49 protein-coding genes and 1 pseudogene (2 of these 50 only partly in view) are annotated in these 57,671 nt (G+C 43.3%); 47 read left to right on the top strand and 3 right to left on the bottom strand.

Annotated features, from left to right (window positions below; all coding sequences use genetic code 11):
- A protein-coding gene (gene polA / locus EWE74_RS16785) for a DNA polymerase I (RefSeq protein WP_130142806.1) crosses the window boundary here: on the bottom strand, window positions 1-1,267 show its 5' end (the start). The gene continues 1,535 nt to the left of window position 1, outside the view; 1,267 of the gene's 2,802 nt are visible here — the first part of the coding sequence; its start codon is at window positions 1,265-1,267; its stop codon lies off the left edge, out of view.
- A gap of 126 nt (window positions 1,268-1,393) precedes the next feature.
- Here polA and EWE74_RS16780 point away from each other — a divergent pair, with 126 nt between their 5' ends.
- The 44 genes and pseudogenes from EWE74_RS16780 to EWE74_RS21330 all read left to right on the top strand — a co-directional run bounded on the left by EWE74_RS16780 (window position 1,394) and on the right by EWE74_RS21330 (window position 50,936).
- Complete coding sequence (locus tag EWE74_RS16780) at window positions 1,394-1,591, top strand: DUF2683 family protein (protein WP_130142805.1); 198 nt, start codon at window positions 1,394-1,396, stop codon at window positions 1,589-1,591.
- A gap of 93 nt (window positions 1,592-1,684) precedes the next feature.
- Entirely contained in the window at window positions 1,685-2,605 is a 921-nt protein-coding gene (rsgA, locus tag EWE74_RS16775; RefSeq protein WP_130142804.1) for a ribosome small subunit-dependent GTPase A, read from the top strand.
- 102 nt (window positions 2,606-2,707) lie between these two features.
- Window positions 2,708-4,498 carry an AsmA family protein gene (locus EWE74_RS16770; protein WP_130142803.1) on the top strand — a complete coding sequence of 597 codons (1,791 nt, stop codon included), beginning with the start codon at window positions 2,708-2,710 and terminating at the stop codon, window positions 4,496-4,498.
- Between the two features lie 37 nt (window positions 4,499-4,535).
- Entirely contained in the window at window positions 4,536-6,314 is a 1,779-nt protein-coding gene (locus EWE74_RS16765) for a TrkH family potassium uptake protein (RefSeq protein ID WP_239018689.1), read from the top strand.
- On the top strand, window positions 6,314-7,000 hold the full coding sequence (locus EWE74_RS16760) for a potassium channel family protein (protein ID WP_130142802.1): 687 nt from the start codon (window positions 6,314-6,316) through the stop codon (window positions 6,998-7,000). The genes EWE74_RS16765 and EWE74_RS16760 overlap by 1 nt, the downstream gene beginning before the upstream one ends.
- 77 nt (window positions 7,001-7,077) lie before the next feature.
- On the top strand, window positions 7,078-9,546 hold the full coding sequence (locus EWE74_RS16755; RefSeq protein WP_130142801.1) for a YfhO family protein: 2,469 nt from the start codon (window positions 7,078-7,080) through the stop codon (window positions 9,544-9,546).
- Window positions 9,547-9,577: 31 nt separating this feature from the next.
- Window positions 9,578-10,858, top strand: a complete 1,281-nt coding sequence (locus EWE74_RS16750) for a replication-associated recombination protein A (RefSeq protein ID WP_130142800.1) — start codon at window positions 9,578-9,580, stop codon at window positions 10,856-10,858.
- A gap of 327 nt (window positions 10,859-11,185) precedes the next feature.
- Window positions 11,186-11,749: a 3'-5' exonuclease gene (locus EWE74_RS16745; RefSeq protein WP_130142799.1), complete on the top strand. Its 564-nt coding sequence runs from the start codon at window positions 11,186-11,188 to the stop codon at window positions 11,747-11,749.
- Between the two features lie 5 nt (window positions 11,750-11,754).
- The gene (locus tag EWE74_RS16740; RefSeq protein WP_130142798.1) at window positions 11,755-12,747 is read left to right on the top strand and encodes a mannose-1-phosphate guanylyltransferase; all 993 of its coding nucleotides are present in this window, start codon (window positions 11,755-11,757) and stop codon (window positions 12,745-12,747) included.
- Window positions 12,748-12,887: 140 nt separating this feature from the next.
- On the top strand, window positions 12,888-13,667 hold the full coding sequence (locus EWE74_RS16735) for a tyrosine-protein phosphatase (RefSeq protein WP_130142797.1): 780 nt from the start codon (window positions 12,888-12,890) through the stop codon (window positions 13,665-13,667).
- A gap of 227 nt (window positions 13,668-13,894) precedes the next feature.
- On the top strand, window positions 13,895-14,950 hold the full coding sequence (gene rfbB, locus EWE74_RS16730) for a dTDP-glucose 4,6-dehydratase (protein WP_130142796.1): 1,056 nt from the start codon (window positions 13,895-13,897) through the stop codon (window positions 14,948-14,950).
- A gap of 162 nt (window positions 14,951-15,112) precedes the next feature.
- Entirely contained in the window at window positions 15,113-15,343 is a 231-nt protein-coding gene (locus EWE74_RS16725; RefSeq protein WP_130142795.1) for a hypothetical protein, read from the top strand.
- Window positions 15,330-15,722: a type II toxin-antitoxin system VapC family toxin gene (locus EWE74_RS16720; protein ID WP_130142794.1), complete on the top strand. Its 393-nt coding sequence runs from the start codon at window positions 15,330-15,332 to the stop codon at window positions 15,720-15,722. The genes EWE74_RS16725 and EWE74_RS16720 overlap by 14 nt, the downstream gene beginning before the upstream one ends.
- A gap of 12 nt (window positions 15,723-15,734) precedes the next feature.
- Window positions 15,735-17,123, top strand: coding sequence for a dTDP-4-dehydrorhamnose reductase (gene rfbD / locus EWE74_RS21505; RefSeq protein ID WP_317125967.1), 1,389 nt, complete (start codon window positions 15,735-15,737; stop codon window positions 17,121-17,123).
- Window positions 17,124-17,139: 16 nt separating this feature from the next.
- Window positions 17,140-18,006, top strand: a complete 867-nt coding sequence (rfbA, locus tag EWE74_RS16705) for a glucose-1-phosphate thymidylyltransferase RfbA (protein ID WP_130142793.1) — start codon at window positions 17,140-17,142, stop codon at window positions 18,004-18,006.
- An 81-nt stretch (window positions 18,007-18,087) separates the two neighbouring features.
- Window positions 18,088-19,980 (top strand): acyltransferase family protein, encoded by a 1,893-nt coding sequence (locus EWE74_RS16700; protein WP_130142792.1) that lies wholly within the window; start codon window positions 18,088-18,090, stop codon window positions 19,978-19,980.
- Between the two features lie 52 nt (window positions 19,981-20,032).
- Window positions 20,033-20,209, top strand: coding sequence for a hypothetical protein (locus tag EWE74_RS21130; protein WP_165384752.1), 177 nt, complete (start codon window positions 20,033-20,035; stop codon window positions 20,207-20,209).
- Between the two features lie 9 nt (window positions 20,210-20,218).
- The gene (locus EWE74_RS16695; protein ID WP_130142791.1) at window positions 20,219-21,166 is read left to right on the top strand and encodes an L-histidine N(alpha)-methyltransferase; all 948 of its coding nucleotides are present in this window, start codon (window positions 20,219-20,221) and stop codon (window positions 21,164-21,166) included.
- 11 nt (window positions 21,167-21,177) lie between these two features.
- Window positions 21,178-22,371, top strand: a complete 1,194-nt coding sequence (egtB, locus tag EWE74_RS16690) for an ergothioneine biosynthesis protein EgtB (RefSeq protein WP_130142790.1) — start codon at window positions 21,178-21,180, stop codon at window positions 22,369-22,371.
- A 648-nt stretch (window positions 22,372-23,019) separates the two neighbouring features.
- Complete coding sequence (locus EWE74_RS16685; protein WP_130142789.1) at window positions 23,020-24,438, top strand: exopolysaccharide biosynthesis polyprenyl glycosylphosphotransferase; 1,419 nt, start codon at window positions 23,020-23,022, stop codon at window positions 24,436-24,438.
- A gap of 40 nt (window positions 24,439-24,478) precedes the next feature.
- Window positions 24,479-25,216 (top strand): hypothetical protein, encoded by a 738-nt coding sequence (locus EWE74_RS16680; protein WP_130142788.1) that lies wholly within the window; start codon window positions 24,479-24,481, stop codon window positions 25,214-25,216.
- A gap of 26 nt (window positions 25,217-25,242) precedes the next feature.
- Window positions 25,243-26,862: a hypothetical protein gene (locus EWE74_RS16675; protein WP_130142787.1), complete on the top strand. Its 1,620-nt coding sequence runs from the start codon at window positions 25,243-25,245 to the stop codon at window positions 26,860-26,862.
- 136 nt (window positions 26,863-26,998) lie between these two features.
- Complete coding sequence (locus EWE74_RS16670; protein ID WP_130142786.1) at window positions 26,999-27,745, top strand: tyrosine-protein phosphatase; 747 nt, start codon at window positions 26,999-27,001, stop codon at window positions 27,743-27,745.
- Window positions 27,746-27,816: 71 nt separating this feature from the next.
- The gene (locus tag EWE74_RS16665; RefSeq protein WP_130142785.1) at window positions 27,817-28,611 is read left to right on the top strand and encodes a polysaccharide biosynthesis/export family protein; all 795 of its coding nucleotides are present in this window, start codon (window positions 27,817-27,819) and stop codon (window positions 28,609-28,611) included.
- Window positions 28,612-28,647: 36 nt separating this feature from the next.
- Window positions 28,648-31,026 carry a GumC family protein gene (locus tag EWE74_RS16660; RefSeq protein WP_130142784.1) on the top strand — a complete coding sequence of 793 codons (2,379 nt, stop codon included), beginning with the start codon at window positions 28,648-28,650 and terminating at the stop codon, window positions 31,024-31,026.
- 135 nt (window positions 31,027-31,161) lie between these two features.
- Window positions 31,162-32,604, top strand: coding sequence for an MATE family efflux transporter (locus tag EWE74_RS16655; RefSeq protein WP_206365284.1), 1,443 nt, complete (start codon window positions 31,162-31,164; stop codon window positions 32,602-32,604).
- Between the two features lie 47 nt (window positions 32,605-32,651).
- Window positions 32,652-33,938 (top strand): Coenzyme F420 hydrogenase/dehydrogenase, beta subunit C-terminal domain, encoded by a 1,287-nt coding sequence (locus tag EWE74_RS16650; protein ID WP_130142782.1) that lies wholly within the window; start codon window positions 32,652-32,654, stop codon window positions 33,936-33,938.
- Window positions 33,939-34,236: 298 nt separating this feature from the next.
- On the top strand, window positions 34,237-35,139 hold the full coding sequence (locus tag EWE74_RS16645; RefSeq protein ID WP_130142781.1) for a hypothetical protein: 903 nt from the start codon (window positions 34,237-34,239) through the stop codon (window positions 35,137-35,139).
- Window positions 35,090-36,223: a polysaccharide pyruvyl transferase family protein gene (locus EWE74_RS16640; RefSeq protein ID WP_130142780.1), complete on the top strand. Its 1,134-nt coding sequence runs from the start codon at window positions 35,090-35,092 to the stop codon at window positions 36,221-36,223. Before EWE74_RS16645 ends, EWE74_RS16640 begins: the two co-directional genes overlap by 50 nt.
- A complete protein-coding gene (locus EWE74_RS16635; RefSeq protein ID WP_130142779.1) occupies window positions 36,213-37,370 on the top strand; it encodes a glycosyltransferase in 1,158 nt (385 codons plus the stop codon). Before EWE74_RS16640 ends, EWE74_RS16635 begins: the two co-directional genes overlap by 11 nt.
- On the top strand, window positions 37,357-38,451 hold the full coding sequence (locus EWE74_RS16630) for a glycosyltransferase WbsX family protein (RefSeq protein ID WP_130142778.1): 1,095 nt from the start codon (window positions 37,357-37,359) through the stop codon (window positions 38,449-38,451). Before EWE74_RS16635 ends, EWE74_RS16630 begins: the two co-directional genes overlap by 14 nt.
- Before the next feature lie 10 nt (window positions 38,452-38,461).
- The gene (locus tag EWE74_RS16625) at window positions 38,462-39,382 is read left to right on the top strand and encodes a glycosyltransferase family 2 protein (protein WP_130142777.1); all 921 of its coding nucleotides are present in this window, start codon (window positions 38,462-38,464) and stop codon (window positions 39,380-39,382) included.
- A 23-nt stretch (window positions 39,383-39,405) separates the two neighbouring features.
- Entirely contained in the window at window positions 39,406-40,443 is a 1,038-nt protein-coding gene (locus tag EWE74_RS16620; protein ID WP_130142776.1) for a hypothetical protein, read from the top strand.
- Between the two features lie 65 nt (window positions 40,444-40,508).
- Window positions 40,509-41,258, top strand: coding sequence for a WecB/TagA/CpsF family glycosyltransferase (locus EWE74_RS16615; RefSeq protein ID WP_130142775.1), 750 nt, complete (start codon window positions 40,509-40,511; stop codon window positions 41,256-41,258).
- Between the two features lie 4 nt (window positions 41,259-41,262).
- Window positions 41,263-42,315, top strand: coding sequence for a dTDP-glucose 4,6-dehydratase (gene rfbB / locus EWE74_RS16610; RefSeq protein WP_130142774.1), 1,053 nt, complete (start codon window positions 41,263-41,265; stop codon window positions 42,313-42,315).
- 9 nt (window positions 42,316-42,324) lie between these two features.
- Window positions 42,325-42,873, top strand: a complete 549-nt coding sequence (rfbC, locus tag EWE74_RS16605) for a dTDP-4-dehydrorhamnose 3,5-epimerase (RefSeq protein WP_130142773.1) — start codon at window positions 42,325-42,327, stop codon at window positions 42,871-42,873.
- Window positions 42,874-42,885: 12 nt separating this feature from the next.
- A complete protein-coding gene (gene rfbD / locus EWE74_RS16600) occupies window positions 42,886-43,749 on the top strand; it encodes a dTDP-4-dehydrorhamnose reductase (protein WP_130142772.1) in 864 nt (287 codons plus the stop codon).
- Window positions 43,750-43,753: 4 nt separating this feature from the next.
- Entirely contained in the window at window positions 43,754-44,611 is an 858-nt protein-coding gene (gene rfbA, locus EWE74_RS16595) for a glucose-1-phosphate thymidylyltransferase RfbA (protein WP_130142771.1), read from the top strand.
- Between the two features lie 20 nt (window positions 44,612-44,631).
- Window positions 44,632-46,185 carry a capsule assembly Wzi family protein gene (locus EWE74_RS16590; protein ID WP_130142770.1) on the top strand — a complete coding sequence of 518 codons (1,554 nt, stop codon included), beginning with the start codon at window positions 44,632-44,634 and terminating at the stop codon, window positions 46,183-46,185.
- A 30-nt stretch (window positions 46,186-46,215) separates the two neighbouring features.
- A complete protein-coding gene (locus EWE74_RS16585) occupies window positions 46,216-46,692 on the top strand; it encodes an adenylyltransferase/cytidyltransferase family protein (RefSeq protein WP_130142769.1) in 477 nt (158 codons plus the stop codon).
- Window positions 46,693-46,706: 14 nt separating this feature from the next.
- Complete coding sequence (locus tag EWE74_RS16580; RefSeq protein WP_130142768.1) at window positions 46,707-48,089, top strand: nucleotide sugar dehydrogenase; 1,383 nt, start codon at window positions 46,707-46,709, stop codon at window positions 48,087-48,089.
- Between the two features lie 419 nt (window positions 48,090-48,508).
- On the top strand, window positions 48,509-49,516 hold the full coding sequence (locus EWE74_RS16575) for a hypothetical protein (protein WP_130142767.1): 1,008 nt from the start codon (window positions 48,509-48,511) through the stop codon (window positions 49,514-49,516).
- A gap of 244 nt (window positions 49,517-49,760) precedes the next feature.
- Window positions 49,761-50,150, top strand: a pseudogene (locus EWE74_RS21335) (ATP-binding protein); the annotation flags it as partial.
- Between the two features lie 120 nt (window positions 50,151-50,270).
- Entirely contained in the window at window positions 50,271-50,936 is a 666-nt protein-coding gene (locus EWE74_RS21330; RefSeq protein WP_239018691.1) for an ATP-binding protein, read from the top strand.
- Between the two features lie 184 nt (window positions 50,937-51,120).
- Here the strand turns inward: EWE74_RS21330 and EWE74_RS16565 are convergent, their stop codons facing one another.
- Entirely contained in the window at window positions 51,121-51,807 is a 687-nt protein-coding gene (locus EWE74_RS16565; protein WP_130142766.1) for a hypothetical protein, read from the bottom strand.
- Window positions 51,808-51,942: 135 nt separating this feature from the next.
- Window positions 51,943-52,416 carry a helix-turn-helix domain-containing protein gene (locus EWE74_RS16560; RefSeq protein WP_130142765.1) on the bottom strand — a complete coding sequence of 158 codons (474 nt, stop codon included), beginning with the start codon at window positions 52,414-52,416 and terminating at the stop codon, window positions 51,943-51,945.
- 939 nt (window positions 52,417-53,355) lie between these two features.
- On the opposite strand from EWE74_RS16560, the gene EWE74_RS16555 reads away from it, so the two are divergent.
- The 3 genes in view from EWE74_RS16555 to EWE74_RS16545 are tightly spaced (at most 26 nt apart) and all read left to right on the top strand, a layout consistent with a single transcriptional unit that may run on beyond the window.
- Complete coding sequence (locus tag EWE74_RS16555) at window positions 53,356-54,138, top strand: TlpA family protein disulfide reductase (protein WP_165384751.1); 783 nt, start codon at window positions 53,356-53,358, stop codon at window positions 54,136-54,138.
- A gap of 26 nt (window positions 54,139-54,164) precedes the next feature.
- Entirely contained in the window at window positions 54,165-57,410 is a 3,246-nt protein-coding gene (locus EWE74_RS16550) for a SusC/RagA family TonB-linked outer membrane protein (protein WP_165384750.1), read from the top strand.
- 10 nt (window positions 57,411-57,420) lie between these two features.
- A protein-coding gene (locus EWE74_RS16545) for a RagB/SusD family nutrient uptake outer membrane protein (protein ID WP_165384749.1) crosses the window boundary here: on the top strand, window positions 57,421-57,671 show its 5' end (the start). The gene runs 1,120 nt beyond the window's last position; only the first 251 of its 1,371 coding nucleotides appear in the window; it begins with the start codon at window positions 57,421-57,423; its stop codon lies off the right edge, out of view.

The following is a 57,671-nucleotide window of genomic DNA, read 5'->3' as shown; positions in this document are numbered from 1 at the left end:
GTCCCACTTTTTCAATACGTGGATTTTCAAATACCTCCTTAAAAATGGCCACGATAGCCTGCGCAGCAGCCCGATCTGCCGGCGTCGGCACATAGTAAGCTTTGCCTTTTTCAAAAGCAAAAGAAAATCCCACGATATCAGCTGCTAAAGCGTCGACAGAGGTAGTTTCCGTGTCGAAGCAAAATTTCGATAATGCCGCCAATTGCGCCGCAAGTTGTCGCTGCTGCTCTTCCGTATCCACCAAAATATATTCATGCGGTGTGTTGTGGATGTTCAACCCCGCTACGACTGGTTCTGTAGGAGCCACAGCAGAGGTTACCGCCGGTTCGGATGGTGCCGCTGCAAATAAATCCATTTGACCAGACGGATTTTTGGCCGCACTTTCCACCACGTTATACTCCTCGCCAAAGACCCTCTTGCCGAGCGTACGAAACTCCAGTTCCGCAAACAGCGGTTCCAATGCGGCCCGGTCAGGATCGTCTATTTCCAGTGCCTTTTCGTCCAGCTCCACCGGTACATCCAGTAAGATGGTCGCCAGTTTTTTGGAGATTAGCCCCTGTTGGGCAAAATTTTCTACATTTTCCCGTTGCTTGCCTTTCAGCTCATGGCTATGCGCAATCAGTTTCTCTACCGAGCCATACTGCTGAACGAGTTTCTTCGCTGTCTTTTCCCCTATACCGGGAATACCCGGAATGTTATCTACCGCATCTCCCCAAAGCCCCAGAATGTCGATCACCTGCGATACGTCCGTTATTTCCCACTTTTCCAAAATCTCCGGCACACCCAAAACCTCGGCGCCATTGCCCATTCGGGCCGGTTTGTAAATAAAGATATTTTCAGACACCAACTGGCCGAAATCTTTATCTGGCGTCATACAATACACGGTAAAGCCCTCGCTTTCCGCTTTTTTCGCCAACGTCCCGATAATATCATCCGCTTCATAGCCATCTTTCGTAATAATAGGGATGTTAAACCCCTCGATAAGCCGAAAAATATACGGGATCGATTTTGCCAGGTCCTCCGGCATAGCCTCCCGCTGTGCTTTGTAAGCCTCAAATTCCAAGTGGCGGTTAGTCGGTGCCTCCGTATCAAATACTACCGCCATATGTGTGGGCTGCTGGTTCTTCAACACTTCCAATAAGGTGTTTGTGAAGCCCATAACAGCACCTGTATTCAATCCGTAAGAAGTCAAGCGAGGTACTTTGCTCAGCGCGAAGTATGCCCTGTATATTAAGGCCATGCCATCTAGCAGAAATAATTTTTTCACCAAAATATTTTTTTATCGTTCTACACAAAGGTAGCGGTTGACCTGCATTCTCGCAAATGGTGTCTTGCTAAAACTTAGAGGGGCTTAGGCATAGTAACTTATGGAGATTTTCCATATATTTGTTGTATGGAACTTATTTTGAAAAAAGTACAGAAGAAGCACCTTCCCTTAATCAAAGAATTGGCGAAGATGCTTAAAGTAGAAGTGGAAGCAAAAGAAGATTCTCCTTATGATACCGAGTTTGTCAACCAAATTCTGACAGCAGAAAAGGATATAAAAGAGGGCAAGGGTGTGAGGATTGCTACAGAAGACCTATGGAAGTAATTTACATATAATGTCACTAAAAGGACACTATGAAAAGTAAAAGCAAAATGTATACTTTTGCTTTATGACAATATCTAAACATATTTCGTAAATATGCGCGGCTTGGTAACGAAATCAACCGGAAGTTGGTATTTGGTAGAGAGCGAAGCGGGCAAGCGTATACAATGCCGTATCAAAGGTAAGTTCCGTACCAAAGGGATTAAAACCACCAATCCCGTCGCCGTAGGCGATTGGGTGCAATATGAATATGAGCCCGATCAAGATAGTGCCATTATCACTGCCTTAGAGCCGCGTAAAAATTACATTATCCGTCGGTCTATCAACCTGTCTAAGCAAGCCCAGATTATCGGGGCCAATCTGGACCAGGCCCTGCTCGTCGTTACCTTGGCGTCGCCACCTACCTCGTTGGGGTTTATCGATCGATTTTTAGTTACGGCCGAGGCCTATGATATCCCCGCCGTTTTAGTATTCAACAAGCTGGATCTGTTTTCCGAAGAAGGGGTAGACATCCTGGCCGATTATATGGCCATCTACGAGCAGATCGGTTATCCCTGTTATGCCGTGTCTGCCCGGGAAAAGACCAATATGGCGGAGGTCCGCCAACTGCTGAAAGATAAGACCACGTTAGTGTCCGGCCATTCTGGTGTCGGAAAATCGACGCTTATCAACGCTATAGAACCCTCGGTCGAATTAAAAACAGGCGAAATATCCGATTGGTCCGACAAGGGAAAACATACCACCACATTTGCCGAAATGATCGATCTCTCCTTCGGCGGAAAATTGATCGATACACCCGGTATAAGGGAACTAGGGATCGTGGATATTGAAAAGGGCGAATTAGCCCATTTTTTTCCGGAGATGCGTGCGCGTTTAAATGAATGCCGTTTTCACAACTGCCGGCATATCAATGAGCCGGGGTGTGTTGTGCTCGAAGCCGTTGAAAACGGCGAAATCGAATCCTCCCGTTACGATAGCTATTTAAGTATATACCATAATCAAGACACTAGGAATTAAAAAAATAAAAGAAAAGCGTAGCCAAAAACATAAATAGCTATTAAATTGTTGTTAACAAGTAATTAATAAGCATAATTTAAGAATCGCAGTATAACAGCATATATGAAGCCAATTTGGAAATGGGTCATCGGCATTCTCGTATTGATTGTGGTGGCTTTAGCGGGAGTATCTTGGTATCTTTCGCGCAACTGGAAACCTATTGTGGAGGAACAATTACAAGAACTGGTTAAAAGCTCTACCGATAGTTTATACCGGTTAACGTATGAAGATCTGGACATGACCGTTGCGTTGGGAAATGTTACGCTAAAAAATGTTCTCTTAAAACCCGATACACAAGTATATGCCCGTATGGAAGCAGCTGAGCTTGCGCCAGACAATCTGTACGACATCGAGATTAAAGAGCTGAAGGTAAAGCGCTTCGGTATCCTGAATATGCTCCGTAACCGGGAGCTGCATATCAAATCCATCGATTTAACCGAACCCCGCATTCATTTAACGAATAAATACCACGCCTACAACGACACGATCGCTACCGAGAAACCCAAAAAGAGTCTATACGAAAGTATAAAAGGCGTGTTGAACGCCGTGAATATTGGACGGATTGATATCGAGCGTGCCGCATTCCGTCTCACCAAGCTAAATGAAGATAGCGTGTCGACAAACTTTGGTTTAGACAGCCTGCAAATCCGCGCGGAAGATATTTTAATAGATGAACATGCGCAGGCAGATACCTCCCGTCTTTATTATACCAAGTTGATTGAAGCCTTTATACCCGGCTTTGAATATACCTTTTCGGATGGATTTTACAAGGCCCGGTTTGAAGCACTGCAAATCAATACACAAGCCCAAACGCTTTTGTTAACCCAAGTAGATTTCAGGCCTGCGCTGGATAAAGCCGCTTTTTACAAGAAACATGGCAAAAACGTCACACGCGCCGACTTACATTTTGATACGCTCTACATGGAGAAGCTAGATTTCAAGAAATTGATTGAGGAGCAGCAGACCATCGCCCAGCGGGTATCTGTAAAAAACGGACATGCCACGTTGTATGGCGATAAACGATATCCCAAGCAGCCCGTTAACCAAATAGGCCAGGCACCTCATCAGAAATTGATGCGGGTTAAAAAACGGATCTCGGTAGATACCGTCTTTGTAAAAAACATCGATGTCGTGTATGGCGAAATGAGCGGCAAGTATCATCGGGAAGGAGAGATCAGCTTTAATGGAGCCACGGGAACGATCACCAATGTGACAAATGACACCGTCATCTTATCGCAAGACAAATACATGCGGGCCGATCTACGGGCGAAGGTCATGGGGCGGGGCAATCTGCACGCGAAGTTCACGTTTGATATGCTGAGCAAAACCGGCGAACATACCTATAACGGTACACTCGGAGCCATGAGCGCAACCGCGTTCAACCGTATCCTGGATCCATTGTTGAACGTCGGCATCCGGTCCGGCAATATCCGGGGTATCCGGTTTAATATCAGCGGAACCGATTACCGTAGCCGGGGCGACTTCCATTTCGATTACGATAACCTCAAAATCGATTTAAAAGCCGATCCCGGTAAGCCACAAAAGAAAAGATCTCTCAAGATCGCCTCGTTTCTGGTTAATCAACTCATTATCAACGATAGTAATCCCGATGCCAACGAAAAATATCACGTGGGCAGCGTAAACCACCGCCGTGTTCCGGAACATACGTTTTTCAAGAACCTGTGGGAGAGTTTACTGGATGGTATCAAACAAACTGCCGGCATCAGCAAAGAACGCGAGCAAAAATGGAAAGAGCGGGCAGAAGTGGCAAAAGAAGCCGTTGAACGCACGAAGGAAACCACCCAGCAAACAAAAGGATTCTTTAGAGGTTTATTCAAAAAGAAAGAAGAATAGACCAGCGCAGGAGCTAGAGGAGAGAAGAACGTCAAGCATGGATGCAATCATTGGTTTTTTTAGATTTTTACTAAAATATCGACACAAATTAGTAGATCGTACCATGTTCTATCTGAGCATGGTATGCGCTATCATGACCCTCGCCCATATCGGTTACATCACCGACAAACAATTGGCAGAAACCTCAGAAGATACCGTTATCGGGATGTTCTATTTCCTGTTCATACTCGGTACTCTCCGCACCGTAGCCGCGATCCTGGCCGAGAGGAAGATTAACGTCTCCCACATTTCCGGATTGGTGCTGCTCGTCTATTTCCTGCTCATTAGCGTCTCCCGGCTGACAGGCTGGGTATACTTCGCGAAAATGGAGTGGTTGTATCTCGGTATCGCATTGGTTTTCCTGTCCGAATTATCGCGGAATAGCCTCTTTTTCGATAACTTCTATTTCAACCCCACGATCCTGTTTGTGATCAGCTTCCTCGCGCTTATTCTGCTGGGAACAGTGTTATTGATGTTGCCGCGTACGACCCTTCTCGCGCCGCTAAGCTTTGTTGATGCGCTGTTTATGGCCACGAGTGCCGTGTGTATCACCGGTCTTACCGTTACCGATATCTCCACAAATTTCTCTGTATTCGGGCAAAGCGTCATCATGCTGCTCATCCAGATCGGCGGATTGGGTATCATGACCTTCACGGGCTTTTTCGGTTATTTTTTCTCGGGCGGATTTTCCTATAAAAACCAGCTGATGTTCGGCGAAATATTGGGTGAGAATAAACTGAACTCCGTCATTTCCACCCTCCTCACGATTATCTTTATTACCCTCTTTTTTGAACTGATCGGTGGTGTTTTCATCTTTTTTTCATTGGATGCCGCGTTGTTTAAGTCCGTGGGCGATCGCATATTCTTCTCCGCCTTTCACGCCATCTCTTCGTTCTGTAACGCGGGGTTCACGATCCTGCCCGACGATATAGGGCATGATATTTACCGGTTCAATCACGGTTTCCAAATGATCATCGCCTGTTCCTTTATATTGGGTGGGCTGGGGTTTGGCACCGTGTACAATTTTTATACCTTCTTAAAGCAGAAAGCAAAACAAGTCGTATATCGGCTGTTCCTTCGCCGGCCATACATCCACAAGCCCCGTGCATTTACGTTCAATACGCGCTTTATCTTGTTTTGTAACGCCATCGTGTTGGTCGTCGCTACCCTATCGTATTATATCCTGGAGCAGCGCCATACCCTTGCAGAAGAATCCTCCGTCATCGGCGATTGGGTGACCTCTTTCTTTATGGCCAATTCGGCACGGTCCGCCGGATTTGATAACGTGAACATCAATTTTGTAGCGACCCCCGTCCTTATTATGATGGTTACCTTGATGTGGATGGGCGCCTCTCCGGGTTCCACAGGAGGTGGCGTAAAGATCACCACCGTAGCCCTGGCTATCATGAATATCATCGCACTGGCCCGCGGCAAAGAATCTATCGAGATTTATAAACGGAGGATAGCGGTCGAATCCGTCAACAAAGCCTTTGCCATCATCGTCCTTTCCGTGCTCACCATTACACTGAGCTTTGTATTGATGAACTTTACAGACCCCCAGCAAGAAATGAAAGCCCTACTTTTTGAAGTTGTCTCCGCCTATTCCACCTGTGGGCTAAGCCTGGGTATCACCCCTTCTTTGTCCGCAACAGGCAAGATTATTGTGGCGGTTACCATGTTTGTCGGTCGGGTAGGCACCTTAACATTATTGGTGGCTTTTATTAAGAACACCAGAAACAAAAGCTATATTTATCCGACAGAAAAGATATTGTTTTAATGAAGTACATCGTTTTAGGACTCGGACACTTTGGAAAATCGTTAGCGGTACATCTAACGGAGTTAGGCCATGAGGTCATTGCGGTCGATAAAAAGTTAGCCATCGTCGAGCAGCTTAAAGATCGGATCACCCATACCGTATGTATGGATACCACCGATAGAGAAGCCATGACGTCACTTCCGCTCAAAGACTCCCATGCCGTTATTGTCGCGATCGGAGAAGACGAGGGCGCTTCTTTGCTCACCACAGCCCTGCTGAAGCAGCTGAACGTCAAACGGATCATCGGGCGTGTCGTCTCCGAATTGCAGAAAACCGTGCTCGAAGCGATGCAGATCGGCGATTATATCATGCCCGAAGAAGAAGCAGCCGAGCGGTTGGCCATGCGGCTGGACAATGTAGATATTATCGATTCCTTTAAGATCTCCGACCGATACAGCATCGTGGAAACACGTGTGCCTACCAAATATGTGGGCATGACCTTAAAAGAGGCCAACCTCACCAACCAATATAAAGTGATCGTCTTGACCACCGTAAAATCCTACGAAGAGAAAGTAGGGGGAAAAACCGTGCTTCGCAACGAAGCATCCGGAATTGCCGGATCAGAAACAAAATTAGCCGAAGGCGATCTGTTGGTGGTGTTCGGAGAACTCTCCAACATTCAGCGTTTAATACAAAAAACCGATTAATAGCCCGCGGATTCCAATTATTTATATATTTTTGGCGTTGACGCAGAAACAATTTAAGAGATATTATAAACAAACATATGAAGCAGTGGTTTAAGGAGAATACAACGCATTTTATCATTATCGCGATATGTATCGCCTTGGTGTTTTTTTATTTTTCACCAATTTTCGGCGGTAAAACGTTGGTTCAGTCCGATGTCGTACAGGCAGTAGGCAGTCAAAAAGAGCTTTTCGATTACAAAGAAAAAGATGGGCACGCGCCCAATTGGACAAACGCGATGTTCGGCGGTATGCCGACTTACCAGATTTGGTACGAGCATGCCCATAATATAACCACGTATATTAACAAAGGCATCAGCCGTATTTTCCCGGCACCTACCGACATCGTTCTGCTTTATCTTTTGGGCGGTTATTTCCTGTTTTCGGTGTTGCGCATCAAACCCTGGCTGGCTGCCGTTGGTGCCGTAGCCCTGGCGTTTACATCCTACAACTTTATTTATATCGAGGCCGGCCACCTCAATAAAGCATACGCCATTGCCTATTTGGCACCTATCATTGGCGCGATACTATTGTGTTATCGCGGTAGCAGGCTGTGGGGGCCGGTATTGCTTACCCTGTTCCTTGCGCTGGAAATCCGTGCGAACCACATCCAGATGACCTATTATTTGTTCCTTGCGTTGCTCGTGCTTGTCGGGTTTGAGCTCTATCATACCATTCGGAACAAACAATGGAGACCTTTTTTGCAAGCGTCCGCATTTCAGCTTGGTGCCGTGGTAATAGCCGTCTTGGTCAATGCATCCGTCCTGTTTCCTACCTATGAATACAGCAAGCTCACGATTCGAGGAAAAGCCAATATCCAGAAAGTAGACGATACCAGCGGAAACGCCAGCGGTCTCGACAAGCAATACGCCTACGAATGGAGCCAAGGTGTGGGCGAAAATATCACGTTCCTGATTCCAAATGCCTATGGCGGTCGTAGTGGAGGTGTGTTAGACGGCAAATCGGAAGTAGCCAAAACCATGACTGGTCTCGGCATCCCGGAGGCGCAAGCCGCCCAGTTTGCCGGTCAACTGCCCACCTATTGGGGCGAGAAGATGTTTACCTCCGGTCCCTGGTATTTTGGGGCTGCCGTTATATTCCTGTTTATTCTGGGGTTAGTTATCGTTAAAGACCGCCTAAAATGGTGGATCCTTACCGCGACCATCCTCACCATCTTGTTGGCCTTCGGACGCCATTTTCCGTTAGTGTCCGATCTGTTTTTCGACTATTTCCCGATGTACAATAAGTTTCGGGCGGTCGAGTCGATCCTGATTATCCCGGCGATCCTGATCCCGCTCCTGGCGATTCTGACCGTCAACGAATTGTTTACACGCGCCGATCAGATTCCACAGCTCGATAAGAAAGTCCTGTATACCTTTATCGGGGTAGGTGGGTTCTGTCTACTCATCGCTTTTCTGCCAAGTTTGTTTTTGGATTTCCGAAACAGCCAGCACCAACAGTTGATTTCGTCGCTAGAGCAGGCGTTTGGCGATAAGCAAGCAGCTGGACAGGTAGCTAGCGCATTGGTGAAAGACCGTGCAGCACTCGCTACGGCAGATGCCTACCGATCTTTTTTCATCGTTCTGATTACTTTTGGGCTGATCTGGTTCTATAGTAAGAAGAAACTCAGCATGCCGCTGTTTATCGGTATATTAGGCGTTGTTATTCTTGCCGATCTGTGGTCGGTTGATAAGCGCTATCTCAACGACGACTCCTTCGTGGACAAACGTACCTCCAATACCCGGATTCCCGAGCGGGAAGTGGATCAATTGATTCGGATGGATAAAGATTTGAGCTACCGGGTCATTGATTTAACCACCAATCCGTTTTCCGATGCCCGCGCATCTTTCTATCACAAAAGTCTGGGCGGCTACCATGCCGCTAAGTTGATGCGGTTCCAGGAAGTATTGGAACATCAGTTCAATGGCGCTATGAACGAAGACGTATTGGATATGTTCAATGTGCGTTACCTGATTACGCAAAACACACAAAACGGAGCTGAACAGATTAAACGCCGAAGTACAGCTGCCGGCAATGCGTGGTTTGTAGACCGCGTTACCTTTGTCAACAGCAATGCCCAGGAGATGCAGGCCATCAGCAGCTTCGATCCGCATAAAGAAGCCTTTGTGCATGAAGAATTTAAGAATAGGCTGAATATCTCCCGTCTGGGAAAATCTGAAAATGCCGAAATCAAGCTGGTGTCGTACCATCCGGATACGTTACAATACGAATATACCTCACCTACCGATGCGTTTGCCGTTTTCTCCGAGGTATTTTATGACAAAGGCTGGAAAGCCTATATCGATGGCGAAGAGGTCCCCATTATCCGGGCAGATTATATTCTCCGCGCTTTGCAGGTACCCGGCGGCAATCATACAATTTCGTTTGTTTTTGCGCCTAAAACCATGCAGATCAGCAGTATTATTTCGTTGATCGCATCTATTATATTGGTGTTAGGCTTTGGGTTCGCTATATGGCGTGGAACGCGGAAAGCGAAAAATATCGCTTAGCGAACGCTAAAAAAATTAGTATCTTTGCCTTATGGCAACATCGATACCTTTAGCAGAGCGGATGCGCCCCAAGGGCCTTGCCGATTATATTGGACAGCGGCATATCATCGGCGAAGGCGCTGTCCTTCGGAACGCCGTAGAGCAGAAAAACATACCCTCCATGATCTTTTGGGGGCCGCCGGGTGTCGGTAAAACCAGCCTGGCCCTGCTGATTGCCCGCGAGCTCGGGCGACCGTTTTTCTCGCTGAGCGCCATCCAATCGGGGGTCAAGGATATCCGGGAGGTGATTGACAAAGCCGATAAATTATACCAGTTCAATCAAGAGCAACCGATCCTCTTTATCGATGAGATCCACCGCTTTTCCAAATCGCAACAAGATTCGCTGCTCGGGGCCGTAGAACGCGGGCTGGTGACGCTCATCGGCGCTACCACCGAAAATCCCTCCTTCGAGGTGATTTCCGCCCTGCTCTCCCGTTGTCAGGTATACGTATTGGAGCATCTCTCCGAGCAGGAATTGACCGCTATTTTGGAACAGGCTATTGCGCAGGACAGCTACTTGCAGGAACATCCCGTCCAGATCGAAGAATACGAAGCCTTGTTCCGCCTTTCCGGCGGAGACGCCCGCAAATTGCTCAATGTATTTGAGCTGGTGGTGCATGCCGCCCATGCGCAAAAGCAGCCCATCACCAATGCCTTTGTACTCAAACAAGTGCAGCAGAATATGGCGTTATATGATAAAACCGGTGAGCAGCATTACGATATCATTTCGGCTTTTATCAAGTCTATCCGGGGGAGCGACCCCAATGCGGCAGTGTATTGGCTTGCACGTATGGTAGAAGGTGGAGAAGACCCTTCTTTTATTGCCCGTCGCTTGCTTATCCTCGCATCCGAAGATATCGGCAATGCCAATCCGAACGCCCTGTTGTTAGCCAACAATTGTTTTCAGGCGGTCAACGTGATCGGCTGGCCCGAATCCCGTATTATTTTAGCACAGACCGTAACCTATCTGGCGTCGTCGGCTAAGAGCAATGCCGCCTATGAAGCTATCGGCAAAGCCCAGGCCCTCGTGCGGCAAACCGGCGATCTTCCCGTACCCTTGCACCTGCGCAATGCCCCCACCAAGCTGATGAAGGAGCTGGATTACGGTACAAAATACAAATATGCACACAGCTATCCCGGCAACTTTGTCGAACAGGAGTTTTTTCCAGATAAAATCAGCGGCACCGTGCTCTACGATCCCGGAAACAACGCCGCAGAAAATAAGATAAGGGAGTCGCTTCGCGCCAAATGGCGAGAGCGGTATCGCTATTGATTTTTTATGTTCTTTTTCTCCGCGAAAAAGAACCAAAAAGCTCGTGGCTTCGGATATTTGAGATAAGGGATAGTACGAAGGATGAATTTGTACATACCTCAAATATCCGCATGCCACATTTCTTTGTTAATAGAGGGTGGTGCAATTTACCTGTATGATTGACTTGTAAAGGTAGCGGAACCATGCAAGTCTTGACTTTTATGGATTCGTGTTTATTTTGGTATCCATGAGCTCACTTTGTTCGGTTTGTCCCCTTTTTTGTCAAGAAAAAAGGGGAAAGAAGAAAAACGTTATCTTTGTAAACTTTACAACAAATAATAAAAGAGGATGACCTTTACAGCAATAGATTTTGAACTCGCTACTGCAGCTTACACCAGCGTGTGTGCGGTCGGTATTGTAAAGGTGGAAAACGGTCAGGTTGTCGATCAGTTTCACAGTTTGGTGCGCCCGCCGGGCAACCAATACATGTGGCAGACCACGAGAGTGCATGGTATCAAACCGAAGGACACCGTGGCCGCACCGACGTTTTTGGAACTTTTCCCGACGATAGCGCAATACCTTAAAGGTAGCCACATGGTCGCACACAACGAGAAGTTTGACCGGGAAGTACTGATGAAGACGATGAAGCTGTACCAGCTCGATTACAATACCCTGCAGCTTTCACCTACCTGGGAATGTACCAGTGAGATCTATCGGCAAAAAGGATTTAAACGAACCAAGCTGAGCATCTGTTGCCGCATTATGGATATCGAGCTGCACCATCATGATCCCCTGTCCGATGCCATGGCGAGCGCACAGCTTTACCTTAAGCGGGATCAGATTACCCCTGCTTTAATAGAAAAGCACTTTCAGACACAAGAACAACCACAAGAACAACAACCCGAGATGTAACCATTATGGGAAAAATAGTAAACGTTATCCTATCCGGCGGAGTAGGCTCTAGGCTTTGGCCACTATCGCGGAAGTCGAAACCCAAGCAGTATCTGCCTATTTTTAACGAGAAATCCTTGTTTAAACTTACGATAGAGCGAAATCAAGCGGTGTGCGAGCATGTCGTTTTGGTAGGCTCCGTGCAGAATATCGATCTGGCGAAAGAAGATTTAAAAGCGGTGTCACACGATATTATCGTGGAAACCGTACCCCGGAATACAGCCGCGGCGATCGCGTTTGCGGCACTATCGCTTGCGCCGGATGATATCCTGATCGTTACCCCTTCCGACCATCTGATCGAAGGAGACGAGCAGTATTTGCAAGCCATTAAGCGCGGTATTGAGTTTGCTAAAGCGGGCGGCCTGGTCACTTTCGGTATAAACCCTACCCGGCCAGAAACAGGTTATGGCTATATCGAATCAGAAGGTAACAACGTGCTGTCCTTTCGGGAGAAACCCAACTTCGAAACCGCAAAAGATTTCCTGAAAAGCGGTAACTTCTTGTGGAATTCCGGTATATTCTGTTTTAAGGCATCCGCCTACCTGCAGGAGCTGGAGCGTTTCGATCCAAAAATATACACAGCCGCAAAAGCCGCCTTTGATGTGGCAAAAGACGGCGTATTAGACGAGGAGCTGTCGCGCAAGATCCCCTCAAAGAGTGTGGATTACGCCATTATGGAACGTAGTGATAGCATCAACGTTGTGCCGTCTTTCTTCCATTGGTCCGATATGGGGTCCTTTGATTCCTTATACGATTATCTTATTTCGAAAGGACATCCACAAGATGAGCAGGGCAATATTGTTATTGGCGAAAGCCATAAGCATACGGTCTTTCTTGGTGTACAAAACTGCGTAGTAGTCAATACAGCCGATGCGGTCTTAGTTTTGGACAAGGCATTTGCGCAAGATGTGAAACATGTTTACGAGCTATTAGAAAAAGAAAATTCTCCATTAATTTAAATATTTTTAATTAATAGTAGCGTTTAAGTGACAATAATCGTTTCGTATTTTACAATATTGGCTGTATTATTGCAGCGTGATATCGTATATGAGAAAGAGAGACGATCACCAGGGGAAATGTGTAAACAAAATTATTAATAATGTCTTTTTGGAAAAACTTATTCAAAAGAAGTACAAAACAACATGAGTCTATTGGCAGATTAGCATGGATAGGGGTAGATATGCACAACCATATCCTGCCCGGTATCGATGACGGTAGCTCGAACATTGAACAATCCTTGACGCTTATCCAAGGATTAAAAGAGTTGGGGATTCAAAAAAGTATATCCACGCCACACATCATGCATGGCGTACACGACAATACGCCGACCACGATTAAGGATGCCCATACCAAGCTCCAACAGGCCGTTGCCGATAGCGGGATGAAGTTTGGTCTTCAATACGCGGCAGAATACATGATCGATGATCAATTGGGAACATTGGTCCAGAATGAAAATCTTTGTCCGCTGCCGAATAGACATGTCCTGATCGAAATGTCCTATTTAGCAGAATCCAAGGCACTTTTTCAGACAATTAAAGATATTCAGGAAAAAGGATATCAACCTATTTTAGCCCATCCCGAGCGCTATAATTATTATCACCAGAATTTTAAAGTATATAAAGAGATCAAAGACGCAGGTTGCTTATTGCAACTTAACCTGCTGTCCATCTCCCGCTATTATGGAGAGCCCGTTAAATCGATCGCTCTTACGCTGATTAAATCCGGAATGTATGATTTAGTCGGTACCGATATGCACCATGAGAAGCACCTCCACGCCCTTAAAATGGTTGCCGCAAAATACGATACCTTCGATTTGTTGAAAGATAACCCTATAAAAAACGCCACGATATTCGAGGATAGTCAAAAGCTTGCTATTTAGGTGTTCTTTTTCCCCGCGAAAAAGAACCAAAAATCTCGTCGCTGAAAAATTTTGAAGGAGTGGATAATGCAAAAATGTTATTTCTACATATTTCAAAATTTAACTTCGTTGAGCTCGCCAAGGCTCGGTTTTGATGCGACCCTTTCGTGTTAATTAGGGGTAGTGCAAGGCCTTGATTTTTGTCGCCTTTTTATCAAGAAAAAAGGGAAAACAACTATATTAGTAAAATGAAAAAAGCCATTTTCATTACCGGCGGAGCCGGCTTCATCGGTTCCCATGTGGTTCGAGAATTTGTCAACAAATATCCCGATTACCATATCGTCAATGTGGATGCGTTGACCTATGCCGGCAATCTGGAGAACCTGAAAGATGTCGAGCACAAGCCGAATTATACCTTTGTCAAGCAAGACATCTGCGATGCCGAGGGCGTATTGGCGTTATTCCAGCGCTATCAGCCCGATGGCGTTATCCATTTGGCGGCCGAGTCGCATGTTGACCGGTCTATCACGTCGCCGACCGATTTTGTCATGACCAATGTGGTAGGTACGGTGAACCTGTTGAATGCCGCACGTGAAACATGGAAAGAGCAGCCCGAAGGCAAACGCTTCCATCACGTGTCTACCGATGAGGTGTATGGCACCCTGGGGGAAACCGGTCTGTTTACGGAGGATACTCCCTACGATCCACATTCACCCTATTCCGCGTCCAAAGCTTCTTCCGATCATTTCGTGCGCGCTTACCACGATACCTACGGCCTGCCTATCGTGATCACCAACTGTTCCAACAACTATGGGCCCAATCACTTCCCCGAGAAGCTGATCCCACTTTGTATACTCAACATCCTGCACGATAAACCCCTGCCGATTTACGGTGACGGGAAATACACGCGAGACTGGCTGTTTGTGGTGGATCATGCCCGTGGTATCGACCTCGTTTTCCATCAAGGGGAAAACGGTTCGTCCTACAATATCGGAGGTTTCAACGAATGGCAGAACATCGATTTGGTTAACGAGCTGTGCCGGCAGATGGATGAAAAACTCGATAGGGCGACCGGTACCGCCGCCCAGCTGATCACCTACGTCAAAGACCGCCCCGGGCACGACCTGCGTTATGCCATCGACGCGACGAAGATCAATACCGAACTTGGCTACGAGCCCTCGGTCACCTTCGAAGAAGGGCTATCGCAAACGATCGATTGGTTCCTGAATAACCAGCCTTGGCTGGAGCGTGTGAACTCCGGGGCATACCAACAATATTACAACAAACAGTATAAAGATAAATAAGAGATGAAGGATTTCAAATGGTCGGAATATCCTTAACGTGTATTCGTACAGAAGATAATTGTGTATATTTGTTAGGCACTTGGTAAAATGGTTCTTCTGAGCCAACCTACAATGTAAATAGTTTAGGCCGTCAGGTCAAATAAAGAACAGGAGGAAAATCAAATGGTAACTGAAGCAAGAAAACTGCATTTGATAGAGAAAGTATTAAAGATAAAGAGCGAATCAAAGCTTGCTGCAATTGAGAACTTCGTAAATCAAACGATAAAGAAGCATCGTAAATCAAAGCTAAGCATCGATGACTTCGTTGGTATCCTCTCCAAAGAGGAGGCCCATGAAATGAAAAAAGTTATTGCTGAATCTTGTGAAACAATCGACCCGGATGCTTGGAAATAACTATTTGCTGGATACTAATATCGTTATCGAGATACTTTCGGGGAATGTAAAAATCGCTGAGAAAATAAAAGAGCTCGCGGGTTTTTCATTGTGCACTACTGTTTTGGGAGAGCTGTACGTCGGAGTATACCGTGTGTCTAATAAGATTAGGCATGAAAAAACGCTTCTGGACTTTCTCGGTTATTGTGAAGTAATCCTAACAGATACCTTAACTTCGCAGAAGTTTGGTGAAATATCTGCCTTATTATACAAAAAAGGTAAGCCAATACCATCAAATGATATTTGGATAGCCTCCATTGCAATACAACATAACTTGATCCTGGTGACTCGAGATAATCACTTCAAGGAAGTAGATGGTCTCAAAATGGAGCGTTGGTAAGAGAGCCACTTTATGAAAATAATAGAAACAAAACTCTCCGGTTGTTTTATCATAGAACCGACTACATACGGCGATAGCCGCGGCTATTTCTTTGAAAGCTTTAACGAGCAGACCTTTCAGGAGCATACCGGAACGACCACACGCTTTGTGCAAGACAATCAGTCGTTTTCGACCAAAGGCGTACTCCGTGGCCTGCATGCCCAGCGCGGCGAACAGGCACAAGCCAAGCTGGTGCGCGTATTGCAAGGACGTGTGCTCGATGTCATGGTCGATGCCCGACCCGATTCTCCTACATTCGGCCAGTACGAAACCGTCGAACTCAGCGCCGAAAACAACCTGCAGGTCTTTATTCCGCGCGGCTTCCTGCACGGCTTTGTCGTTCTTTCCGATACCGCCACCTTCTTTTATAAATGTGATAACTTCTATCATAAAGAAGCCGAGTGGGGCGTGCGCTACGACGATCCCACGCTGGCGATCGACTGGCAGCTTTCACCGGAAGAATTGATTATATCCGATAAAGATCAAGCACTACCTTTTTGGGATGCTATATCTTTTAAAACGCCCCGAATCCTCATCACCGGCGGGAGCGGACAAGTCGGCCGGGCGCTGCAAAAGCAGCTGGCAGGCGAAAACTTCGACACCTTTTTTCTGGACAGCAAGCAGCTGCCGTTGGAGCAGACGATGATTATCCACGATATGCTGGGGATGTATGAACCCGATATCATTATCCACACCGCCGCCTATACTGCGGTGGATAAAGCCGAAAACGAACCCGATCGTGCGGATGCCATCAACCATCTGGCTACCGAAGAAATCGCTCAATACTGCCGTCTGCATGGCGCTAAGTTGCTGGCGATTTCTACCGATTACGTCTTCGACGGGCAATCCAGCGAGCCATTGGCCGAAGATGCGCCCACCAGGCCGTTGAATGTTTACGGCCAGACCAAGCTTAAAGGTGAGCAAGCCATACAGAAATGGGCGCCCGAGAGTATCATCATCCGCACCTCCTGGGTGTATGCCGAGCAGGGCCATAACTTTGTAAACACCATGCTGCGGCTCCTGCGCGAACGCGAAGAAGTGTCCGTCGTGAGCGATCAGATCGGTTCGCCCACCTATGCCGGCGATCTGGCCCAAGCCATCGTCGATATCCTCAAAGCTGATACCTGGCAGCCCGGTATCTACCACTACGCTAACGAAGGTCAAGTGTCGTGGTACGATTTCGCCGTAGCCATCCGCGAGCAGATCGGCGCCAGTTGCCGCATCACACCGATCCCGACTGCCCAATATCCCACACCAGCCAAACGCCCCGCTTATTCGCTGTTGGATAAAAGTAAGATAAAGCGTACATTTAACGTGGAAGTTCCTTTTTGGTTGGATAGTTTGAAGCTCGTGATAAAGTGAACAACAAAACAAAAAAATGAAAGGCATTATATTAGCCGGCGGTTCCGGCACCCGTTTACACCCCCTAACCCTTGCCGTGTCCAAGCAGCTGATGCCGGTATACGACAAGCCGATGATCTATTATCCGCTTTCCACCTTGATGCTGGCCGGTATCAACGACATCCTGCTGATTTCCACGCCGCAAGATCTGCCGAATTTTCAAAAGCTGCTAGGGGACGGGACACAGATAGGCTGCCGGATTTCCTATAAAGCGCAACCCAGTCCGGACGGGCTGGCGCAGGCCTTCCTGTTAGGCGAAGACTTTATCGGCCAAGACAAGGTTGCCCTTATTCTGGGCGACAATATCTTCTACGGTTCCGGTATGTCCAAGCTGCTTCAAGGCTGTGCCGATCCAGACGGCGGCGTCATTTTCGCCTATCCCGTTCAGGATCCCGAGCGGTATGGCGTTGTCGAGTTCAATGTCACCCAAGAAGTCGTATCCATTGAGGAAAAACCCACTGCTCCCAAATCCAACTACGCGATACCCGGACTCTATTTTTACGATAACGAGGTTGTCCGCATCGCCAAAAACATTCAGCCATCTGCCCGGGGCGAATTGGAAATAACCGATATCAATAAAGAATACCTCCGCGGAGGCAAGCTGAAAGTAGGCGTGTTCGACCGGGGTACCGCCTGGCTGGATACCGGTACGATCCAATCCCTCATGCAAGCCGGTCAGTTTATACAAGTCATCGAAGAGCGGCAGGGGATGAAGATCGGTGCTATTGAGGAAGTTGCTTACCGCATGGGTTACATCGATAAACCACAACTACTACGACTTGCAGAACCTTTGGTTAAGTCTGGTTATGGAGAATATTTAAAGCGTATTGCCGCAGGCAGATAGCCAGAAAGTGATGCTTCTTCCGCCTTAAGCAAACAGATGATATTGTTGACGTAAACGAACATATCAATAATAGACCGCGAGATGTATACACACCATATGAATTTCCGATATGATATAGCGTTTCTACGCGCCATTGCCATCCTATCCGTCGTGCTCTACCATCTGGGGCTGCCGCAATTTATAGACGGCTATATTGGAGTCGATATATTTTTCGTTCTATCTGGTTACCTGATGACCAAGATTATTTTGGCACAGCTAGATCGAGATAATTTTAGTCTGATCAGCTTCTATCGGCGTCGATTGATCCGGATCTTACCCGCTTTATTGGTATTGATTCTATTCTTTTTTATTCTCCTCTACTTCGTGTTGGGGGTAAAGCTTTACGACTTCAGTCGATTCGCCCTGTCCAGCAGTATCTTCGTTTCCAATATTTATTATTATCTATCGTCCGGCTATTTTCAGCCCGCTTCCCAGCTCAACTTCCTGCTTCATACCTGGTCGTTATCCATCGAATGGCAATTTTATATCCTATATCCACTGTTGCTTATGGCGCTCAGACGGCTAACAAATAATCATGCACGATACGATCTGTATTTTCTTTGCGGTCTGGCGCTAATATCGATTTGTTGCATGTATTATGCCGCACAAGCCAATCAATCGTTTACCTTTTATATGTTTCATACACGGGCGTGGGAGCTTGTTGCAGGCGGGATCGTGTTTCTGTGCGAGAAATCCTTTCGCGAAAAAATCCCGCAACGTGTGCGGAATGGAATGGCTATCCTTTGTGTCTTTTTACTAATGGTATCGGTAACCGGTTTGTTGAACATGCGATCAGCCGGTTGGCCCTCCCTTTTCACTATAGTTCCGGTATTCGCAACCGGTCTATTAATTTTGGCACAGTGTAATCTCCGGCTATTCCAATTTTCAGCTGTTAAATTTGTTGCAGATATTTCCTATTCTTGGTATCTCTGGCATTGGCCGCTTATTGTGTTAGGGACCTATTTTTCGCTTTCACGCCACTGGTCGTATCTTTTGGCGGTTTTCCTGCTATCTTTTGCATTGGGAGCATTGTCCTATCGATTGGTCGAAATTCGGAGTTTTTTGCGTACACCCAAAAGGCTGTTAGTGGCGGGAGTTTTGGTTATAACGACCACGTTCATGGCGACGCAACTGCCCCTTTATAGATTTTTTCCAAATCCACAAGAAGCCAATCTCGTCGCTTTTCATTATCAATATCCTCGCGAGCGCGCGGCAGCACAATATGGATTCGGAGAATCCCATCTGTTATCACGTTCCCGATTTGAAGACTTTGATACCACGCGCCTTCTCCAATTTTCTAACGACCAACGTAACTATCTCTTATTGGGCGACTGTCATGCAGGTATGTTTGCCCACACCTTACATCGATTAGCTCGCGAAAACAATGTCAACCTATTGCAAGCGACCGGCGATGATGTCTTTCCGGCGCCCGGTGTGAAGCCTATATTTGCAGGACCTACAGACCTGATGCATTATATTTACGACCGCTATCTTCCCCTATATCACGATAAGATCGATAAAGTCATCTTGTCTGCCAATTACGCCTCCTATAGTAAGCACCAAGTAGAAGACTACCTCCATGCTGTTGAGGTATACTTCGGCGAAATGGACATACCGCTGGTATATATTGGACAAACCGAAAGCTATACGGTGGAGTATCCAGCCATAGAGATACTACGCTTGAAATTCGGGATCGAACCAAGAAACTATCTGCAGACCTATCGAACTCGTGCAAACAACTTTCTTAAAACATCGAAAATCGCCGACAAATATATAGATGTGTACCACTCCCCCGCGATAAAAAGTACAAACGGAGTCGAAGGCTATATGTACGATGCCGACCATTTCTCCATCTTTGGTACAGAGCAATATAGATCGATTTTCAGCAAAAAAATATTCCACAGCGCCCCCTATTCGGATACCGACGGCTCGTAGCATACAAAACTTTTTTAATACACCAGTTGTTCTTCTAAATAAAACAATTATTATGGGAAGATTATTGCAAATTTCGATGTTAACCTATGTCACCATGCTTTTGAGTAGCTGTGGTATTGTAGAAGGAATTTTCAAAGCCGGTATGTGGACAGGCTTTCTTATCGTGGGTGCCGTTATTGCGCTTGTTATCTGGATCATCGTAAAAATAGTTGGCGGGGGCAAACGGTAAACAGCGCTTATGGATAAATTAGAAAGCTTCCAGGAAGATGTTTTGCAGGGACTGAAAGACTATCCTAAGCGATTACAGTCAAAATATTTCTATGATGAGAACGGTGCGGCTTTGTTCCAGCGTATTATGGATATGCCAGCCTACTATCTGACCGCTTGTGAGTTAGAGATTTTCCGAGATAAGACAACGGAACTGGCGGAGGTATTGCATGTCCAGCAGGAACCATTCGATCTCATCGAGCTCGGGGCCGGAGACGCAATGAAATCCAGTTTCCTGCTCGAACATCTTGTCCGGGAACAGGTAGATTTCACGTATATGCCTGTTGATATCTGTGAGCCCGTACTGCTCACGCTTTGTGATCGTCTTCAGCAAGATCTTCCCGGTCTGGAGGTCATCCCATGGCATGGCGAAAATCTGGAGATGCTACGCAAAGCTACCGAGCAATCGGATCGCCGAAAGATCGTTTTGTTTCTCGGAAGCAACATCGGCAATATGGAGCTCGACGAGGCACACGGCTTCTGCAGGTCGGTGAGTCGACGGCTGAAAGCAGACGATATGATGTTAATCGGCTTCGATTTGCAAAAAAATCCACATACGGTTCTCGAGGCATACAATGACAAGGAGGGGATTACGGGCGCGTTTAATCTCAATTTGCTCGAACGAATTAACCGGGAATTGCATGCTGATTTTAACACAACCGCGTTTCAGCATTATCAGGCATACGATCCTATTGATGGCGGTTGCCGCAGCTATTTAGTAAGCCTGGCCGATCAAAAGGTACATATCGGGGAAGAATGTATCCCGTTTGTGATCAACGAACCTATTGCCGTAGAAATTTCCCGAAAATATACAACAACAGAAATCGACCGGATGGCTATCGAATGCGGCTTTGCGCCCATAGCGCAGATTGCCGACAGTAAAAATTGGTTTGTAGATGCTATCTGGCACATCAAATAAGAAAGACAGATATGGAACAAACTACCTCTACCTATATACCTGAAGACCTATTAACACAATATACCACGGTACGGAATTATACCCAATTCCTATGCGAACCGCTGGAAGTAGAGGACTACGTCGTGCAGCCCGTCGCACATGTCAGTCCACCCAAATGGCATTTAGGGCATACTACCTGGTTTTTCGAGACCTTTATACTTAGCGTGTACGCGCCAGGCTATCAAGTCTTTAATGACCAATACAATTATGTGTTCAATAGTTATTATGAAACGGTTGGTGCCCGGGTAGTGCGTACGGATAGAGGTAACCTGAGCCGGCCATCGGTAGCAGATGTATACCATTACCGTACCTATGTTGACGAGCAGATGGAAGCTTTTCTGCGCCAAGCAACAATTACGGAAGAGGTGGCAAAGCTGCTGGTACTAGGGCTCAATCACGAACAGCAACATCAGGAACTGTTGCTTACCGATATCAAGTATATTTTAGGGCACAATCCACTTTTTCCGCGGTATGCAGAGGGTTTGGAGCGTGAGAAAATTTCTGCTGAAGAGCTTATTATGCTCCCGATACCGGGAGGGCAGTTTGAAATTGGCTTTCAGGGCAGCGGATTTTGTTACGATAACGAACTCCATCGACATACAACCTATCTTCACGGATATGCGATTTCTAACCGTTTGGTTACCAACGGAGAATATCTAGATTTTATAGCAGACGGCGGTTATCAGGATTTCAGATACTGGCATGCTGAAGGCTGGGATTGGGTCAAAGCACACGGGATCAAAGCGCCATTATATTGGCATCTGTTGGATGGGCAGCATATGTATTATACACTGCAGGGATTAGCGCCAGTCAATCCAGATGCAGCCGTCTGCCACATCAATTTCTATGAAGCCTCCGCCTACGCTGCCTGGAGCGGGATGCGCCTTCCCACTGAAGCGGAATGGGAAGTTGCTTCCAGTCAATTCGAATGGGGAGAGCGATGGGAATGGACAGGTAGTGCCTATTTACCCTACCCCGGTTTTGAGAAAGCAGCAGGTGCGGTGGGGGAATACAACGGAAAGTTTATGGTAAACCAAATGGTATTGCGAGGTGCTTCCATCGCCACATCCCCCCGCCATAGCAGACCTAGCTACCGAAATTTCTTCCATGCCGAACATCAATGGCAGTTTACAGGAATCCGTTTGTGTGCGTCTTCATCGTCCTGAGAACGAAATATAGCCGTCTAATATTCTGATTATCAGGACGTATAGATGTGTCCCCAGTTTGTCCCCCCGCTGCTATTGTCAATCTTTTTAAAAATTCTGTCCTTTGCAGCTTGATAGAAAAATACCTAATAATGGGTATTTTTTTAAAAAAACAAACTATATATCTTAGCCCATGTAAAAATTATTCGGAAAAAATGAAAAAATTACACTATGATACGTTAATAATTGAAGATTTCATACAAAATTAACACGATGTATGTTTGATTTCAAATAAAATAACTACATTTGTGGTCTACAATCTACAACACACGCACTTGGGGGGTGGCGAAAGCCACCCAGCACCAACAGTTTTGATTATTAATCAAAAAAATTGTGAAGGAAGCTGTTGGTGTCAAGGATGAAAAACAAAAGGTATTAACTTAAACAAAATTAAAGAAAAGAAAGACTAATCGGTAACTATTGATTCCCAGGCTACAGCTTGATGCACATATCGAGGTTTATGTAAATAGCATAAAGAATGCTACAGTGGAATTTTATGCTCTATCATTATCGTATTAGGATAATAAACGTTTTATTATGTTCTCACTTCAACTTTTTGGTTTAATCTAATCCTTTTAGGCATTACAATGAACAACTAATTTAAAAGGTATGCATAGATATGTCCAAAATCGCGTGCTGGTGTACTTGAAGATGCTGCTGGTCTTAACCGACGCACTCTGTTTAAACATCGTTTTCGTGACTGCTTTTTGGCTTGTCACCACAGCAGGCTGGGTTAACGCACAAGAAGTTATCACCAGCAATTATTACTCCCTCTGGACGACGTTCAATCTCGTCGCCATCGGTCCCTCCCTCTACTTTCGCTTGTATGAAAACAACACCATCGAGCGTTTGGAGAACGTTTTCCGCCAAACCTATCGCACGGTGTTGACCCTGCTCGTTGCCTTTGCTGTCTGCGTGCTGATCGGTCATCATTTTGCCGGTGTTTGGTATTTTTTGGGAGCCATTGTTTTACTGCTAACGGTATACGTCGGTCTTTCCCGCTTTGCCCTCACTTATGTGTATACGGTGCTACCTAAGCGCTTCCGTTGGAGCAAAAGCATTGCCCTGATCGGCCATAACGACTATCTTGCGGCAGTGCAAGGCAGCTTCGGGCAAGATCACGCCTTTTACCATGTCAATACGATCAAATATTACGATGAAGTAGAGCAGCGGACCAAAGAAGAGAAAGTTGCCCAATTTCGCCGGTATTTTGAAGAAGTTACCAAGCTCGGTATACACGATGTCTTTCTGGTCAGTACACCCGATATCAATACCTACAGCAAGGAGCTGATCATGGAAGCCAACCACCAGTGTGTGCAGCTTAATTTTGTGCCCGCCGTTACTGCTACCCTCTCTTACGGGATGACGAAGAGCGAAGCGGTCAGCGTAGATCTTCCGGTGATCCGTTCGCACGAAGATTCCCTTTCCACGATGGAAAACCGTATCAAAAAGCGTATTGTAGATCTGTTAATCTCCGGTTTCGTGTTGGTATTTATCCTAAGTTGGATGGTGCCGCTTATCGGTTTGATTATCAAGTTGCAAAGCCCCGGACCTATTTTCTTCAAGCAACCCCGGTCTGGTCGGAATAACCAAACCTTTGGCTGCTACAAATTCCGCAGTATGGTGGTTAACAAAGACTCCAATAAAGCACAGGCGACGAAAGACGATAAACGTATCACGCCGATCGGCAAGTTCCTTCGAAAAACAAATTTGGACGAATTTCCGCAGTTTATCAATGTCTTTTTGGGGCAGATGACAGTTGTTGGGCCACGCCCGCATATGCTCTCCCATACCGAGCATTATAGCAAACTGATCCAGCATTATATGGTGCGCCATTTTGTAAAACCCGGTATCACCGGCTGGGCACAGGTCAACGGCTATCGGGGCGAAACAAAAGATCCGAAATTGATGGCCAAGCGTGTCGAATACGATTTAGAATATATTACGAACTGGTCCAGCATGTTGGATTTTAAAATTGTTTTCATGACCGCCTTAAATATGTTACGTGGCGAAAAGAATGCTTATTAATTAATATATGTTTTTTACTCTACAGCACAAAATAAAAATTATGAAAGTCAGATTTATCCAAGTTTTCGTGATGCTCAGCAGTTTTTTCACGTTAGCCGCACTCTCTGGAGCACAGGCTGGCGAACAGCGTGACAGCATCCCTGAGTCAGCCTATTCACATGGCTATCCTTATCCCGTAGCACTAGGTGTCCACATGGGAACCACCGGTGTGGGTCTACATCTTTACCAGCCGCTAGGCGCCAAGTTTGGCCTGCGTGTCGGCGCCAGTTACATGCCGTTCAACACGCAAATTGCAGGCACCTACAACAACTATGCGACGCGTAGTAATGTCAACGCCAAGTCCGGCAATGTATCGCTGACTTTCGGTTGGACACCGTTTGCACAAGGCAGCGGATTTTTCCGCAGCTTCAACGTTCAAGCGGGCGGTGCTTACTTTTATAAGTTGGATGGCGAGCTAACCACCCGTTTGCGTGATCCGTATAAATTCGGCGAAATCAACGTACACCCTGATCATGTCGGAACGATTACCACCGATGTGGAATGGAAAAAAACGGTCAATCCCTATGCCGGTATCGGCTGGAGCAACATCGTGATCGATAGCCGCTTCTCTATGCACATCGACCTGGGCTGCTATTACCTCTCGAAGCCAAGCGTGTCGATGCAAGCCACCGGATTGTTGGAAGAGAACGTTAGCAACGCTGCTACAATTGAGCGTAATATAAAGAATTACCGGTATTTACCACGCGTAGAGTTTGGTTTCAGTTATCGGTTTTGGTAGGGATATACAAGAAAAATAGCAAGACGATGAAAATGAAGAAATTAGCAATATATACCTTAATGGTAGCCCTTTTTGGCGGCGTTTCCTCCTGCGAGAACCCGTTAAAAGACTTTAACCTACAGATCAGTACAGAGGTTATCGAAAATTATGTGACCTTGCGCGTCGTAGACGCCGATGGCGCCAACGTATCTGGTGTCTCTGTAGCCCTTGTCTCCGGCGATACCGAAGATATTTACAATATGAACGGGTACAAGGATTTTAAACTGACCGATAACCTGATTACCCTAGGTGTGGATCCGGCACGTACAGCGACGGCCAATAACCCGATTCGGTTCCGTGTGCAATTCAGTGCGCCCGGCTATACCACACAAACCGTTCCTGTAGCCATTACCGATGCGTCTGCCGGTATACAGACGGTGGTACTTATCAAGCCTACCGAAGTACCTGATGGTGCGGAAGAAGTAGTGGAGAACGTTGATTTGAATCCGGATGGATCAACAGCGGCCGAAACAACAGTAGCATTACCTTCTGCAACGGGGACCGGCGATATGACGTTGACGATTCCAAGTGGTACCCAATTTAGAGATGCGAACGGTACGGTAATCACTGGTACCAATGTACAGATTGTCGTGACCAGTATCGATGCGAACAATGAAGATGCTGTCGTGCTTTTACCGGGTGGTGACCTGCGTGCAGATCAAGTCGTGCTAGATGGCGGTGCTACTGCGTCGGGAACATTCAGCCCAGCAGCCGTTGCCGATATCCGGATGTTGGTTAATGGCGTACAAGTACGACAGTTTAGCCATCCGTTGGTGGTGAGCATGCCTGTGCCTGCGAGCTATGTGAGCCCGATCACCGGACAACCACTTGCTGCCGGAACGGTGTTTCAGGTCTTCAGTAACAGTGGCGATGGTGTTTGGCGGTTCGAGCAAAACAGTACCGTTACTGGTTCTGCGTCTACCGGCTACCGCGTGAGCTTCGCGATCGACCACTTAACCTTCTATATGGCTGGGGAGTTTGCAGAAGCTTGTTCATCAGCACGCGTTATCAATTTATCGGGCGATTGGATGACGAACGGTACAACCGCTGCTGTTAGGGTAGAAGCCGTATGGGGCGGAAAAGTGATTGCTAGCGGACAATATTCGATCAACGCCAGCAACAATAGCATCAGTTTGACAAATGTTCCTGTGACAGGCGTTAAGATCGTCGTGCGTAAAGAAGATGGCAACATCTTGGCGGAAAGTGATTTGGCAGCCTGTGGTCAAACTACGGCTATCCAATTGCCGAATCCAAGTGATGCAACAAGCACTACCTCTACGCTACAGCTGTATGTACGTTGTCCTGGACAAACAAGCGTTATCACCTTATTGCCGACCTTCCAGCTATTCTACCGCGAAGTTGGTACAACCGAATTTAAGTATTTAGGATCGGTAAGCAACGGATACCTACGCACCACCTCGCTCAAGACAGACGGTACGAAATACGATTTCAAAGCCATCTGGAACGAGCGCGTGAAAATCGTAAACGATCATACCGTTACCGAAGACAACACCGCTACAGTAGGTACAGCACAGGGCGATATCCTAGGAGACCATGTGCCTTTGACCAACTTGGCTATCCTAACGGAAGAATGTAATAAGCTGTAAAAGCAGCCATAAGATAATGAAGAGCTCAAGTGTAAGCTTGTGATTGTAGGGAAATACTCCGGCCGGGCGAGCTGGCCGGGTATTTCTATTTTTCACAGGTAAATCGAAAGCATTTCCAACATCGAGAAATAAAGTCATGTGGACTATTTTTAACCGAAAACGCCAATACCCAGATCTGCAATGGATGCACGTGGATATGCATTCACACATCTTGCCGGGTCTTGACGATGGTTGCGAAAACGTGGAGCAGAGCGTAGCACTATTGAGCCGCTTGGAGCAACTCGGGTTAAAGAAGTTCTATTTCACACCGCATATCCTACACGATATGTATCCCAATACGGCCGAGACCATCGGCGGCGCTTTCCATAGATTACGTCAGGAAGGTGTTGAACAGCTCGCGGCAGGGTATGCCGCCGAGTATATGGTCGATATGGCCTTTGATCAGCAGCTTGCGCGCAATCCGCGTCACCTGCTCTGTTTACCTGGTGGGCATATCTTGATTGAGATGTCTTATATAGAAGAAAGTAAACTGATCGAAAAGATCGCGTTCGATCTGCAGATGGAGGGGTATATTCCCATCCTGGCACATCCAGAGCGGTATCTCTTTTATCATCGTGATCCAAAAAAAATCGAACGCTTCCAGGATATCGGCTGCCTGTTGCAGCTTAACCTACTGTCGTTGTTAGGTTATTATGGACGCAACGAACGCCGGGTAGCGAAATATCTGTTGGAAAAGGGCATGATTAATCTTGTCGGTACCGACGTGCATCATGAACGGCATGTACGTGCGCTGGAGATAGGGCTACAACAAGAAGATATCCGTTCCCATTTTAAACATTGCGAGATATTAAACAAAGAACTTTTTAGTGGGGTCACCACGTAAAAATAAACACAACAACAAACTACAATACAACTACAATCTACAATCAACAAGTTTAAATAATGAAAAAATTAATGAAAAGACCAACCTTTTCGCGATGGGGATTCTTCCCGCTCGTGTTGTTGTTGCTGATTAGCAGCTGTTCGGTCAAGAAAATCGTATATTTCAACGATCTTCCCGCCGATACGACCCACATCCTTAAACAAGCCGCAGCCTTTACCGAGCCGGTGATTCAATCTGATGATATATTAAGTATAACCATTCAGACCTTGGATCCATCTACTGCTGCCGTCGCCAACCAAGCGGTAGCAGTACAAGCCGTAGGTGCCAGTTCCGCAACGAATGTAGGGAGTCAGGTGGTTTCCGGATTTTTGGTAGATAAGGACGGCTACGTCCATATGGCTTTGATTGGCAAGGTGGAGGTCAAAGGGTTGACCACTTATCAAGCACGGGAACGTATCACGTTGTTAGCCAGTCAATACTATAAAAATCCGACCGTGCAAGTACGCTTTGCGAATTTTAAAGTCACGGTGTTAGGCGAGGTGACCCGTCCAGCGACCTATACGGTGCCAAACGAGAAAGTAACGGTTTTTGACGCATTAGGTTTAGCCGGTGATATGACCATCTACGGTAAGCGCGAAAACGTATTATTGATTAGGGAAAAGGGTGAAAAAAAAGAATTGGTTCGGCTGAATCTGAACGATAGCGAACTGTTGCAATCCCCTTATTTCTATTTGCGACAGAACGATGTGATTTATATAGAGCCAGGCAAGGCGAAGGCAGCAGCAAACAATGCGGCGAGAACGCAGACTTATGCTATTATCGGCTCTATTTTGTCTGTATTAATCATTGCTGTCTCACGCTTGTAGTTCAATACCTACTGAAACGTAATAATTCTTTAATAAATGAGTAAGAAAAATATAGATTGGGACGAGGAGTTCGATCTCGAAGAACCGAAATCAGATAATAAAGAGCTGCTTCGTTTCGTTGGTCGCATCCTTTCAAACTGGTATTGGTTTGTTTTGTGTGGGGTTATCGGCTTAATGATTGCATTTGCGTATTTACGATATACGGTTCCAGCCTACAAAATTCATGCTAAGTTACTAGTCTCTGATGATAAAAAAGGGAGCGGTATGTTGTCTTCTTCGGCTTTAGGGGATTTGTCCAGTTTAATGGGGACGAAAAATTCCGTAGATAACGAGGTGGAGGTGTTGCGAACGGCAGATTTGATGAGAGAGATGGTGTTAGCTGAAACGGCATATATCGCTTATTTCAAGCAGGGAAGAGTACATGATGTGCCAGTCATGTCCACACCTTTTTTGGTGACCTTGTTAAGCGATCCAGATTCAGTTGCGTTTGGGTATAGTTTAGATGTAAATCCCGTAGACGAAAATATTGCGGAGTTATCAAGTCCCGATACCCTATTCCGTGTACAGTGGGATGAACCGTTTAGTTTGCCATTAGCTGGTCTTTTGCGAATTGAACGAATAAAAATGCCACCTACGAAGGAAAGCTATGGCTTTCGGATAACACCGGTACGGGATGTTGTGGAAAATTTTGGTGAAGCGTTGACGGTGGAGGTGACAAATAAAAATGTTTCCACAATCGACTTAACGTTAGAACATAAATTGCCAAAGCGAGGGGAACAAATGTTAACCACCTTGATTGATAAATATGTTGAACTCAATTTACATGATAAGAATGTTATCGCTGATTCGACATTATCTTTTATCAATGCACGCCTTTCCAAGATTACCGACGAGCTAGCCGGTGTAGAAGACCGCATTTCGGGATATAAGAGACAAAATCAATTAGCAGATATATCGCAGCAAGGTAGGGTGCTCATCGAGAGTTCAGCAGATTATACGCAGAAATTGGCAGAGGTAGAAACTCAACTAGCTGCCGTGGATGCGGTAGCCAGTTATTTAAAAGATACACAACATCCCCGTGTCGTACCTTCAGCGGTTATTCCTCAAGATGTTGGGTTTAACGCGTTGATCCAGCGATATAACGAATTGGTGTTGCAACGAGAGCGCTTGCTATTGGCTAATACAGAAGACAATCCGCTCGTACAAAACATTACAGCTCAGATTGCTGGCGTACGTCAAGATATGATCGCCAATGTAGCGTCCACACGTCGTCAGTTAGAACTGGCGAAGCAAAGCCAACAAGAATTAGCAAATAGCGTATCCTCTCAGATTACGCAGGTGCCGACGATAGAACGTGGCTATATTGATTTGGCACGTCTACAACAAATCAAGCAAGCACAGTATATTTTCCTACAAGAAAAATGGGAGGAAACAGCGATCGGTCGTACAGCGAATGTATCCAATTCCAAAGTAATTGATTCGCCAAAAGCAGAGAAGAAACCTTTCTCGCCAAGACGGAAAGTAATTTATGCAGTTTTTGTGTTTATTGGTTTAGCAATACCGTTAGCAGTTTTCTACCTGCGCGATTTATTAAATGTTCGTGTGCGTAGTTTGGAAGATATCGAGAAGGGGACACAGCTTCCAGTCTTAGGTATGGTTGCCCATTCCGATGAAGAACAGCAGGTCGTTGTTTCCAAAACTTCGCGCTCGGCCATTGCAGAGCAGTTTCGGGCTATGCGAACGAATTTAGAGTTTTCGTTAAATGGTGGGAAAACCATTTTATTTACGTCCTCCATGTCGGGAGAAGGGAAATCCTATGTGGCACTGAATCTCGCTGTTTCACTGGCACTCTTGGACAAGAAGGTGCTGTTGATGGAACTAGATTTGCGGAAACCCTCAATTACTGCAAAATTGGGGCTTCCCGCAGGTAAAGGTTTCTCCCATTACATTGTTCGTTCGGAAATGCAGGTAGATGAAATTGTCATGTCCTCCGGTGTTCACGAAAATGTAGATTTGGTACAGGCAGGAGCCATTCCTCCCAATCCAGCAGAATTGTTGATTCACCCACGAGCAGCAGAACTTATGGAGGCATTAACGCAACGCTATGACTATATTTTAATGGACGCTCCTCCTGTAGGGATGGTGACAGATGCACAGCTCTTATCCCGCTATGCAGATATCTGTCTGTACTTGGTACGGCAGGGACACACCTATAAAGAACAATTGCGTATACCAAGTAATTTGGTGACACAAAATAAAATCAAACCGATACAATTGATCATTAACGATATCCAGGCGAGAGGAGGCTATTACCAGAATTACGGTTACGGTTATGGTTACGGCTATGGTTATGGCTACGGCGAGTATGGAAACATACGAAAAAGCAAATGGTGGAACATAAGGAAGAGGAACTGATCAAGTTTAAAGTAATAAATATCTAGATTAACATTTACATTGGAAACGAGTAACAAGAGGATTGCCAAAAACACCTTATTCCTGTACTTTAGGATGCTCTTAATGATGGGAGTATCCTTGTATACTGTAAGGGTAGTGTTGGATACACTCGGTGTTGTAGATTATGGTTTGTACAATGTCGTGGGGGGAATCGTCATTATGTTTTCGTTTTTAAGCGGAACGATGTCATCTGCGTCACAACGTTTTTTTGCGTTTGAGCTTGGGCGTAAGAATCATGACGCTTTGCGGAAGACCTTTAGTATGACCATGATAATTTATGGAATTATTGCGGTACTGATTTTGATTTTAGCGGAGACGATTGGTTTGTGGTTTCTAAATAACAAAATGATTATTCCCGCGGATAGGTTAGAAGCAGTACAATGGGTCTATCAGTTCTCTATTCTGTCTTTTATGATGACGATGATCACCATTCCGTATAATGCAGTGATTATTGCCCGTGAAAGAATGAGGGTCTATGCATACGTTAGTATTATAGAGGCAGTATTAAAGCTGTTAATAGTTTACTTGTTGGTACTCTTTTCTTTAGATAAGCTGAAGTTGTATGCTGTATTGATGTTTGTGGTTACTACCCTGATTACGTTGATTTATCGCATGTATTGTTTACGCAGATTTCACGAATGCAAGTTCTATTTTTACTGGGATAAAAGACTTTTTAAGGAAATTATTGGTTATTCTGGATGGAATTTATTTGGAGCTATTGCTAGTATATTCAATAATCATGGTATTAATATTATATTAAACTTGTTTTTTGGGCCAACGGTCAATACTGCCCGAGCGATAGCATATAGGATCAATAGTACAATGAGTCAGTTTGTGTTAAATTTTATGACAGCCAGCCGTCCTCAGATTACTAAATATTATGCAACGGGAGAAAAAGATAAGATGTTAGCGCTTGTCTTTCAGACTTCTAAATTCTGCTTTATTCTTATGTTTATGTTGTCCATACCCTTGCTACTTGAAACTAATTTTGTTCTTGAGGTCTGGCTAAAACAAGTACCAGAATATGTGGTGTTGTTTACACGTTTAATCATTGTTGCAACTTTAATTGATTCGCTTTCTTACCCCTTAACTACTGCTGCTCTTGCAACTGGAGAAATAAAGATATATCAATTGGTAGTTGGAGGAATATTGATTTTGGTGCTCCCTATATCTTACATGTTCTTGAAGTTAGGATTTCCCCCACAATCTGTTTTCTATTTAGCGATTGTTGGTTCTGTCATAGCTATGGCACTTCGGTTAGTGATGTTGCGGAAAATGGTCGCGTTGAATATAACACGATACTTTCTTCAGGTCGTAATTCCAATCCTGTTAGTACTTGTTCCGTCATATATTGTTCCACTTTTTGTAATTCAGGAAATACAGGCTGGATTACTTCGTTTTTTTGTAACCACATTGGTAGGATTGGCTAGTTCGGTCTTGTCCGTTTATCTTTTTGCGCTTAGTAAGGATGAGAAAAGATTTGTTGTCAATTTTATAGGTAATAAAGTAAATGCAATAATGACATTGATCAAGAGGTAGCACAAGTATTAATTAGAGATTTTGTTTTAATTAAACTAAGGTTAAAGATGAAAGATTTAAAAGATGTTGTAGAAGGAGGGCTTTGTTTGGGATGTGGTTTGTGTACCATTAATCCAGATAAGCGAGATACAGCTGTTAAAATAGACTATAAAAATAATTGTGGACACATTGTACCAGTAGATTTCGATTTGCTATCTCCCAATACAAAAGCGGGTTTTGAGATCTGTCCCGGCAAGGGGTATGATATTAACTCTCGTGCAAAAGATTATGAATTAGGACCATATTTCCACTTAGATTTGGGACATTATGATCAACTGGCAGTAGTTAGTGGAGTTGGGTCTTTATACCAAAAAAATGCATCCTCAAGTGGTATTATGATTGCTATAGCACAATATTTAATTGAGAGGAAGCTCGTAGATAAGGCTATTGTTACGAAATTCACATACGGAGACCGTGGTGTACAAACAAAAACTTATGCAAGTAATAATTTAGTTGAATTACTAGACTCCCAAGGATCCAAATATTGTCCGGTAGATTTGAGTGAACTCATAGAAGATTTAAAAACTAATCGTTCTAACGAATCCTATGTATTTATTGGTACTCCATGTCAGATCGCTGGTTTGCGAAAAATGCAAGATAGTGTATGCGATTTAAATATTAAATATTTCATTGGGAATTTTTGTGGAGGGTTTAAAAGTTTTAATAATTTAAGAAGATTGATTTCAATGCATGGAATTAAACCACAAAATGTTGACTTTTTTCGCTTTAGAGGTGGTGGGCAGCCAGGATCTATGGAAATAAGATCGGAAGCCAAAAAAGTGAATGTTGCCTATCCAGAATATGTAAAAACAACCGGATATTCAAAGTTGAAGCGATGTCATTTATGTGTAGATGCTACGGCAGAACTAGCAGATTTTGCCTGTGGTGATGCTTGGTTGAAAGAGTATGAAGGAAAAGAACCAACTTCAATCGTTATGACTAGAAATAACCACGCGACGGAGATATTAAATAATATGGAACGCGAGAAAGGCATCACTGTTGGAAATATTTCAGAAGAAAATGTTATTAAATCGCAAAAGGGAAATATTTCGACAAAGAAATATAGACAACGAGGGAGAATGAAGCTATATAACATTCTCGGAATTAAGACGCCTTTTTTAAAAGAAGGGTTTCATATAAACAATAAGATTAATCTAAAGCTTGAACTGAATGTTTTATTTGGTCATAAGGTCAAGTTCATCGCTGAGAAATTAGGTGTGTTTAAATTATTTTATTACAGAAAAGGTATTCTAAGAAAGATTATGTTTCGAATATTTAAGGATAATTATAATTGATATGAAATATTGGTGGGTGGTATTTTTGTTATTAATTTATACAAACTTTTTTGGTGCTACGAATATTAATAATACTATTTTATTAGGATCTCTTTTACCATTTGTCTGGCTAACGAGAGATCAGAATGCTTATTTTAGACCATTTATAGTCCTAGTATTTGCATGTTTGTTTCTAAGTTTTATTTCTTGTAACTATTATAGAGGACAGAGTATATTTCTTACTTTTCGATCGTCCGCACAATATTTTTATTTATTGTTTTATTTCCTGTTAATTTATTTTAAACCTACGCTAAAAACAATGAATCATGCAATTTTGTGGCTTACAGTCATATTTTGCTTTTGTTATTTGTTGCAATATATAATCTATCCAACAGTCTTATTCAGGGGGGCACAGGAAGACTTTAGTCATGATGTTCGTATAAGACTTGCGGGCCAAGGTATCGTATCATTAGGTTTCTTTTTAAGTCTCAATAGATTATTGGTAACTGATCGACTAAAACTAAAATATCTTGCGATAATGTCGGCATGTGTGGGCGTTATGATTCTAATGGGATTTAGAACCGTATTACTTGCACTTTTGATTATCAGTTTTGTTATGGTGATTACTATAAAGGGCTTCAATTTTAGATTGACTTTATACTTGCTCGGATTTTTAATAATAGGTGGTTTTTTCTCGCAAATGCCTTTTGTTCAGGATAAGATCCAAGCTATGCAGGAACGGCAGGAAACTGATAATATGTCAAATGATAATTATATTCGAGTTCTTCAACTTGAATATTACTTGAATGAACATTTTAAAGATTCAAAGGAATTTGTCTTTGGTTCAGGTATTCCAGCTCTTAATGACAATGGTAATTATTCAAAATACATGAATATCCTATTAGATAGTGGATTAACTTGGGTAGATTTTGGGCTTTTTAGTATAAGTTGGTTAATTGGAATACCAACTGTGTTAATGATGATTTGGTACAGTATTATGTGCGTATCAAAGAGAGTATCAGTGAACAATAGATTTCTGGGTTTTTGGTTTTTATTTCTTTTGCTGATCTCTTTTACAACGGCAGAGTTTTTTAGATCAGGGAATTTCGTTATTCAATCGGTTGTATTCTATTATATCGAGTTAGCAAACAAAAGTTATTTATTTAGTATGTATGAAAAAAGAAGTAAAGGTAGGTATACTTACATACCATCGGGCACATAATTACGGCGCGGTTCTTCAGGCATTTGCTTTGAAAGCTTTTATTGAAAGTAACGTGTCCGTCATAATTGTTGATTATTGGCCAGAATACCATAGCAAAGAATATAAAATGTGGGATTCTCGATTCAAGAACAAGTCGTTTGTTGGTAAGGCGAAATATCTTGTTAAATATCTCATTACTTGGAGATTAACTAAAAAAAGATTTCTTGCTTTTGAATATTTTATTAACAAATTTTTATTAAACTATCCTAAAGACTCGAGGACTTTTAAGACGGGGGAGGAAATAATAAATAACTGTAATATCTACATATACGGTAGTGATCAGATTTGGCGTAGTTTGGATAAAGGAGGTGTTACTTTTGATAATGTCTATTATGGAGATTATCCATTCACTACCCATGAAAAGAAAATAGCTTATGCTGGAAGTATGGGAACTATATTGTACAACAAGGAGGCAAAAAATAATTTTATACAAAAGCTGAGTAATTTCAATGAAATCTCGATAAGAGACAAAAGCCTTAAAGACTTCTTGGAAACGTTTAGTCAGAGGGAATTTACACATGTTTTCGACCCAATATTTCTGTTGGATAAGGAAACATGGGTCAAGCGCTTCGGTTTGCTTAACGATAAGCAGACAGCTCCTTATCTCTTAGTGTATAATCTTTTGGAGAATAAGCAAGTTACCGATTTAGCTGAGAAGATCGCAGAGCAGAAAGGATTAAAGGTGATAGAAATAGTTGGCACGATAAGATTATTTAGAGATAAAAATAGATTTCAACAAACTGCTGGACCGTTGGAATTCTTACAACTAATTTATAATTCGTCGTTTGTTGTTGCTTCTTCATTTCATGGCGTTGCTTTTTCTATTTTATTCAATAAGGAATTCTGTGCTAGTAGTATGGGGTTAAAAGCGAACAGGGTTTTAGATATGTTAGAGGATCTTCAGCTCTCGGATAGATATGTTTCCGAATATCAGATAAATCAAGTAATGAAACCGATAAATTACAATTTAGTAAATATTTTGATATCAAAAAAACGAGATCTTTCTAGAGATTTTCTTAAAAAAGCCGTATTTGATGAAGCTTAATCGACAACTTACAGTTCTATTTTTAGTTTTTGATACAAAAATGTATGGTTCGAATATCGCACTCAAAAACTTAATAAATGATTTGCATGATAACTATACGGTTCGACCAATCGTTGTGTATCGAAAAGAAGGCGAGTTTGTTAGATGGTTAGAAAAAAACGGAATCGAAAATTATCAACATAATTTTGGCTTTGCTATTTACCCTAAAATTAGAAGCCTTTTTGATATTGTTTTATTTATACCTCGTATATTTAATTTAATGCGAATGAGAGGCGAACGAGAATTGATTAAACTCGTAAAAGATGTTTCTCCTGATATAATCCATACGAACGTAGGTCCAATTCATGTGGGAAGTGTTATTGCCAGAAAGCTTAATATACCCCACGTTTGGCATATAAGAGAATATCAAATAGCAGATTATAGATATTTCCCTTTTCCATCAAAACAGTCGTTTTCTTCTAAGTTGCAACATTCCCATTGTATTTCAATATCAAAGGATCTTTTCAATTATTTTGATATGGATGACGCATATGGAAAGGTTATCTATGATGGTGTAATGTCTGAAGATTTTACTCCGCACGATATACAAAAGAAAAAGCAACTTTTATATGTAGGACGCATTTTAAAAACGAAGGGGATTGAAGATTTACTTAACAGCTTTGTCCGAACCTCTGATACAGATCCGGAATACGAACTTTATATCGCTGGAGAAGGAGATAAGAAATATGTAGAAAGCTTAAAGAATTTAGTGAAAGTAAATAAATTGGAAGATCGCATTAAATTTCTGGGGTATCGTTCGGATCGCTATAAACTAATGGCTCAAGCCTCTGCATTAATAGTACCTTCATATAAGGAAGGTTTTGGCTTTATTACAGTTGAAGCAATGTTCAATAAGTGCTTGGTTATCGGGAGGAATTCTGGAGGTACACAGGAAATCCTTGCAAACCGCGGTTTAGGGATATTATTTAATGATAACCAAGAACTTGATCAGGCTCTGCGAGATGTAATGACGCATGGTTCCTCGTATTATGTAAAGCAAGTAAAAAAAGCATATAAATATGCAAAATCGAACTTTACAACTCAGAATCATTCGACAAATATATATAATCACTATCTGAAAATATTAAAGAATTATGAAGGATATTAAACCCCAAATAATAGCATTTTATTTGCCTCAATTTCACCCAGTTAAGGAAAATGACGAGTGGTGGGGAAAAGGTTTTACTGAATGGACAAATGTCGGTAAAGCTAGAAAATATTACCGAGGACATTATCAGCCTAGAATACCAGCAGATTTGGGATACTATGACCTACGGATTGAAGATGTGCGTGTTCAGCAAGCAGAATTAGCAAGGGAGGCGGGTGTTTCGGCGTTTTGTTATTGGCATTATTGGTTCGGCAATGGTGACCAATTGTTAGAACAGCCGTTGAGAGAAGTTGTCGAAAGTGGTAATCCTGATTTTCCGTTTTGTCTTGGGTGGGCAAATCATGATTGGTCGAAAAAGGATTGGAATGTCGATGCGAATAGATTGTCCGTGTCTTTATTAAAAAAGCAATTATACCCGGGAGTAGACGATTACAAGCAGCATTTCTATACCATGCTGCCCACATTTAAAGATAGAAGATATTATAAAGTAAAGGGACGTTTGCTATTTTATATTTACGACTTGTCTTCTATTCCGAATTTTGGAGAATTTAAAGAAATTTGGAATAAGCTGGCAGCAGAAAACGGACTTCCTGCATTTTATTTTGTAGCAAATCTGACGGATAGTGCTAAACTAAAGGATGATCCATATACACAATGCGATGGTATAAATCTCAACTTAAAAAATAATGCTTTTCTAGGTAACTATAACCGTTACGTGAGGTGGATTTCTTATTTTTCTCCTATACCAATTAACGTCGTACAATATCGAAAAGCTATGAAAACGTGGCTTTCAGATAAATTTAAAGAAAAAACGGTATACCCTACAATAATTCCCAATTGGGATCATAGTCCAAGGGTTGGTAAAGCTGGAACCATATTGCATAACTCTACTCCGGATTTATTTGAGGAACATGTAGTACAAATTTTGGATTCCGTTAGAGAAAAAGACAACGATGACCAGTTAATCTTTCTTAAATCTTGGAATGAATGGGCGGAGGGAAATTATATGGAGCCCGATTTGAAATTCGGAAAAGGGTATATAAAAGCGTTGAAAAATGCGATAAACAAATTCGTAAAATAGCAGGAATATTATGTCAGATACAGAACGCCCTTATTTTTCCGTAGTCATCCCGTTGTACAACCGGGAAAACCTTATCCAAAATACGATACAATCGGTGTTGGATCAGGATACAGAAAAGACCTTTGAGGTTATCGTTGTCGATGATGGTTCGAAGGACGAATCTGCAAAAAAGGTCGCAGAAATGCAAGACCCGAGAATCCGTTATATTTATCAAGAAAATGCAGGGGCGAATGTGGCACGCAATCACGGTGTCGAAGTCGCCTTGGGAAAATATGTTGCTTTCCTAGATTCTGATGATGTGTTTATGAACGATCATCTCTCCACGTCAGCCGCGGTATTACTTAATGATCCTGATACGGTGGTGTACGCGAAAATAGTAGTCGACCGTGGAGAAGGTAATACCTTTTTAAAGCCACCTAGAGGTATCAAAGAAGATGAACATATGTCTGATTATCTTTTTAGGCATAAAGGTTTTTTGCAGACATCTACATTAGTATTACCAACCGAATTAGCTCGTAAAGTACGATTTGATGATGAGTTACCTTTTGGGCAAGATATGGATTTTGCGGTGAGGTTGGCTGCAGCGGGAGCATCTTTTTTTATGAAAGAAAAGCCTTCCGTGATATGGAGGGATGTTTTTGATGTTAATAGAATATCCTCGAAATCACGACCTGATATACGCGAGAAATGGGTGGAAAGTGTAAAACCTTTGCTGACAAAAAAAGCATACTTAGCGTATAGAGGTTGGTTTGTGGCGAAAGCTTATGCCCAGCAGGGAAGGTATGGAAAGGCATTTGTAAGATATGTTCCGGCTCTGTTAAGCAATAGTTACGGTATAAAGCACGCATTAATTGTAGGATTTCAAGTGTTTTTTCCACAAAAGCTATACAGGAAATTAGCCGATAAATATATATCTAAAAAAAGTAAATAATATTGCTAAAACATACTATAGAAATGGTTTTCGACAATTATCTTAAAAAATATCATAACGATTTGGTAGGCTTTTGGCTTCATGATGAACAAATCCCTAATAGACCTATTCAGGATTTTTGTGATATGATATACAGCCTTCATTTAATAGGTAGATTAAATGAAATAAAAATAGAATCCTGTAATGCATTTGTTGAGGAATTAGAACGCTATGATCTTCCTGGTTGGCAAAGTTTAGAAGTAACCGATAAAAAAGAAAAATTGTCTGTACATAATTTTGCTTATTTGCTGGGGACATTGAATATAATTAAACTGTATAATATCGATTTATACCCAAGATTGTTTGTCAAAAGAAAACTTAACATTGGAGAGCTTATAGATGAGAAAAAATTTCTGCCAAAATATCCAGCGTGGTTATCTCATCACAATTGGCGGGTAAGTCATTGGATCGGTGGTATTCCTTCTATACTTTTTTCTTTAGGGGATTCTTCACTTGAACAGGCAGGATATTTTAGGAGTACCGCAAAATCTGTTTTGAAGGTCATAAATACACAATTACTCTCTCAATCAACTGGATTGATTAAGCTTTATAAGATAGAATTATTTCAGCAAATATTCAAGAAGTTCTATAAGCTAAGACACGACCCGGAATTGGGTGATTTAGGAGGTGTCGCGCATATATTGTGGATTAATCATTTTACCGACCAAAAATATGTTGGTAACGATTGGTTGCTTAATGAGTCTATCAGGCTGTTTAAAAAGCATACGCCGTTTATGGAAAAGGTACCGTATTGTCTAGATTTTGATATTGTGCAAATTGCAAGAACAGCCTTTGCTAATGATAGTAAGATTGATCTAAACGGGTTAAAAGATAGGGCGACTCAAATGATGGACGATATAGAATCATTTTATAAAAATGCCAATCTTGAGGGGTATACATTGCATAAAGTACCAGGTGCATTGGCCACCTATCATGAGTGTGCCTTAATTTTAGAAAAAGACAAATTGGAAAATCTTGAAATGAAAACAATAGATATCATTAAAGATGCTTATTGGCTATAAAACTTATCCCAACAGCTTTAATTTCCGTGAATTACGGAATCCACTAACTACCAAATAGATTAAAAATGAAAACAATTCGATTTTGTGGGACAGAGTTAGTTTGTCTTTCCAAAGATGAGTTCGCTGCTTTTGCTATCGATATTTCTCATCGATTTAATAAAATTATTTCTTTTTCATTGAATGGAGAGAGTCTTGCTAAATTTCATAATGATGCAGATTTCAGAACGCTATTTTTAAATGCTGACTATGTGCATGCAGATGGTATGTCGATCGTAAGTGCATCGAAGAAATTGAGCAAAGAAGCCCTGCCTGAACGTATAGCGACTACAGACTGGTTTCATAATGTGGCCGAACAATCTGAGGAAAGTGGCGAGTCTCATTATTTTTTAGGTGGTGATGAGCTTACAATACAAAAAACAATAGGTAACGTTCGTAAACTATATCCCAACCTTAAGATTGCAGGTTATAGGAACGGATATTTTTCTGAAGCTGATCAACAGGAAGTTCTAAATGATATAAATAGTGCCCGACCCAATTTTGTATGGGTGGGACTAGGAAGACCAAAGCAGGAGCGATTTTCGTTGCTTATTAGAGATAACTGTGAAGTAGGATTAATAAAAACGTGTGGAGGTTTGTTTGATTTTTTATCCGGTAACAATAAGAGAGCACCTGTTTTGATGCAGAAATTGGGGTTAGAATGGTTGTATCGTTTGTCATTGGAGCCTAAAAGGCTATTTAGACGATATTTCGTTACAAATTGCCAATGCCTGATTATTTTTTCGAAATATTACTTCATTAAAAAGAGACCTGCCTAAAATTATGAAAAAGACTATTTTAGTAACCGGTGGAGCCGGTTTTATTGGTTCGCATGTGGTGCGTGAGTTTGTTAACAAGTATCCGCAATATCAGGTCATCAATCTGGATGCACTCACCTATGCCGGTAACCTTGAGAACCTACGAGATGTCGAAGATGCACCCAACTATACCTTTATAAAGGCAGATATTACTGACGCGACACATATATCGAATATCTTCCGCGAATACCAGCCGGACGGGGTTATTCATCTCGCCGCGGAATCTCACGTAGATCGTTCCATTACCGATCCGAGTGCATTTGTTATGACAAACGTGATCGGTACAGTAAATCTGCTGAATGCTGCGCGTGAAATCTGGAAGGAGAGCTACGAAGGTAAACGCTTTCACCATGTTTCTACCGATGAAGTTTACGGCGCATTAGGTGAGACCGGTCTGTTTACGGAAGAGACGAAGTATGATCCACACTCACCCTACTCGGCATCCAAAGCATCTTCCGACCATTTTGTAAGAGCTTATCATGATACTTATGGGTTGCCCATTGTACTGACCAACTGCTCGAATAATTATGGGCCAAATCACTTTCCAGAAAAGCTGATCCCACTCTGTATCCACAATATACTGAATAACAAGCCGCTCCCGATCTATGGAGACGGCAAATATACGCGGGACTGGCTCTACGTGATCGACCATGCAAAGGCCATTGACCTGGTGTTCCATAAAGGAAGAAATGGTGAAGCATATAATGTGGGAGGCTTTAACGAATGGCAGAATATTGATCTGGTGAAAGAACTGTGCAGGCAGATGGATGGAAAGTTGGGACGCCCGGAAGGCACGTCTGCAGAGCTGATTACGTTCGTGAAAGACAGGCCGGGGCATGATGTCCGCTATGCCATCGATGCGACAAAGATCAATCAAGAGCTGGGCTATCAGCCTTCGGTGACCTTTGAAGAGGGACTGTCCAAGACCATAGACTGGTTTTTGGGTAATCAGGAATGGCTGGATAGGGTGACCTCAGGCGATTATCAACAGTATTACGAAAAGCAATATAGCAAGTAAATAAAGGAAATGAAAATAACGGAAACAGCACTAAAAGACTGCTATATATTGGAGCCGGCTGTATTTGGAGATAGCAGAGGCTACTTCTTTGAAAGTTTCAATGCGCGCATCTTCAACGAGCTTACCAATACACAAACAGTTTTTGTACAGGACAATCAGTCATATTCAACGAAAGGTGTTCTGAGGGGGCTACATGCACAGGCAGGAGAAAGTGCGCAGGCCAAACTGGTCAGAGTACTGCAAGGAACAGTACTGGATGTGGCGGTTGACGCTCGGTCGGAATCGCCGACTTTCGGACAGCATGTAGCCGTGGAGCTTTCGGCAGAAAATCAACGACAGCTATTTGTGCCAAGGGGATTTCTGCACGGATTTGTCGTACTGAGCGAGACGGCAACCTTTTTTTATAAATGTGATAACTTTTACAATAAGGCGTCGGAATGTGGGGTAAAGTTTGACGACCCTGCCCTGGGGATTGACTGGGGGCTTCCACACGATGAACTGCTGATCTCCGACAAGGATCAGGTATTACCCAGTTTCAAGGACGTATTTGGCGGTTAAACAGATAGAAAGATGAAGATATTAGTAACAGGTGCATCCGGTCAGCTCGGTTCGGAAATCCGGGATCAGCACGAGAAATATACAGCAGATACTTTTGTGTTTGTGGACATACAGGAGATGCCCTTAGATGATATACAGAGGGTCACTGTCGTGCTGGACGAACAGCAGCCTGATGTTATCGTTAGTGCGGGTGCATATACGGCAGTAGATAAAGCGGAGTCGGAGCCCGAACTGGTGGACAGGATCAACCACTTGGCTGTAGCCGCTATGGCAGATTGGGCAAAAGAGAATGGAAAGAGGTTGGTGCATGTATCGACCGATTATGTCTTTCAAGGTAACAGTAGTACGCCTTTAAAGGAGGGTGAACCTACCGATCCGATCAACGTATACGGTTTAACAAAAGAAAAAGGTGAACAAGCGATCATCCGATCAGGAGCCGATGCGGTGGTTATCCGCACGGCATGGGTTTATTCTAGCTATGGAGCAAACTTCGTGAAAACGATGATTCGCCTGATGACCGACAGGGATTCAATCGGGGTTATCGCCGACCAGATCGGTTCACCGACCTATGCAAAAGATCTGGCTACCGCGATCTTGACCATCGTGCACAGCGATAAATGGGAAAAGGGTATCTACCACTTTTCAAATGAGGGAGAGATTTCATGGTATGATTTCGCCATCGCTATCCAGGAACTCCAAGGGCTGAACTGTGAGATAAATGCGATTGCGACCGACCAGTACCCAACACCGGCCAAGAGACCGAAATATTCATTACTGGATAAAAGTAAGATCAGGCAACAGTTTGGTTTAAATGTACCTTTCTGGAAGGATAGCCTCAAGGAGATGTTATATAAGTTGAACACTGAAAATAAATAAGCAAATGAAAGGAATCATACTTGCCGGAGGATCTGGCACACGATTGCACCCATTGACACTGGCTGTCTCGAAGCAGTTGATGCCGGTGTATGACAAGCCTATGATTTACTATCCCTTGTCGACGCTGATGCTGGCAGGGATCAATGAAATATTGATCATCTCCACGCCGCAGGATCTTCCTCATTTTGAAAAGCTTTTAGGCGATGGTTCGCATATCGGTTGTAAGTTTTCGTATAAAGTGCAGCCCTCACCCGACGGGTTGGCACAGGCTTTTATTCTTGGGGAGGAATTCATCGGACAGGACAAAGTCGCCTTGATCTTGGGAGATAATATTTTTTACGGGTCTGGGATGTCGAAGCTTCTGCAATCCTGTGCAGATCCTGACGGAGGTTGCGTTTTTGCATACCCGGTGCACGATCCGGAGCGTTATGGTGTGGTAGAGTTTGATAGGGAAAACAAAGTAGTGTCTATCGAGGAAAAGCCAACCGAGCCTAAATCGAACTATGCGGTACCGGGACTTTACTTCTACGATAACGATGTGGTGGAGATTGCAAAAAACATACAACCTTCGCCGCGTGGTGAACTGGAAATTACGGATGTGAATAAGGAATATTTAAAAAGGGGAAGGTTATCCGTAGGTGTTTTCGACAGGGGTACCGCTTGGTTGGATACGGGAACTATTCAATCCCTGATGCAGGCCGGACAATTCGTACAGGTAATAGAGGAACGACAGGGAATGAAGGTTGGGGCAATAGAAGAAGTGGCATATCGTATGGGTTGGATTGACAAAGAGCAATTGAGGTCCGTGGCTAAGTCATTGATAAAGAGTGGTTATGGAAGTTATCTAATGAAATTGTTTTAAGATTATAAAACATCTTAGATATGAAAAGAAGTCAATTTTTTGCATCTGTCTTATTAATTTTCCTACTTTGGATAGGGGTGGACATACGGATATATGCACAGACAGACACTACCCGACAATACATAGATGTAAGTCTTTTAGCGGGCTATACAAGTAATGACGTTGTGCCCTTCTGGATGCGTTCTAACCAATTTGGTTCTATCCCGTTGGACGGTACGTCAGGAGGATTGTTGGTGCGCGCGGCAAAAAATTATGCGATACAAGGGGAGTGGACTGAACCTACAGATAAGATAACCTCTTTGTGGGATTGGGGCTACAGTTTGGAGGCGCGTACAAATATTGGGAGTAAAGCACAGGTACAACTGATTGATGCCCATGTCAAAGCACGCTACGCTATGTTTGAGGCAAAGTTGGGCCGGACGAAAGATGCTATGGGTCTAAACGGAGATACCTTATTAAGTTCGGGGAATTTTGCTGTATCGGGGAACGCTTTGGGTGTGCCCATGTTAGATATCCGGATACCGGAATATTATCGTTTACCTTGGTTTGATGGACTTTTTTCCTTTAAAGGGAACTTTGCAAATGGGTATATGGGAAAAATGCCGATCAGTAAAAATGTGTTTTTGACTCCGGCTTCGAATAATAATATGCCGACGTTACTTCACCAAAAATCCTTATATGGACGGCTTGGTAAATCACATTGGCGAGTTAACTTCTATGGAGGGATCAATCATCAGGTGCAATGGGGTAGTGAAAAAAAGGTATATGGTAGTGCTTATAACCTCAGCACAACGGAAACCTTATGGTATGTATTGTGGGGCAAGGCTTATGGGGCGGAAGGAATTCCAACATCAAAATTAGGAAATCAACAAGGATCCGTTGATTTAGGTTTTTCCTACGATTGGGATCAAGTACAGCTTTTGGCTTATCGACAGAATGTTTACGAGGTCGGTGCCATATCCAAGTTAGCGAATATTGCGGATGGGCTTAATGGCATTACCTTAACGAATAAGCAATATAATACGACTAATAAAAACTGGGATTGGCAGAAGTTGCTATTCGAATTTTTCTATTCGAAGGATCAGGCTGGATATCCTTGGTCAAAACCGACCGCGTCCGGGGATGAGGATTATTATAACAATTATTACTATACAGAAGGTTGGTCTTATAAGTCGCAAGGTGTAGGTACACCATTGATTGTGCCTGCGCATACAGTTAGAGAAGGGCAGGCACACGACCCTGTAGACTACTTTATCAGTAACCGTGTCGTAGCAGGACATCTTGCGACCCGAGGTCGTATATATCGGTGGAATGTATCCGGAAAGTTGACCTATGCGAAGCATTACGGAACGTTTGCGACCAGCGTTTATGGAAAATCAACGGGCGACAGATGGCAGGAACCCCACGAAGAAACATTCACCCCGGTCTCCCAATTCTCTGCATTTGTTGATGGTGAAAGAGAGCTAAAAAACAATTTCTTTCTGGGCATACGCCTAGCGGTAGACCAAGGTAAACTACTTGACAATAGTATAGGTGGACAGGTATCCGTACGAAAATTCTTCGGGAGCAAATAGCGAATCACGAACAACTAAACAACAATAATTATGGAAACAAAACCAATTAAAAAGAAAGAGGACTACAACCCAGGGCCACGTGTAGGCATAACTTTTTCAACATTCGACCTATTGCATGCCGGACATATCATGATGTTGGCAGAAGCAAAACGGCAATGTGATTATCTTATCTGTGGTTTGCAGATGGATCCGACACTAGACCGTCCGGAGAAAAACGCGCCTACCCAAACGGTGGTGGAACGTTACATCCAATTGCGAGGTTGTGAGTATGTCGACGAGATCGTTCCTTATTCCACCGAACAGGATTTGGAAGACATCCTCCGCTCCTTTAAACTGGATGTACGCATTGTGGGTGATGAATATGCTAACAAGGAGTTTACCGGCCGGAAATACTGTGAAGAAAAAGGCATCGAGCTGTATTTCAACAGTCGGGATCACCGTTTTTCGAGTTCCGGCCTTCGTAAGATAGTATATGATAAAGAAGTAGAGAAAAACGGCAAGAAATAAAGCGTCAAAAAATTATGAAAGAGATAAAAAAAATCACCTGTATCGGAGCGGGTTACGTCGGGGGGCCGACGATGTCGGTCATTGCCCAGAAGAACCCGGATGTCGAAGTTACGGTCGTAGACCTGAACCATGCGCGTATTGCCGCGTGGAACGACGAAGACCTGGATAAGCTTCCGGTATACGAGCCTGGGCTGGATGCCGTTGTGGGAGAAGCCCGCGGGCGCAACCTGTTTTTCTCCACGGAGGTTGACAGAGCGATCGATGAGGCCGATATGATCTTTATCTCGGTGAACACGCCGACCAAGACCTATGGTAAAGGTAAGGGACAGGCAGCTGACCTTAAATTTATCGAGCTGTGCGCCCGCCAGATTGCTGCAGTGGCTAAAAATGATAAGATTGTTGTAGAGAAATCCACGCTTCCGGTGCGTACGGCCGAAGCATTGAAAAATATTTTGGAAAACACGGGTAACGGTGTGAACTTCCATATCCTATCGAACCCGGAGTTTTTGGCGGAGGGCACGGCCGTTACCGACCTGCACAACCCGGACCGTGTACTGATCGGCGGGGAGGATGCGGAAGCGATCGAGGCCCTGGTAAATGTTTACGCAGCGTGGGTTCCACGGGAGCGTATCCTGACGACGAACCTATGGTCATCGGAGCTGTCGAAACTGGTTGCGAATGCTTTTCTGGCCCAGCGTGTCTCCTCGATCAATGCGATCTCGGAACTGTGTGAGGTTACGGGTGCGAACGTGGACGAGGTGGCGCGTGCTATCGGTCAGGATTCGCGTATCGGCGGGAAGTTTTTGAAAGCGTCGGTCGGCTTTGGGGGTTCCTGTTTCCAGAAAGATATCCTGAACCTGGTGTATATTGCCAGGACATACAACCTGCATGAAGTAGCGGACTACTGGGAGCAGGTTATCATCATGAACGACCACCAGAAGACGCGTTTTGCAGAGAAGATCATCCAGACGATGTACAACACGGTGAACGGTAAGCATATTGCATTCCTTGGCTGGGCATTCAAGAAGGACACGAACGATACGCGTGAATCTGCGGCGATATACGTAGCGGACCACCTGCTGGACGAAGAGGCGCAGGTGGTGGTGTATGATCCAAAGGTATCTGCCGAACAGATCTACAGGGACCTGGATTATCTGGGCACCCGTTCACCGGAGGACAACCGCCGGTTGCTGAAAGTAGTGGACAACGCTTACGAGGCCCTGGACGGTGCACATGCAGCAGCGATCCTGACCGAGTGGGATGAATTTAAGGGCTACGACTGGGCGAAGGTCAAGGAAGGTATGAAGAAGCCTTCGTTTGTATTCGACGGCCGGAAGCTGTTGGACAGAAAAGAGCTGAACCGGCTGGGATTTGCCTACTACGCGATAGGGGAATAATTTGTATACATTCACACAAAATTAGAATATTCGCGATTTACCTAAACAACAACAATTAAGGAAAAAATGGAGGCTGTTAAGGATGTAATAGACTTAAATATCGCTAAATAACAACAGTCGTATTCTTCCGACAGTTATCTATGTATAGCGGATGACTGTCGGAAGTTTTTTATAGCGCGACCAACTGTCATTCTCCCATTATGATCTTGCGCAATTCGTCCAAATATCAATTTATCTGAGTTTTCAGAATCAGGAAAATTTCACTAAGTTTGAACAACAAGTGGTTGAAACCAAATTAGGAAGGAGTGATTGTTAGCCGGTAATTGATCAATCAGGATATTATGCGTAAAATAAACATATCAACATCCGATATAAAATCTTGCATTATAGTTTTGTTGTCCTTTTCAATCTGTTTAAATGTGGCTATTCTGGCAGCGCATACAATACCCGTTTTGGGACGTTTGGACGTTGCTACTTTTGGAAAGCTTCTCACCTATGTACTTTCGCGGATGATGTTTGTTGGGATTTTTTTTTCAGCTTGTTTTACCCTACTTTTTATGTATGTGCTGTCGATTATCCCTATGCAAGCCAAAACGGCAATAGCCCGATTAAAGAGAATTGACCTATTCCCTTACCTGTTCGTGATTGCTTTTTTCGGATGGATGTTTATGCTTGGTCCAACTGAAAAAGCTCCAGTTTATGATCCGTTTGATCCGCGAAACATACAAGAAATGTATAGCAAAGTACATCCTACGGATCCAGCTCTGAAAGAGCTGCTTAAGGAGATTGACATGCGGTACTATTGGATAGTTGCCGGCGTCGGTTTGCTTGTTTTGGCGTGTTTTAAGTCTTTGCATACTCATTTTATCCGGCTTGTAGATACACTTCTTTTGACGTTGTCGGAAATTATACCTGTCGATGAGCGCCCGACGACCGATTCGCAGATGAAAGAAGAGGTTGAAGATGTCTGTCTAGTTTATGGGAGTAGTGATGAACTGCTAGCGGGCGCTACACACTTAGCTAATACGTATGCGAAAGCTCCTTCTGACGACGAAACAGCCCCTTACGGACTGGATAAGGTCGCGTTCGTATACAGAGACGACCGCCTTTTTTCAATTCTAAGGCAGGGATTTGCGATACCCACTACCTTCGGGGAGGGAGAAACAATAGAGTCTATCTATGAAGGCGCGTTTCTACACATTAATAAGGCACTGTATATTCGCTTTGACCAGATCACATTTTTCGATTTTGATAATCTAAAAGTCGGTGTTACCCCACAGTTGATAGAGATATTTCAGAAACTTAACCGCCCGAGTGTTAAGGAAAAGCTGTGGTCCTATCGCAGTGGCGATCATGCAGACCACTCCTTTGATATCCATCCTGACCTGGTTGCAAAGCTGAAAAGAACGCTAGACGAGGATGATTAGGGAAGTAGCCAATCCTTCCAAGTACGCCTTAGTGCGCACTCTCATAGTGCAAAATTTAGTATTTTTGATTAAAAGTAAATACCATGGATACTTTATTTGCAGACTCTAATCAATTGGTTTCTGAGACAGATGAACCGCCCGGTCTTATTTTATACAAACTCATCAATAGAACTTATGTAAATTCATCAATACATATTATGTAAATTCATCAAAACGAATTCTTCTTGCAAGAAAATTTTATAAAATGTTTATAAAAAGAAGAATAGATGAGATAATAGAGGAGATTAAGAACAAGTTCCCTATCCTCGCTATTACCGGTCCGAGACAATCAGGCAAAACGACTTTATTAAAGCAAATATTCCCTGAATAACGGTACATCAGTCTGGAGGATCCGAATACCCGGCAATTCGCGGAAAGTGACCCGATTGCTTTTTTAGACACTTATGACAAGTATGTCATTTTAGATGAAGTACAACGGACACCCCTATTGTTCTCCTATCTACAGGGGCGCGTAGACGAGAGTGGGATGATGGCACAGTATATTCTTTCAGGATCGCAAAATTTCCATTTGCTTCGAAGTATTACCCAAACGTTGGCTGGTCGGGTTGCGCTTTTTAAATTATTGCCTCTGGACTTTTCCGAACTAAAAAACAGTACGCTATTAGCGGATGAGTATGCTGAAGCGGCTATCAAAGGAGCATACCCGGCTATATTCGATAGAGCGATCGATTCTTCGGTATTCTATAGTAACTATGTGGAAACCTATGTTGAAAAAGATGTAACAGAACTACTTCGTGTCAAAGACACCCGTCAATTCAAACAATTTATTAAGCTATGCGCAAATAGGGCAGGCCAATTGCTTAACATTAACGCGCTATCGAATGAAGCAGATATTGCATATAACACTGCGAAGGAATGGCTTTCTATATTGGAAAGCAGTTATATCACATTTCTCTTACAACCGTATCACGAGAACCGGAATAAAAGGTTGGTTAAAACACCCAAGCTTTATTTTTACGACACCGGCCTGCTGTGCTTTTTATTAGGAATCAGAACGGATGAGCAACTACTTACCGATAGATCAAAGGGAAATATATTCGAAAATATGATGGTATCAGAGCATCAAAAGTCGCTCTACCATCAGTACCTGTTTGAGGATTTATATTTTTGGCAGGACAGCAATCGGGTGGAAATTGATCTGCTATGGAAAAACCGTGACACCTATTTTGCGACACAAATCAAAGCGACCAAAACGATCCAAAAAGACTTATTCAAGCAATTAGACAAATTCGAGTCGCATGTAAGCCCTCATGCTGTACAAAAAGTATTGTTATATGGTGGGAACGAAGCCCAGCGCCGGACCCAGTACGATATCCTAAGTTGGAAGCAAGCGTCTGACGGACTCTATTTCGGGAAATAAATTCGATGCCTTTTCCTACTTAACAACCTTCTTTCTTGCCGTTGAATGTGGGCCAAAGGTCTGGGGCTTACTGTTGAACAGGTCGAAAAGCTAAAATAAAATTAGACGATCTGTGTTATCCGCATGATTTGGATGTTGGCTAGATATGGTCATCAAACCAAACGTTTTGACCTAATTACAGACTTTATCCGTTATTTTTGTCATCCTCTAAAAAGCTGTTATATTTTTCTAAGAGAACGCAGTATTTGTCTTTCCACGTTGTAATCTCATTCATTAGTTTTGCGATCTGGTCCTCAGTATGCATGGTCTCGTGTTTCGGTACGATCTCTAGCTTATCTATGTTTTTTAATGTTTTATCAACAAAATTTTCGAATAAGGGGAGGATATCAACTACTTTGTACTCTGCTAGTTTTGTTTCGTATACTAACTTTTTGTCCGATTGATTTGGATGGTTTTTATACGAAAAATATTCTATCGATTCATTATAGGAATACAGCATTACTTTTCCTAAATTAATATCAGATTCGAAGGTGAGAAACGGACAGTTGTACCAGCGATCTCTTAATGATTTTTTACTACTTTCTATGGCTAATACGATATATGGATTTGTGTGGTTATCCGAAGAGCGAAAGTGCCCGTGATTTTTATGGTGCTCCAACTTTAATACTAAGCCGTGAGCGTTAAACTGCTCTTTTAGCGGATTTATGAGATCTTTGATATCTTTTAGTATAGTCTGTTCAAAAGCTTGGCGAAAATCAGGCTTGGCATCTTTATAGGTTTCTTTTTGTTCTCGTATTTGTGAATCACGTTTTTCACAAGAAATTCTGAATTGTTCTAGCCTATCCTGTAGGCGGGTTATTGTATTCTGCATTATCAATAATTTTGGTAGTCTGAAATGTAAAAAAAGAAACCCACTTTTGCCGGGCGCGCCAGTGGGCTTCAACTGAATTATGAATTTCTAATTTCGTGATTTTTTTCGATATAGGCAAGTTTTGTCGTAGTTTCTTTACACGCCTACTACTGGTCGCTCACCATCGCCGTAGAAGTAGTTGAAAAGTTGACTGGGTTTTAGGTCAAAGGCTTTGGCTAAGCCGTAGACTTCGTCAGGATATAAATTCTTGAACTCACCGCTTAACAGTCTTGTTAGTCTTGAGTTTTCAATGCCCGTAGCTGAAGCTATCCTTGTAATATCTTGTAGAAAGATGGATAAAAAAAATCTTAGTTTATTACTTGAATCTCCAACAGCACGGATTGGAGCGAACTTATGTTCTTTAAATAGTTTTTCACAAATTAAATCAATGTCGAGACTTAAAAGTGTAATAACATCATAGAAATTCCTCGCCAAGATGTTTCTCCTAGTTCCCAATAATTCTTTTATTCTCAATTCTAGTTCCCGCTTTTCTTTTCCCGAAAACTTTTTTGAGAGAGATTTTAAAACAAAAGATGAAAAAAAATCAGTTTCTAATTTATTGTATATCAATTCTTTTTATTTTTTATTTATTAAAACAGCATTTAATTTTGCTGTTATGTGTAGAGTTTGTTATATTTGTTTCTTAATCAGTTTGTTCTGATTAGAGTCTCGTCCCGGTAAAAACTAGCAATTTTTTGGACGCGAGACCTTTAGGAGCTGTCAATCCCATTTTGTACATTTGCGCATATGGGGTGAGCTCCTACTGGATTCCGTGTCGTGGTCTTTGCTAGTACCGTACTGGGACGGATGAAGGTAGGAGCTCTTCCTTTTCAGCGACCTCCTTTCTTCTCCAGACTCTTATTTCTTAACCACATTGATATAATGATTATGAATATTAAAGAGTTAAAACCCCATAGCAAAGCGATACACGTCGTAGGAGAGCATAAACCTCGTCCTACAAAAAAACTGCTTTTCAAAAATATCATCCGCTCGCCGGACTAGCGGATTTAAAGAAACGGTGGGAGTAGTGTGAACGATAGCAAGCCCGGTCGCACAACATTGCTAGACGTAACGCCTCCCACCTTTACCGACCACTATCAAAGCCGCTACAGGGATTTTGGTAAATGGCCATTCTAAGTTTAAATTCGCACCTTAAAATTAGAAAGATTTTGCCTGTTTCCCTAATTATAGATGCATTTGGTTGTTGTAATCAACAAAGCTGTGGTCGGTTTATGAAATTTAAAAAGGAATACGGATGCAAAACCGATTATCAAAAAATTATGAAGAGCGTTTAAACGTATTCTTTTCATCTTATTTATTAATCGCGACGAGGTAAAAGGCTAAAGCTACAAGATAGCTGCAGGATCTTACGCATAGTTTAAACCGCTTCGCATAACACTTAAAGGAATGCAGAAATTATGCAATAAGGAGAGCTATGCGCTATGGCGAAGCCAAACATTACGCAGCCTTATGTTACCGATATGTTTTTCAATACGATCATTTTCTTTAATGGCAACGAAGAACAAAGGAATCCTTTCTTATGGATTCCTTTGTTTCATGTTGTTTAATCTATCAACAGCCTGGGCGCAGCCTCCCGAGAACGGGGAGGCTGCCGAAAGGCAAATGGAGGTTCTGGAAAATCCCATATCTTCAGATACGTCAAAGCGGTTGCTTTTAAATTTAGAAGATGCTGTCTTGAAAAAAGATTGGTCCAAGTTTGAACGGAGTGTAAAGAAAAAAAATCCAGAAGTCGATTTTAAGCAATTTCCCTTTATAAAGTATGAAATCGATACGACCCAAATCGGATACATATTCAAAGGAGAACAGATTCCGGATGAGATACTCGATATGCCGCTTTGGGTACTCAATCATCCGTCGGGTAAAAAGACAACAACGCTACGGGAATTATCAGACAAGAAATTTCTTGTGTTGGATTTTTGGGCAAGATGGTGTTCACCCTGTGTCGCCTCGATGAATAAATGGGAAGAAATTTTACCACGTGTGCAAGATCATATTCGCGTTGTAGGGGTACACGTTGCTGCCGACCATGAAGCAAGTCTAACTATAAAGCAGAGAAACTGGCAAACCGTACAGATTCTCGGTGCCGAAGCATTTATATTGAGTCGCTATTTTACGAGATGGTCATTTGTAGGCCCCTCGGCCTGGATCAGAGACGGTAAGCTGTTCGGAATATCGTCCGCCGGCCTTAAATCCTATGACTTTATATTTCAATTGGCTAATGGAGAAATAGACGCACTTCCGCAAGAAGCGGAATGGTCACACAGTCGCTGACATACTCCATGTATAATATTAATTATATGATCAAAATTAGAAATAAAATTAAGAGCAGAGATGGATATGGTCTTTGCTTATTGCTCTATATCGTGTGCTTTTCCTCACTTCCGATTCTGTCTTATAGCCAGAAACAGATCGTGACAGGAATTGTAAAATCTGAAGGTACACGCGAACCTATTCCGAACGTATCCGTAGAGCTTAGAGAATCACAGCTTCGTTCTATTACAGATGATAGGGGAATCTTTATTATAAACAGTCCCGTTGAAAGTGGAGATCTGAAGTTGTCACATGTTGGCTATGAGCAGACTACCGTCAAATTTGATAGCGTAAAAGACACGCTTTTCGTTATCATGAAGAGTATCGAAAACCTGATAGATAATGTGGAAATCGTCAGTACCGGCTACTATGATATTCCAAAGGAAAGGGCAACAGGTTCGTTCAGTTTTCTTACCAATGAGGATCTTAACCGCTTCCCGGCAACCAATATCCTGGACAGGATTGATGGCATGGTCAATGCTCTTACGATGGATCGATCGCATCTGAACGGTGAACGGACAGTAGAACCGAAATTAAGACTGAGGGGGCTGTCAACGATTGAATCAGATAGTGAGCCTCTGATTATTCTGGACGGGTTTCCGTATGAAGAAGGACTGTCTTCCATCAATCCTTCCGATATAGAAAATATAACCATTCTTAAAGATGCGGCGGCGGCTTCTATATGGGGGGCAAGAGCAGGAAATGGCGTATTGGTCATATCGACAAAAAAAGGAAAATTCAATCAGCGGACACAGCTAACGCATTCAACCGTCTTTCAGTTCCAATCAAAACCCGATCTCTTTTATGACCCTAACTACCTGCCATCTTCCGCGGTGCTGGATATCGAAGAGGAGATGTTTGCCCGAAATAATTACCGGGAAAGAAATCAGACGCCGATACCGTTATACACCGAATGGCTGATCAAAAATCGGGAAGGGGCAATAGATGATACCGAGCTATCGAAAATTCGATATCAATTCGAACATACGGACACACGGGCGGAGAGTCTCAAACATTTTTACCGGACCGGTCTGAACAGGCACCACGATGTAGCGCTTTCCGGGGGTGGAGCAGGTTATTCTTTTCGGAGCGGCGCATCCTATGACAGCAACCGTTCCTTCATGAAGGGGAATATGTACACGCGATGGAATGCCAATATGCAGGGTACGGTGAAATGGAGTGATAGATGGAGTATAACGCCTGCAATCTGGTATACCCAGCAAAAACAGCAGGAAAGTAGGGTCAGGTATTCAAGTTTTACGGACGGGGGGATCTCTGTTGTTCCTTATTACCGTTTTATGGATGAACAGGGGAATGCTCTGCCCGTGGTAAACGGACTTCGGTATGCTTATCAAGAATCTGCCCTTGATGCGGGCTTGCTGGATTGGATGTACCGCCCCGTCGATGAACTGGGGTTGACCAACAGTTATAATACGGAAGCGGAATTAAGGCTACAGCTTGGTACCGCCTTCCATATCACCAATACACTCCGCTGGAACACCTTCTATCAGTTTCTTTCTGTGGAAACAGGTGGAAGTGTTCTGTATAATAAAGATAGTTATCATGTGCGAAATATGGTCAACAGGTTCACACAGGGTGATCTGGCACAGATTATTCCCTATGGAGATATGCGGATCGAAAATGGTAGAGGGAAAAATCGGAGCCACAACATACGCACACAGGTGGATGGAAACAATACATGGGGTGACGACCATCACCTTGCTTATCTGGTTGGCGCCGAGCTGATGGACAGATCTACAAATAGCAGTCCTGCAATCCATATATACGATTATGATCCGGAACTATTACTCGGCCGGACAAATTTTGACTATACCAAAAGATATACAACCAGACCTACCGGCTCAAGCCTAATAGCCCAGGGTAGCGGAAATTTTAGCCAGAAAAACTATCGCTTTCTTTCGTACTACTCCAATGCGTCCTATGATTATAAAGAAAAATACCTGCTTTCGGGAAGCGTTCGCTGGGATGCCTCAAATATCTACGGAGTGAAAACCAATCAAAAAGGAGTGCCTCTCTGGTCGTTGGGAGCAGCCTGGCATCTGGGGAAAGAAACTTTTTTCAAAACAGACGATATAAATCAATTGAAATTGAGGATGACTTATGGAAGTAGCGGCAATACAAATCCCAATGTTTCTACCTATCCGATAATCTCTTACGATATAAATGGCATTACCAATCTGCAATACGCTTCCTTACGCAGTGTCGGTAATCCCTCGCTTCGATGGGAAAAGGTCAATACGTTCAATCTAGGTATGGATATCGCTGTTTTCAATAATAGGGTATCCGGTTCATTAGAGTACTATCGGAAAAAATCAGAAGATCTGATCGGTGTTACCCTGATGGATCCGACGACCGGTATCATTGAGGACGCGCTGCCTGCTATCGTAAACAGGGTAAACTACGCTAACTTAAAAACCGAGGGCTGGGATATTACGTTGAACAGTCAGAATGTTAAAGGCGTATTTAACTGGAATTCAAGACTGCAGTTCGCGTTGGTAAAAAATGAAGTTACGAACTACGAAACAAATGAGATGACGACAACCCTTTTGTTCTTATCGCAGCCAACACCTGTATTAGGTAGATCACTTGATGCAATTTTCGCGTACCCCTGGAATGGATTGAACAGTGAAGGTAAACCAATTATTTACCGGAATGGTGAGATATCCTCGGATTACATCGATTATTATAACACTTATGCTATTCCGGATCTTGTATATGTAGGAGACAGGGTTCCTCCTCTGACGACCAATCTGATGAATACGTTCCAGTGGAGAAAGTTTCAGCTGTCGGTTAACCTTTCCTGGAAATCAGGTTACTATTTTCAGCGGTCAACGATGTCAAATATGGGTGAGATCAATGGAAACTATCATAGGGACTATTTTAACCGGTGGACGAAACCGGGCGATGAGCAATGGACGGATGTCCTTCCAAGGGCAGAGGTATCAGATCAGGAGGTCTCGGCTATTTCTACTATGCACGCGAATTCCGAAGCGCTATGGGAAAAGGGTGACCATCTGCGAATCAGAGATGCTGTTTTAGGGTATTCTTTTGATTCCCTACACAAATGGGCTCGCCGTATTAACACAAGTTTCAGCGTATCGAATATAGGAATACTATGGAGGAAGAATAAATACCGGCTTGACCCGGACTTTCCCAACGCAACCTATCCTCCCCCAAGGATTTTCGCGTTATCGATTAATGTCGACTTTTAATTTTTTTAGTATGAAAAGAACAGTATTTTTTTTAACCATACTCTTTTGTTTGGGATGCGGCAAATCCTTTCTGGAAAAGAAAACGAATGTAAGCGATCTGACACCCTATAGGATACAGGATTATCAGGCATTGTTGGATGATGCATCGACGATGAACAATTGGAGCAGTTGTCAATTGGGTACTATCGCTGCCGATGAAATCCAGGTGGATGAAGTCGCTTTACAGAACTTTAATCCCTATCATCAGCGGAATACCTACCT

The organism is Sphingobacterium corticibacterium (genome assembly GCF_004208525.1).
Lineage (GTDB): Bacteria > Bacteroidota > Bacteroidia > Sphingobacteriales > Sphingobacteriaceae > Sphingobacterium > Sphingobacterium corticibacterium.
Note: the sequence above shows the minus strand (reverse complement) of the source record. Positions and strands in the feature narration are given on the sequence as shown.

Excerpts from the sequence above, each read along its gene's own strand:
- EWE74_RS16780 (WP_130142805.1), top strand. The coding sequence starts at position 1,394 with ATGGAACTTATTTTGAAAAAAGTACAGAAGAAGCACCTTCCCTTAATC.
- rsgA (WP_130142804.1), top strand. The coding sequence starts at position 1,685 with ATGCGCGGCTTGGTAACGAAATCAACCGGAAGTTGGTATTTGGTAGAG.
- EWE74_RS16770 (WP_130142803.1), top strand. The coding sequence starts at position 2,708 with ATGAAGCCAATTTGGAAATGGGTCATCGGCATTCTCGTATTGATTGTG.
- EWE74_RS16765 (WP_239018689.1), top strand. The coding sequence starts at position 4,536 with ATGGATGCAATCATTGGTTTTTTTAGATTTTTACTAAAATATCGACAC.
- EWE74_RS16760 (WP_130142802.1), top strand. The coding sequence starts at position 6,314 with ATGAAGTACATCGTTTTAGGACTCGGACACTTTGGAAAATCGTTAGCG.
- EWE74_RS16755 (WP_130142801.1), top strand. The coding sequence starts at position 7,078 with ATGAAGCAGTGGTTTAAGGAGAATACAACGCATTTTATCATTATCGCG.
- EWE74_RS16750 (WP_130142800.1), top strand. The coding sequence starts at position 9,578 with ATGGCAACATCGATACCTTTAGCAGAGCGGATGCGCCCCAAGGGCCTT.
- EWE74_RS16745 (WP_130142799.1), top strand. The coding sequence starts at position 11,186 with ATGACCTTTACAGCAATAGATTTTGAACTCGCTACTGCAGCTTACACC.
- EWE74_RS16740 (WP_130142798.1), top strand. The coding sequence starts at position 11,755 with ATGGGAAAAATAGTAAACGTTATCCTATCCGGCGGAGTAGGCTCTAGG.
- EWE74_RS16735 (WP_130142797.1), top strand. The coding sequence starts at position 12,888 with ATGTCTTTTTGGAAAAACTTATTCAAAAGAAGTACAAAACAACATGAG.
- rfbB (WP_130142796.1), top strand. The coding sequence starts at position 13,895 with ATGAAAAAAGCCATTTTCATTACCGGCGGAGCCGGCTTCATCGGTTCC.
- EWE74_RS16725 (WP_130142795.1), top strand. The coding sequence starts at position 15,113 with ATGGTAACTGAAGCAAGAAAACTGCATTTGATAGAGAAAGTATTAAAG.
- EWE74_RS16720 (WP_130142794.1), top strand. The coding sequence starts at position 15,330 with ATGCTTGGAAATAACTATTTGCTGGATACTAATATCGTTATCGAGATA.
- rfbD (WP_317125967.1), top strand. The coding sequence starts at position 15,735 with ATGAAAATAATAGAAACAAAACTCTCCGGTTGTTTTATCATAGAACCG.
- rfbA (WP_130142793.1), top strand. The coding sequence starts at position 17,140 with ATGAAAGGCATTATATTAGCCGGCGGTTCCGGCACCCGTTTACACCCC.
- EWE74_RS16700 (WP_130142792.1), top strand. The coding sequence starts at position 18,088 with ATGTATACACACCATATGAATTTCCGATATGATATAGCGTTTCTACGC.
- EWE74_RS21130 (WP_165384752.1), top strand. The coding sequence starts at position 20,033 with ATGGGAAGATTATTGCAAATTTCGATGTTAACCTATGTCACCATGCTT.
- EWE74_RS16695 (WP_130142791.1), top strand. The coding sequence starts at position 20,219 with ATGGATAAATTAGAAAGCTTCCAGGAAGATGTTTTGCAGGGACTGAAA.
- egtB (WP_130142790.1), top strand. The coding sequence starts at position 21,178 with ATGGAACAAACTACCTCTACCTATATACCTGAAGACCTATTAACACAA.
- EWE74_RS16685 (WP_130142789.1), top strand. The coding sequence starts at position 23,020 with ATGCATAGATATGTCCAAAATCGCGTGCTGGTGTACTTGAAGATGCTG.
- EWE74_RS16680 (WP_130142788.1), top strand. The coding sequence starts at position 24,479 with ATGAAAGTCAGATTTATCCAAGTTTTCGTGATGCTCAGCAGTTTTTTC.
- EWE74_RS16675 (WP_130142787.1), top strand. The coding sequence starts at position 25,243 with ATGAAAATGAAGAAATTAGCAATATATACCTTAATGGTAGCCCTTTTT.
- EWE74_RS16670 (WP_130142786.1), top strand. The coding sequence starts at position 26,999 with ATGTGGACTATTTTTAACCGAAAACGCCAATACCCAGATCTGCAATGG.
- EWE74_RS16665 (WP_130142785.1), top strand. The coding sequence starts at position 27,817 with ATGAAAAGACCAACCTTTTCGCGATGGGGATTCTTCCCGCTCGTGTTG.
- EWE74_RS16660 (WP_130142784.1), top strand. The coding sequence starts at position 28,648 with ATGAGTAAGAAAAATATAGATTGGGACGAGGAGTTCGATCTCGAAGAA.
- EWE74_RS16650 (WP_130142782.1), top strand. The coding sequence starts at position 32,652 with ATGAAAGATTTAAAAGATGTTGTAGAAGGAGGGCTTTGTTTGGGATGT.
- EWE74_RS16645 (WP_130142781.1), top strand. The coding sequence starts at position 34,237 with ATGAATCATGCAATTTTGTGGCTTACAGTCATATTTTGCTTTTGTTAT.
- EWE74_RS16640 (WP_130142780.1), top strand. The coding sequence starts at position 35,090 with ATGAAAAAAGAAGTAAAGGTAGGTATACTTACATACCATCGGGCACAT.
- EWE74_RS16635 (WP_130142779.1), top strand. The coding sequence starts at position 36,213 with ATGAAGCTTAATCGACAACTTACAGTTCTATTTTTAGTTTTTGATACA.
- EWE74_RS16630 (WP_130142778.1), top strand. The coding sequence starts at position 37,357 with ATGAAGGATATTAAACCCCAAATAATAGCATTTTATTTGCCTCAATTT.
- EWE74_RS16625 (WP_130142777.1), top strand. The coding sequence starts at position 38,462 with ATGTCAGATACAGAACGCCCTTATTTTTCCGTAGTCATCCCGTTGTAC.
- EWE74_RS16620 (WP_130142776.1), top strand. The coding sequence starts at position 39,406 with ATGGTTTTCGACAATTATCTTAAAAAATATCATAACGATTTGGTAGGC.
- EWE74_RS16615 (WP_130142775.1), top strand. The coding sequence starts at position 40,509 with ATGAAAACAATTCGATTTTGTGGGACAGAGTTAGTTTGTCTTTCCAAA.
- rfbB (WP_130142774.1), top strand. The coding sequence starts at position 41,263 with ATGAAAAAGACTATTTTAGTAACCGGTGGAGCCGGTTTTATTGGTTCG.
- rfbC (WP_130142773.1), top strand. The coding sequence starts at position 42,325 with ATGAAAATAACGGAAACAGCACTAAAAGACTGCTATATATTGGAGCCG.
- rfbD (WP_130142772.1), top strand. The coding sequence starts at position 42,886 with ATGAAGATATTAGTAACAGGTGCATCCGGTCAGCTCGGTTCGGAAATC.
- rfbA (WP_130142771.1), top strand. The coding sequence starts at position 43,754 with ATGAAAGGAATCATACTTGCCGGAGGATCTGGCACACGATTGCACCCA.
- EWE74_RS16590 (WP_130142770.1), top strand. The coding sequence starts at position 44,632 with ATGAAAAGAAGTCAATTTTTTGCATCTGTCTTATTAATTTTCCTACTT.
- EWE74_RS16585 (WP_130142769.1), top strand. The coding sequence starts at position 46,216 with ATGGAAACAAAACCAATTAAAAAGAAAGAGGACTACAACCCAGGGCCA.
- EWE74_RS16580 (WP_130142768.1), top strand. The coding sequence starts at position 46,707 with ATGAAAGAGATAAAAAAAATCACCTGTATCGGAGCGGGTTACGTCGGG.
- EWE74_RS16565 (WP_130142766.1), bottom strand. The coding sequence starts at position 51,807 with ATGCAGAATACAATAACCCGCCTACAGGATAGGCTAGAACAATTCAGA.
- EWE74_RS16555 (WP_165384751.1), top strand. The coding sequence starts at position 53,356 with ATGGCAACGAAGAACAAAGGAATCCTTTCTTATGGATTCCTTTGTTTC.
- EWE74_RS16550 (WP_165384750.1), top strand. The coding sequence starts at position 54,165 with ATGATCAAAATTAGAAATAAAATTAAGAGCAGAGATGGATATGGTCTT.